Annotated in this window: 48 protein-coding genes; 21 read left to right on the top strand and 27 right to left on the bottom strand. The window is 71.1% G+C overall.

The features are described 5' to 3' along the window. Nucleotides 1–451: 451 nt before the first annotated feature. On the bottom strand, nucleotides 452–1,972 hold the full coding sequence (locus I5Q34_RS15165) for a ricin-type beta-trefoil lectin domain protein (protein WP_199892703.1): 1,521 nt from the start codon (nucleotides 1,970–1,972) through the stop codon (nucleotides 452–454). Nucleotides 1,973–2,079: 107 nt separating this feature from the next. Between I5Q34_RS15165 and I5Q34_RS15160 the strand changes: the two genes are divergently transcribed. The 5 genes from I5Q34_RS15160 to I5Q34_RS15140 all read left to right on the top strand — a co-directional run bounded on the left by I5Q34_RS15160 (nucleotide 2,080) and on the right by I5Q34_RS15140 (nucleotide 9,022). Next, nucleotides 2,080–3,474, top strand: a complete 1,395-nt coding sequence (locus I5Q34_RS15160; RefSeq protein ID WP_199892702.1) for an aspartate ammonia-lyase — start codon at nucleotides 2,080–2,082, stop codon at nucleotides 3,472–3,474. 291 nt (nucleotides 3,475–3,765) lie between these two features. After that, complete coding sequence (locus tag I5Q34_RS15155) at nucleotides 3,766–4,449, top strand: DUF402 domain-containing protein (protein ID WP_199892701.1); 684 nt, start codon at nucleotides 3,766–3,768, stop codon at nucleotides 4,447–4,449. A gap of 185 nt (nucleotides 4,450–4,634) precedes the next feature. Beyond that, on the top strand, nucleotides 4,635–5,315 hold the full coding sequence (locus tag I5Q34_RS15150; protein ID WP_199892700.1) for a class I SAM-dependent methyltransferase: 681 nt from the start codon (nucleotides 4,635–4,637) through the stop codon (nucleotides 5,313–5,315). Beyond that, entirely contained in the window at nucleotides 5,296–7,392 is a 2,097-nt protein-coding gene (locus I5Q34_RS15145) for a SpoIIE family protein phosphatase (protein WP_199892968.1), read from the top strand. The genes I5Q34_RS15150 and I5Q34_RS15145 overlap by 20 nt, the downstream gene beginning before the upstream one ends. A 163-nt stretch (nucleotides 7,393–7,555) precedes the next feature. Continuing rightward, nucleotides 7,556–9,022, top strand: a complete 1,467-nt coding sequence (locus I5Q34_RS15140; protein WP_199892699.1) for a catalase — start codon at nucleotides 7,556–7,558, stop codon at nucleotides 9,020–9,022. Between the two features lie 143 nt (nucleotides 9,023–9,165). Here the strand turns inward: I5Q34_RS15140 and I5Q34_RS15135 are convergent, their stop codons facing one another. The 4 genes from I5Q34_RS15135 to I5Q34_RS15120 form a co-directional block, all read right to left on the bottom strand. Further along, nucleotides 9,166–9,354: a hypothetical protein gene (locus I5Q34_RS15135; RefSeq protein ID WP_199892698.1), complete on the bottom strand. Its 189-nt coding sequence runs from the start codon at nucleotides 9,352–9,354 to the stop codon at nucleotides 9,166–9,168. 103 nt (nucleotides 9,355–9,457) lie between these two features. After that, complete coding sequence (locus tag I5Q34_RS15130; protein WP_199892697.1) at nucleotides 9,458–13,885, bottom strand: hypothetical protein; 4,428 nt, start codon at nucleotides 13,883–13,885, stop codon at nucleotides 9,458–9,460. 888 nt (nucleotides 13,886–14,773) lie between these two features. Further along, nucleotides 14,774–14,974, bottom strand: a complete 201-nt coding sequence (locus I5Q34_RS15125) for a DUF397 domain-containing protein (RefSeq protein ID WP_199892696.1) — start codon at nucleotides 14,972–14,974, stop codon at nucleotides 14,774–14,776. Nucleotides 14,975–14,985: 11 nt separating this feature from the next. Continuing rightward, nucleotides 14,986–15,840, bottom strand: a complete 855-nt coding sequence (locus tag I5Q34_RS15120) for a helix-turn-helix transcriptional regulator (protein ID WP_199892695.1) — start codon at nucleotides 15,838–15,840, stop codon at nucleotides 14,986–14,988. A gap of 237 nt (nucleotides 15,841–16,077) precedes the next feature. Between I5Q34_RS15120 and I5Q34_RS15115 the strand changes: the two genes are divergently transcribed. Both I5Q34_RS15115 and I5Q34_RS15110 read left to right on the top strand, forming a co-directional pair. Continuing rightward, on the top strand, nucleotides 16,078–16,503 hold the full coding sequence (locus I5Q34_RS15115) for a hypothetical protein (protein WP_199892694.1): 426 nt from the start codon (nucleotides 16,078–16,080) through the stop codon (nucleotides 16,501–16,503). A 13-nt stretch (nucleotides 16,504–16,516) separates the two neighbouring features. Further along, nucleotides 16,517–16,789, top strand: a complete 273-nt coding sequence (locus tag I5Q34_RS15110) for a DUF6255 family natural product biosynthesis protein (protein ID WP_199892693.1) — start codon at nucleotides 16,517–16,519, stop codon at nucleotides 16,787–16,789. A gap of 10 nt (nucleotides 16,790–16,799) precedes the next feature. On the opposite strand, the gene I5Q34_RS15105 is transcribed toward I5Q34_RS15110, so the two are convergent. Next, nucleotides 16,800–17,270: a hypothetical protein gene (locus I5Q34_RS15105; RefSeq protein ID WP_199892692.1), complete on the bottom strand. Its 471-nt coding sequence runs from the start codon at nucleotides 17,268–17,270 to the stop codon at nucleotides 16,800–16,802. Between the two features lie 89 nt (nucleotides 17,271–17,359). Then, nucleotides 17,360–19,684, bottom strand: coding sequence for a transglycosylase domain-containing protein (locus tag I5Q34_RS15100; RefSeq protein ID WP_199892691.1), 2,325 nt, complete (start codon nucleotides 19,682–19,684; stop codon nucleotides 17,360–17,362). A gap of 222 nt (nucleotides 19,685–19,906) precedes the next feature. On the opposite strand from I5Q34_RS15100, the gene I5Q34_RS15095 reads away from it, so the two are divergent. The 6 genes from I5Q34_RS15095 (at nucleotide 19,907) to I5Q34_RS15070 (ending at nucleotide 25,532) form a co-directional block, all read left to right on the top strand. Then, a complete protein-coding gene (locus I5Q34_RS15095; protein WP_199892690.1) occupies nucleotides 19,907–20,845 on the top strand; it encodes an SPFH domain-containing protein in 939 nt (312 codons plus the stop codon). Continuing rightward, a complete protein-coding gene (locus I5Q34_RS15090) occupies nucleotides 20,842–21,072 on the top strand; it encodes a hypothetical protein (protein WP_199892689.1) in 231 nt (76 codons plus the stop codon). The genes I5Q34_RS15095 and I5Q34_RS15090 overlap by 4 nt, the downstream gene beginning before the upstream one ends. An 85-nt stretch (nucleotides 21,073–21,157) precedes the next feature. Beyond that, nucleotides 21,158–21,682: a PadR family transcriptional regulator gene (locus tag I5Q34_RS15085; RefSeq protein WP_199892688.1), complete on the top strand. Its 525-nt coding sequence runs from the start codon at nucleotides 21,158–21,160 to the stop codon at nucleotides 21,680–21,682. Then, nucleotides 21,679–22,365: an ABC transporter ATP-binding protein gene (locus I5Q34_RS15080; protein WP_199892687.1), complete on the top strand. Its 687-nt coding sequence runs from the start codon at nucleotides 21,679–21,681 to the stop codon at nucleotides 22,363–22,365. Before I5Q34_RS15085 ends, I5Q34_RS15080 begins: the two co-directional genes overlap by 4 nt. 11 nt (nucleotides 22,366–22,376) lie before the next feature. Then, the gene (locus I5Q34_RS15075) at nucleotides 22,377–24,764 is read left to right on the top strand and encodes an ABC transporter permease (protein WP_199892686.1); all 2,388 of its coding nucleotides are present in this window, start codon (nucleotides 22,377–22,379) and stop codon (nucleotides 24,762–24,764) included. Nucleotides 24,765–24,926: 162 nt separating this feature from the next. Further along, nucleotides 24,927–25,532 (top strand): Uma2 family endonuclease, encoded by a 606-nt coding sequence (locus I5Q34_RS15070; protein WP_199892685.1) that lies wholly within the window; start codon nucleotides 24,927–24,929, stop codon nucleotides 25,530–25,532. Nucleotides 25,533–25,536: 4 nt separating this feature from the next. On the opposite strand, the gene I5Q34_RS15065 is transcribed toward I5Q34_RS15070, so the two are convergent. Beyond that, on the bottom strand, nucleotides 25,537–26,547 hold the full coding sequence (locus I5Q34_RS15065) for a LysR substrate-binding domain-containing protein (protein ID WP_199892684.1): 1,011 nt from the start codon (nucleotides 26,545–26,547) through the stop codon (nucleotides 25,537–25,539). Between the two features lie 132 nt (nucleotides 26,548–26,679). On the opposite strand from I5Q34_RS15065, the gene I5Q34_RS15060 reads away from it, so the two are divergent. Together I5Q34_RS15060 and I5Q34_RS15055 are read left to right on the top strand one after the other, a co-directional pair. Next, nucleotides 26,680–27,234, top strand: a complete 555-nt coding sequence (locus I5Q34_RS15060) for a peroxiredoxin (RefSeq protein WP_199892683.1) — start codon at nucleotides 26,680–26,682, stop codon at nucleotides 27,232–27,234. A gap of 11 nt (nucleotides 27,235–27,245) precedes the next feature. Further along, the gene (locus I5Q34_RS15055) at nucleotides 27,246–27,779 is read left to right on the top strand and encodes an alkyl hydroperoxide reductase (protein ID WP_199892682.1); all 534 of its coding nucleotides are present in this window, start codon (nucleotides 27,246–27,248) and stop codon (nucleotides 27,777–27,779) included. A 72-nt stretch (nucleotides 27,780–27,851) separates the two neighbouring features. On the opposite strand, the gene I5Q34_RS15050 is transcribed toward I5Q34_RS15055, so the two are convergent. The 4 genes from I5Q34_RS15050 to I5Q34_RS15035 form a co-directional block, all read right to left on the bottom strand. Beyond that, a complete protein-coding gene (locus I5Q34_RS15050; RefSeq protein ID WP_199892681.1) occupies nucleotides 27,852–29,183 on the bottom strand; it encodes an AI-2E family transporter in 1,332 nt (443 codons plus the stop codon). A gap of 174 nt (nucleotides 29,184–29,357) precedes the next feature. After that, nucleotides 29,358–30,089 (bottom strand): transglycosylase SLT domain-containing protein, encoded by a 732-nt coding sequence (locus tag I5Q34_RS15045; RefSeq protein WP_199892680.1) that lies wholly within the window; start codon nucleotides 30,087–30,089, stop codon nucleotides 29,358–29,360. 434 nt (nucleotides 30,090–30,523) lie between these two features. Further along, the gene (locus I5Q34_RS15040) at nucleotides 30,524–31,846 is read right to left on the bottom strand and encodes a PhoH family protein (RefSeq protein ID WP_199892679.1); all 1,323 of its coding nucleotides are present in this window, start codon (nucleotides 31,844–31,846) and stop codon (nucleotides 30,524–30,526) included. A 512-nt stretch (nucleotides 31,847–32,358) separates the two neighbouring features. After that, nucleotides 32,359–33,120: an isoprenyl transferase gene (locus I5Q34_RS15035; protein ID WP_199892678.1), complete on the bottom strand. Its 762-nt coding sequence runs from the start codon at nucleotides 33,118–33,120 to the stop codon at nucleotides 32,359–32,361. Between the two features lie 128 nt (nucleotides 33,121–33,248). Here I5Q34_RS15035 and mgrA point away from each other — a divergent pair, with 128 nt between their 5' ends. Next, nucleotides 33,249–34,289: an L-glyceraldehyde 3-phosphate reductase gene (gene mgrA, locus I5Q34_RS15030; RefSeq protein ID WP_199892677.1), complete on the top strand. Its 1,041-nt coding sequence runs from the start codon at nucleotides 33,249–33,251 to the stop codon at nucleotides 34,287–34,289. Nucleotides 34,290–34,901: 612 nt separating this feature from the next. On the opposite strand, the gene I5Q34_RS15025 is transcribed toward mgrA, so the two are convergent. Then, nucleotides 34,902–35,639, bottom strand: coding sequence for an A24 family peptidase (locus I5Q34_RS15025; protein WP_199892676.1), 738 nt, complete (start codon nucleotides 35,637–35,639; stop codon nucleotides 34,902–34,904). A gap of 102 nt (nucleotides 35,640–35,741) precedes the next feature. On the opposite strand from I5Q34_RS15025, the gene I5Q34_RS15020 reads away from it, so the two are divergent. Then, a complete protein-coding gene (locus I5Q34_RS15020; protein ID WP_199892675.1) occupies nucleotides 35,742–36,095 on the top strand; it encodes a DUF192 domain-containing protein in 354 nt (117 codons plus the stop codon). A gap of 3 nt (nucleotides 36,096–36,098) precedes the next feature. Here I5Q34_RS15020 and I5Q34_RS15015 read toward each other — a convergent pair whose 3' ends face one another. The 4 genes from I5Q34_RS15015 to I5Q34_RS15000 all read right to left on the bottom strand — a co-directional run bounded on the left by I5Q34_RS15015 (nucleotide 36,099) and on the right by I5Q34_RS15000 (nucleotide 40,079). After that, nucleotides 36,099–37,349, bottom strand: a complete 1,251-nt coding sequence (locus I5Q34_RS15015; RefSeq protein WP_199892674.1) for a hypothetical protein — start codon at nucleotides 37,347–37,349, stop codon at nucleotides 36,099–36,101. Between the two features lie 92 nt (nucleotides 37,350–37,441). Continuing rightward, nucleotides 37,442–38,554 (bottom strand): DUF2332 domain-containing protein, encoded by a 1,113-nt coding sequence (locus I5Q34_RS15010; protein ID WP_199892673.1) that lies wholly within the window; start codon nucleotides 38,552–38,554, stop codon nucleotides 37,442–37,444. Between the two features lie 63 nt (nucleotides 38,555–38,617). Beyond that, nucleotides 38,618–39,256, bottom strand: coding sequence for an HAD family hydrolase (locus I5Q34_RS15005; protein WP_199892672.1), 639 nt, complete (start codon nucleotides 39,254–39,256; stop codon nucleotides 38,618–38,620). 154 nt (nucleotides 39,257–39,410) lie between these two features. After that, nucleotides 39,411–40,079 carry a hypothetical protein gene (locus tag I5Q34_RS15000; RefSeq protein WP_199892671.1) on the bottom strand — a complete coding sequence of 223 codons (669 nt, stop codon included), beginning with the start codon at nucleotides 40,077–40,079 and terminating at the stop codon, nucleotides 39,411–39,413. Nucleotides 40,080–40,348: 269 nt separating this feature from the next. Between I5Q34_RS15000 and I5Q34_RS14995 the strand changes: the two genes are divergently transcribed. Next, nucleotides 40,349–41,497: an RICIN domain-containing protein gene (locus I5Q34_RS14995; protein ID WP_199892670.1), complete on the top strand. Its 1,149-nt coding sequence runs from the start codon at nucleotides 40,349–40,351 to the stop codon at nucleotides 41,495–41,497. A gap of 439 nt (nucleotides 41,498–41,936) precedes the next feature. Here the strand turns inward: I5Q34_RS14995 and I5Q34_RS14990 are convergent, their stop codons facing one another. The 10 genes from I5Q34_RS14990 to I5Q34_RS14950 form a co-directional block, all read right to left on the bottom strand. Continuing rightward, entirely contained in the window at nucleotides 41,937–42,545 is a 609-nt protein-coding gene (locus tag I5Q34_RS14990; RefSeq protein WP_199892669.1) for a dihydrofolate reductase family protein, read from the bottom strand. A 40-nt stretch (nucleotides 42,546–42,585) separates the two neighbouring features. Continuing rightward, a complete protein-coding gene (locus tag I5Q34_RS14985; RefSeq protein ID WP_199892668.1) occupies nucleotides 42,586–43,176 on the bottom strand; it encodes an OmpA family protein in 591 nt (196 codons plus the stop codon). 4 nt (nucleotides 43,177–43,180) lie between these two features. Next, the gene (locus tag I5Q34_RS14980) at nucleotides 43,181–43,732 is read right to left on the bottom strand and encodes a hypothetical protein (RefSeq protein ID WP_199892667.1); all 552 of its coding nucleotides are present in this window, start codon (nucleotides 43,730–43,732) and stop codon (nucleotides 43,181–43,183) included. Nucleotides 43,733–43,814: 82 nt separating this feature from the next. After that, nucleotides 43,815–44,432, bottom strand: a complete 618-nt coding sequence (locus I5Q34_RS34705) for a pilus assembly protein TadG-related protein (protein ID WP_267911959.1) — start codon at nucleotides 44,430–44,432, stop codon at nucleotides 43,815–43,817. After that, complete coding sequence (locus tag I5Q34_RS34700; RefSeq protein ID WP_234428769.1) at nucleotides 44,429–44,605, bottom strand: hypothetical protein; 177 nt, start codon at nucleotides 44,603–44,605, stop codon at nucleotides 44,429–44,431. Before I5Q34_RS34700 ends, I5Q34_RS34705 begins: the two co-directional genes overlap by 4 nt. A gap of 305 nt (nucleotides 44,606–44,910) precedes the next feature. Continuing rightward, complete coding sequence (locus I5Q34_RS14970) at nucleotides 44,911–45,798, bottom strand: DUF5936 domain-containing protein (protein ID WP_199892665.1); 888 nt, start codon at nucleotides 45,796–45,798, stop codon at nucleotides 44,911–44,913. 12 nt (nucleotides 45,799–45,810) lie between these two features. Further along, the gene (locus I5Q34_RS14965; protein ID WP_199892664.1) at nucleotides 45,811–46,749 is read right to left on the bottom strand and encodes a type II secretion system F family protein; all 939 of its coding nucleotides are present in this window, start codon (nucleotides 46,747–46,749) and stop codon (nucleotides 45,811–45,813) included. Then, nucleotides 46,728–48,236 carry a CpaF family protein gene (locus I5Q34_RS14960; protein WP_234428768.1) on the bottom strand — a complete coding sequence of 503 codons (1,509 nt, stop codon included), beginning with the start codon at nucleotides 48,234–48,236 and terminating at the stop codon, nucleotides 46,728–46,730. The genes I5Q34_RS14965 and I5Q34_RS14960 overlap by 22 nt, the downstream gene beginning before the upstream one ends. Further along, nucleotides 48,233–48,952 (bottom strand): TadE/TadG family type IV pilus assembly protein, encoded by a 720-nt coding sequence (locus I5Q34_RS14955; protein WP_199892663.1) that lies wholly within the window; start codon nucleotides 48,950–48,952, stop codon nucleotides 48,233–48,235. Before I5Q34_RS14955 ends, I5Q34_RS14960 begins: the two co-directional genes overlap by 4 nt. Nucleotides 48,953–49,101: 149 nt before the next feature. Further along, nucleotides 49,102–49,995, bottom strand: coding sequence for a neutral zinc metallopeptidase (locus I5Q34_RS14950; protein ID WP_199892662.1), 894 nt, complete (start codon nucleotides 49,993–49,995; stop codon nucleotides 49,102–49,104). A 320-nt stretch (nucleotides 49,996–50,315) separates the two neighbouring features. On the opposite strand from I5Q34_RS14950, the gene I5Q34_RS14945 reads away from it, so the two are divergent. The 3 genes from I5Q34_RS14945 to I5Q34_RS14935 all read left to right on the top strand — a co-directional run bounded on the left by I5Q34_RS14945 (nucleotide 50,316) and on the right by I5Q34_RS14935 (nucleotide 53,415). Further along, nucleotides 50,316–51,914, top strand: coding sequence for an ABC-F family ATP-binding cassette domain-containing protein (locus I5Q34_RS14945; protein WP_199892661.1), 1,599 nt, complete (start codon nucleotides 50,316–50,318; stop codon nucleotides 51,912–51,914). 368 nt (nucleotides 51,915–52,282) lie between these two features. Next, the gene (locus I5Q34_RS14940) at nucleotides 52,283–52,504 is read left to right on the top strand and encodes a helix-turn-helix domain-containing protein (RefSeq protein ID WP_030366669.1); all 222 of its coding nucleotides are present in this window, start codon (nucleotides 52,283–52,285) and stop codon (nucleotides 52,502–52,504) included. Between the two features lie 119 nt (nucleotides 52,505–52,623). Next, nucleotides 52,624–53,415 (top strand): enoyl-CoA hydratase/isomerase family protein, encoded by a 792-nt coding sequence (locus I5Q34_RS14935; RefSeq protein ID WP_199892660.1) that lies wholly within the window; start codon nucleotides 52,624–52,626, stop codon nucleotides 53,413–53,415. Nucleotides 53,416–53,594: the final 179 nt, after the last annotated feature.

The raw sequence follows: 53,594 nt of genomic DNA, 5'->3' as shown, positions 1-53,594 counted from the left end.
CGGACCCCGCAACGCGGCTGCGCCGCGTTCGTCCTCAAACGCCGGACGGGCTGAATGGTGTGCCCGGGCCTTTTGAATCCTGGCTCGGGTTTAATCCGGAGCTCAGGTTGATCCTGGCTCGGGTTTAATCCGGAGCTCAGGTTGATCCTGGCTCGGGTTTAATCCGGAGCTCAGGTTGATCCTGGCTCCGGATGAATCCGGGCCCGGGCGCGAAACCAGCCCGTCCGGCGTTTGAGGACAACCGCGCGGAGCGCGGTTGCGGGGATCCAGGGGGCGGAGCCCCTGGTACGGGCCCAGGGGCGTGACCCGCTGGGGGCCCAGGGGGCGAAGCCCCCGGAGCGGGCCCGGGGCGCAGCCCCGTCGAGGTCCGGTTGCGGAGCCCCCGGTTGCCGCCCGGAGGGTGGCGGGGGCCGGGGGCTCCCCGGGAGACGGGGAGAGGGTGGGGCCGGGGCTACGCGAAGCGTTGGGCCGGGGAGCCGTCGCAGCGTTGCAGACGGACCGGGTCCTTCGGTGATGCCAGCGTCAGGCACAGCTCCGGCGCCGCCGACGGGCGGAACGTTCCGCCGCCGTCCCGGACGAAGCGCTGGTTGTCACCTCCGTGGCAGTTCCACAGGACTACAGAAGTCCCGGCCGTATAGCGGCCCCCCGGCACGTCCACGCACCGGTCGTGCGACAACGCCGTCCGCAGCGAGCCGCGTTCGCCGTTGTACCACCACTCCTGGTTGCGGTTCCCCGTACACGGCCAGCCGCCGACCTCCGTGCCGTTGCGCGTCAAGGACCCGTACGCGTCCACGCACGTCCCGGTGGACGCGTTCTTCAACGGCCGGTACGCCTCGTCCCACGAGCCCCCGTACAGCTCCGGCTTGTCCGTGCTCGCCGGGTCCGCGCACCCCGCCTCGCGGTGGCCGGACGCGTAGAACCGGCTCAGGCAGGTCGCGAACGCCTCGTGTCCGCGCGCGTTGGGGTGGAAGGACTGCCGGACGGAGTTGGCGTCCGGCGGGACGGGGTTCGACAGGTCGAGCCACAGCCCGCGGACCCACGCGTTCTCCATGCACACCTCGTGCCCGTGGAAGAGGCGGGAGTTGTCGAGGAAGTACGCGCCCGACTCCCGCACCGCCTGCCGCAGGCCGCGCTCGAACGCCGGCACGGCCGTGTTCCGGCCCCAGGCCGCGTCGGAGGTATACCCCACGCAACCGCCCGGCAGCTTGCCGGGGAAGGCCGGGTTGTCCTCGAAGTCGGCCCCGATCGGGCTCGGATAGCCCATGACGACGAGCTTGTAGTCGCCGTCGGCGTACCCCGCGCCGGACATCACGGCGCGCAGGTCCGCGACGGTCCGCTTCACCTTCGGCACCAGGCCGTCCACGCGTGCCTGCCAGCCCGGCGCGTACTTGGGCTCGCAGGTGCCCTTGAGGGTGAGGTAGCGGGTGACGCAGTCGGTGATCACCGGGCCGAACTGGAGGTCGTCGTTGGCCCCGGCGACCAGCAGCACCATCTTGATGCGGGTGTTGCGGGCCTTGATCGCCAGGTTGTCGCTCTGCACCAGTTCGTCCGCGTACTGCTTGCTGCCGCCGATACGGATGTTGCCGGTGTCGGCGCCGGAGCAGGCGACGTTGTAGGTGACGTCGGCGGGGATCGACGTGCGGTGGATCGCGGCGTCGGGCGAGCGGTGGCACCAGTTGGAGGGGCCGTTGGTGCCCGGTTCGTAGGTGCCGACGCCCTCCCCGGATATCTCGCTGTCGCCCAGCGAGATCAGCGAGCTCTTGCGCTCGGCGAGCGGCCGCTCGGCCGCGTCGCCGTAGAGCTCGACCGCCTCCGCGGCCCGGAGCTTCTCCAGCTCGGGGGACAGAGGGGTCGAGGCGGCGGTGCGGGCTTCCGCACCGGCGATGGGGGCGTTCGCGGCCATTCCTCCGAAAAAGGCCGCGAAGGCCGTTAATGCGGCGAATGAACAGCGCAGGGTGGATCTGCGTGCCATGGAGCCTCCACGGTTTCAGTTGTTACCCGCGGTATTTACTGGCTGGTAGTGGCCTTTGGGAACACGTGGAACGAGACAAACGCTGTCCCTGACAGGAGGTAGTGAGGATGACCGACAGCGATCAGTACCGGATCGAGCACGACTCCATGGGCGAGGTGCGGGTGCCCGCCCACGCGAAGTGGCGGGCGCAGACACAGCGGGCCGTGGAGAATTTCCCGCTCAGCGGGCAGCGGCTGGAGCGCGCGCACATCGCGGCCCTGGCCCGGATCAAGGCGGCCGCCGCCAAGGTCAACGCCGAACTCGGCGTGATCGACGAGGACATGGCCCGGGCCATCGCGGAGGCGGCCGGCGAGGTCGCGGAGGGCCGCTGGGACGACCACTTCCCCGTGGACGTCTTCCAGACCGGCTCCGGCACGTCGTCCAACATGAACACCAACGAGGTCGTCGCCACCCTGGCCGGCGAGCGGCTCGGCCGGGACGTGCACCCCAATGACCACGTCAACGCCAGCCAGTCGTCCAACGACGTCTTCCCGTCGTCCATCCACATCGCCGCCACGGGCGCCGTCACCGGCGAGCTGATCCCGGCACTGGAGCACCTCGCGGTCTCGCTGGAGCGCAAGGCGAAGGAGTTCGCCGAGGTCGTCAAGTCGGGGCGGACGCACCTGATGGACGCCACCCCCGTCACCCTCGGCCAGGAGTTCGGCGGCTACGCGGCGCAGGTCCGGTACGGCGTCGAGCGGCTGCGCGCCTCGCTGCCCCGGCTGGCCGAACTCCCGCTCGGCGGCACGGCGGTGGGCACCGGCATCAACACCCCGCCCGGCTTCTCCGCCGCGGTCATCGCCGAGGTCGCCCGCGCGACGGGGCTGCCGCTGACCGAGGCCCGCGACCACTTCGAGGCGCAGGGCGCGCGGGACGGACTGGTCGAGACGAGCGGTCAGCTGCGGACGATCGCCGTCGGCCTGACGAAGATCGCCAACGATCTGCGGTGGATGGCGTCCGGGCCGCGGACGGGATTGGCCGAGATCAACCTCCCCGATCTCCAGCCGGGTTCGTCCATCATGCCGGGCAAGGTCAATCCGGTCGTCCCGGAGGCGGTCCTGATGGTCGCCGCACAGGTCGTCGGCAACGACGCGACGGTCGCGACGGCGGGTGCGGCCGGCAACTTCGAACTCAACGTCATGCTGCCGGTGATGGCGAAGAACCTGCTGGAGTCGGTGCGGCTGCTCGGCAACGCGGCGCGGCTGCTGGCCGACCGGACGGTCGACGGCATCACGGCGAACGTGGAACGGGCGCGGGAGTACGCGGAGTCGTCGCCGTCCGTCGTCACGCCGCTGAACCGCTACATCGGGTACGAGGAGGCGGCGAAGGTGGCGAAGCGGGCGCTGGCGGAGCGGAAGACGATTCGGGCGGTGGTGCTGGAGGGTGGGTATGTGGAGAAGGGGCTGCTGACGGTGGAGCAGTTGGACGAGGCGCTGGATGTACTGCGGATGACGCGGCCGTAGGACCGCGGGGGGGTGTGCCCCGGACCCTCCCCCAGAGGGGGCACCCCCACTTTCACCATTTCTTTGCGCTCCGCGCGGGTGTCCTCAAGCGCCGGACGGGCTGGATTTCAGCCCGTCCGGCGCTTGAGGACGAACGCGGCGAAGCCGCGTTGCCCTGCGCGGGAGCGCGAGAAACGGTGAAAGTGGGGGTGCCCCTCTGGGGGAGGGGCCGGGGCACAACCCCTCCCCCTACCCACCCCCATGCGGTATACATCACGGCACATCCCACCCCCCTCCCCCTAAGATCTGCGCATGACAGCGCAAGTGGAAGCGGAATCGGCGAGCGACGCCGGGCACTGGGCCCCCGGGGACCACATCCTGTGGCGCTACCGCGCCAACGCCACCGACCGCGTCCACATCTGCCGTCCCGTGACCGTCGTCCAGGACACCGACGACCTGCTCGCCGTCTGGCTGGCCTCCGGCACCGCCTGCGTACGCCCCGTCCTCGCCGACGGCACGCCCCCGTACCAGGAGCCCCTCGCCACCCGTTACACCAAGCCGCGCACCACCGCCGTCGGCACCTGGACCGGCACCGGCGTGCTCAAACTCGCGCGCCCCGGCGAACCGTGGTCGGTCTGGCTCTTCTGGGACCTCGACTGGAGGTTCCGCAACTGGTACGTGAATCTTGAGGAACCGCTCGCGCGCTGGGCCGGCGGGGTCGATTCCGAGGACCACTTCCTCGACATCGCCGTCTACCCCGACCGGCGTTGGGAGTGGAAGGACGAGGACGAGTTCGCCCAGGCGCAGCGCGTGGGCCTGATGTCAGCCGCTCGGGCCGAGGAGGTACGGGCCGCCGGACATGCGGCGGTCGAGCACATCGAGTCCTGGGGCGCGCCGTTCACCTCCGGCTGGGAGGGCTGGCGGCCCGACCCGGCCTGGCCGGTGCCGGCGCTCCCCGACGACTGGGGACGCGTCCCGGCACCCCAGCGGGCGTGACGGGCGGAAGCGCTTGCCGTCGCCCCGCGGGGCGCCCGTAGGATCGTCCTCCGTGGTACTGCACGGTGACGCACGGGCATGGGGGCAGGGGCACGGTGACGGCACCACCGCCACAGACCCCGGGAAAACTGACGCCATGTCATAGAGGAAAAGCCACTAAGGCATTACGCGAGGAGGGCGCAGCCGTGAGCGGTGACGACGAGCAGCGGGCCTATGACGGTTACGCCCTGACGGGCCCGGACCGCAGCGGTCAGGCCGAGGCGTTCGACGCCATCGGCGACCGTTACGACGAGGCGTTCCCGCACAAGGACGGCCAACTGGCCGCCGGCGCCTGGCTGGCGGAGTCGCTGCCGGCGGGTTCGCGGGTGCTGGACGTCGGCTGCGGCACCGGTCTGCCGACCGCCCGTCAGCTGGTGGACGCCGGGCACGCGGTCGTGGGCGTCGACCTCTCCGAGGGGATGCTGGAGCTGGCCCGCGGCCATGTGCCGGAGGCCGAGTTCCACCTGGCGGATCTGGCGGACCTGCGGGACGGCCGGCTGGGCACCTTCGACGGCATCGCCGCGTTCTTCGCCCTGCTGATGCTGCCCCGCCCGGAGATCCCGCACGCGCTGCGGATGCTGCACGGACTGCTGAGACCGGGGGGTGCGATGGCCCTCTCGATGGTGGAGGCGGACGTGGACGACTATGCGATACCGTTCCTCGGCAACACGATCCGGGTATCGGGTTACCTGCGCGACGAGTTGCGGGAGGTCGTCAGCGCGGCGGGCTTCGAGATCGTCGGCGAGAGCTCGCCGGCGTACGCCCCGCTGAGCACGGACGTACCGCCCGAGATCCAGCTCTTCCTCAATCTGCGACGCGCCGCCTGACCACGGTGCGCCCTGTGCGACCGGGCTTACGGCCCCGACGGATGGAACCCCACGCGTGACGGAGCAGACCGACTCCCACGGAGGACAGCGGAATGCCGCAGTCCGGCCCACCCCCGCGCCGGCCGGCGCGCCGCGCCCCCGCACCGGCGACGAGCCCGACGAGGCGCTGCCGCTGCCGCGCGGGGCACGTACCGTGCGGCCCGTCATGAGCGCCGGCGGCGTCGACGGGCCGGTGGACCCGCCCGACGGGGCGGCCGGCGAGGGCCGTGCCCACCCGGCGGCCGACGGGCCCCGGCCCGCGGGCGGCGGCACGGGCGGCACCGGCGGCGGGGAGCGGCTGCGCTTCGTCGGCGCGGCCACCCGCCGGATCGCCCGCGGCATCGACCTGGACGAGATCGTGCTGGGCCTGTGCCGGGCCACCGTCCCGACCTTCGCCGACGCGATCCTCGTCTATCTGCGCGACCCGCTGCCGGTCGGCGACGAGCGCCCGGTCGGCCCGGTCGTGCTGCGGCTGCGCCGCACCGACCGGCTGCCGGAGTACGCGCGGGGGCTGAGCACCCCCGAGTCGGCCTGGGGAGCCGGGCCTCTCGCCGCCGCTCCGGCCGTCCCGGCGCCCGCGGGCGAGCCGGGCCTCGGCCTGGAGCTGGCGGACGCCGCGGCCGAGCGCTGCGAGGTGCGCATAGGCGGGCCGCTCGCGGAGGTGCTGCGGGGTGTCCGGCCCGTCTTCGGGGACTCCTCGGCCGCGCGGGCGGCCCTGCCCGAGCTGCTCGGCGCGGACCGGCCCGTACCGCAGCAGCGGCGCACGATCCTCGCGCCGCTGCGCGGCCGGCGCCGGGTGATCGGGGCGGCGGTGTTCATACGCCGGCCCGACCGGCCGGCCTTCGAGGGCGACGACCTGCTGGTCGCGGCGCAGCTGGCGACGCACACCGCCCTCGGCGTGGACAAGGCCGTCCTCTACGGCCGCGAGGTCTACATCGCCGACGAGCTCCAGCGCACCATGCTCCCCGACTCCCTCCCCCAGCCCACCGGTGTACGGCTGGCCAGCCGCTACCTGCCGGCCGCGGAGACCGCCCGGGTCGGCGGCGACTGGTACGACGCGATCCCGCTGCCCGGCAACCGCATCGCGCTGGTCGTCGGCGACGTGATGGGCCACTCCATGACGTCCGCCGCGATCATGGGCCAGCTGCGGACGACGGCGCAGACGCTGGCGGGCCTGGACCTGCCGCCGCAGGAGGTGCTGCACCACCTGGACGAGCAGGCGCAGCGGCTGGGCTCGGACCGGATGGCGACCTGCCTCTACGCGGTCTACGACCCGGTCTCGCACCGCATCGTGATCGCCAACGCGGGTCATCCGCCGCCGATCATGCTGCACCGCGGCGGCCGCGCCGAGGTGCTCCGGGTGCCGCCGGGCGCCCCGATCGGCGTGGGCGGGGTCGACTTCGAGGCCGTGGAGCTGGACGCCCCCGCCGGGGCGACCCTGCTCCTCTACACCGACGGCCTGGTCGAGTCCCGCATCCGGGACGTGTGGACCGGGATAGAGCAACTCCGCGAGCGCCTCATCGACACCGCGCGCCTCACGGGCCCCAACCCGCCGCCGCTGGAGCCGCTGTGCGACGAGGTGCTGGGCATGCTCGGCCCGGGCGACCGGGACGACGACATCGCCCTGCTCGCCGCCCGCTTCGAGGGCATAGCCCCCAGCGACGTCGCGTACTGGTTCCTCGATCCGCGCCCGCAGACGGCCCGGCAGGCCCGCCGGCTGGCCCGGCGCGCGCTGGACCGCTGGGAGCTGGGCGAGCTGAGCGACGCCGTGGAGCTGCTGGTCAGCGAGGTGATCACCAATGCGGTGCGGTACGCGGAGCGCCCGATCACGCTGCGCCTCCTGCGGACGAACGTGCTGCGCTGCGAGGTCGGCGACGACGTCCCCCAGCTGCCCCGGCTGCGCCAGGCGCGCCCCTCGGACGAGGGCGGTCGCGGGCTGTACCTGGTGAACAAGCTGGCCCGGCGCTGGGGTGCTACGCGGCTGAGCACGGGAAAGGTGGTGTGGTTCGAGCTCGCGCTGCCTTCGCGTGCTCACTGATCGTTCACTCAGGGTGACCAATCGACCCGTTCGGCGGTACGTGATGAAATTTTGGACAGTGTCCAGGGCGCTGTTGCCGACGCGCTGTCGACGGAGTTGACTGGCCGGTGTGGAGGGCGGCACGGACGACGCCCTCGCCATCACCCGTTCCGGGAGGCGTCCCATGACCGACTCGGCGCAGCAGCACACTCCGTACACGACCAACAACGCGGGCGTTCCCGTGGAGAGCGACGAGCACTCGCTCACCATCGGTGACTCCGGCCCCATCCTGCTCCAGGACCACTACCTCATCGAGAAGATGGCCCAGTTCAACCGGGAGCGGGTGCCGGAGCGGGTGGTCCACGCCAAGGGCGGCGGCGCCTACGGCACCTTCCGGGTGACGCAGGACGTCAGCCAGTACACCAAGGCCGCGCTCTTCCAGCCGGGGAAGACCACCGAGACGCTCGTCCGCTTCTCCACGGTGGCCGGCGAGCAGGGCTCCCCGGACACCTGGCGCGACCCCCGCGGCTTCGCGGTCAAGTTCTATACGGAACACGGCAATTACGACCTCGTCGGCAACAACACGCCGATCTTCTTCGTCCGCGACCCGCAGAAGTTCCAGGACTTCATCCGCTCCCAGAAGCGCCGCCCCGACAACGGGCTGCGCGACAACGACATGCAGTGGGACTTCTGGACGCTGTCCCCCGAGTCCGCCCACATGGTCACCTGGCTGATGGGCGACCGCGGGATCCCGAAGACCTGGCGCAATATGAACGGCTACGGCTCGCACACCTACCTGTGGGTCAACGCCGGCGGCGAGAAGTTCTGGATCAAGTACCACTTCATCACCGACCAGGGCATCGACTTCCTCACCCAGGAGGACGCGGACCGGCTGGCCGGCGAGGACCCGGACGTACACCGCAAGGACCTCTGGCAGGCCATCGACAGCGGAAACGCCCCGTCCTGGACCCTCAAGGTCCAGATCATGCCCTTCGACGACGCGGCCGGCTACCGCTTCAACCCCTTCGACCTCACGAAGGTCTGGCCGCACGGCGACTACCCGCTCATCGAGGTCGGGCGCATGACCCTGGACCGCAATCCCGAGGATTTCTTCGTCCACATCGAACAGGCCGCCTTCGAGCCGTCGAACCTCGTCCCCGGCATCGGCCCGTCCCCCGACAAGATGCTCCTTGGCCGCCTCTTCTCCTACCCGGACACCCACCGGTACCGCATCGGCCCCAACTACGCCCAGCTGCCGCCCAACCGGGCGCACTCGGTGGTCAACTCCTACGCCAAGGACGGCCCGATGCGCTACGAGGCGGCCAACACGGCCCGCCCGTACGCCCCCAACTCCTACGGCGGCCCGGCGGCCGACACCGCCCGCTTCGGCGAGATCGCCGGCTGGCCCGCCTCCGGCGACATGGTCCGCGAGGCGTCCAGGCTCCACCGCGAGGACGACGACTGGGGCCAGGCGGGCACGATGGTCCGCAAGGTCCTGGACGACGCGGCCCGCGAGCGTTTGGTCAACAACGTCTCGGGCCACTTGCTCAACGGCGTGAGCCGCCCGGTCCTCGACCGCGCGCTGCAGTACTGGCGCAACATCGACAAGGAGGTCGGGGACAGGATCGCGAGGCGGGTGAACGGGGGCTGACGGCGCAACCACAAGTGCCCCCTGTTCCCTCTCCGGGGAACAGGGGGCACTTGTCATGAGGAATCAGCTCATGAGGAGTCAGCCAAAGGGTCTTACTCAGGAGACGGCGCCCCATGGACCCCGGACCGTCGGCGCCGGGCAGGTCAGGACGCGGTCCGATCGGCATCGATCATCCCGCCGATGACCAGCAGTACGACGGGGAGGACGACCAACATGAAGGCCATGGCCCACCCTGTCCTCGCCGTTGTCACGCGCGCGACTTTCTTGCACAGCAGGATCGCGAGCGCCAGGTAGAGGAAGAAAACAAGAAAGGCCACGTAAAAGAAACCCACGAGAAATTCTCCCTTGATGCACGAAGAGGGGAGGGGGCCGGACCAGCATTACCTGGCCCCCTCCCCCTTCGCACGATGCTAAATCACCTGGCGAACTCCCTGATCACTGGGTGAGGTTGACGGTGAACTCTTTCTCCGGTTCATCACAGTGGATCACCTTGCCCGGCCGGTTCCCGGGTCCGTCACCGAAGATCGGCACCGGGGCGTCCACGCCCCATGGGTTACCACCGCTGTTCCGGATGGCCACGCCACAGAGGGCAAAGGCGTTGCCCTTGGGAGCAGTCAGGGGCAAGTTGGAGAAGTTCCTCCAATCACCGATATTGATCCGCTCCTTCGACGGGTGGCCGAGGTTGTCGGTCATGCGGTCGTCGATGTACAGGTAGAGGTCGGGCATGTAGGACTGGAAGACGATGCCATTGGACGGCTTCGCGTCACCGTTCTTCTGCAGATGCGTCGGCTTCACGGAGCCGTCGGCGCAGAAGGCGGCGGAGATGTCCTGCCAGATCGGAGGCGCGTTGCCGATCATGGAGCCCATCATGTTTTTGGGCCCGCTGTTCTTGAAGAACATCGAGTAGATGTCCCCGGCGAACCGCCTCACAGCCTCGTTGGTCTCCGTGTTCGACTTGACCTCGTCCACCCACGCCTTGACATTGTCGTTGATCGACTTGTGGCTGATCATGTCGCGGTAACCGTGGACGCCGCCGCCGACGGCACGGAAGTCCACGCACTGCTTGGCGTCGTCGAGGCGTGCGCCACGGAAGTGCGGGAAGTACGCCTGACCCGGAGTGTCCCCGTCGTCGTAGGGGTGGGACGTCTTGACGTTGCCGTACTCCAGCGCGTCCTGCGTGGTGTAGTCGATGTCCGGCGCGAGGATGCCGTAGTCCGCCTCGATCGCCTTCATGATCTTCGTGACGAAGTAGGGGAGGTGGGCGTTGCCGACGCGGGAGCGGTAGTCCGACCCCACGCTGCCGTCAACGATCTTCCCGTCCTCGCCGACCACGAACGTCACGGACACATCGGACTTGATCTTGTAGCTGTTCGGGTCCTTGTAGGCCTCGGAGGCGGGCTTGGACGGGTCGGGGCGCCGGTTGGCCATGGCCATCCACACCGGGATCGACATCGCGGGGGCGGAGCCGTCCTCCCTCGGCTTCCAGCCGCCTTCCTTGATGTCCTTCGCCCACTTCGCGGCCTCGTCGTACGTCTTCTGGCCCGTGCACTCGCCCACGGCCTTCGCCGTCTTGCAACGCGCGTGGTAGCTCAGGCCCAAGGCCTCGACGCCATTGCCGTTGTTGTTCCACAGCTGGGCCCGCTCGGCGAGCCCCAGGCCCCACTCGTAGAGCGACTTCATCGACCGCACGGGCGTCTCGAGCCCCGTCACCGGGGAGTTCGAGTTCAGCTCCTGGTTGGGGTCGAAGATCGCGGCGGCGGTCAGGGAGCGGTGGACGAACTTGCCCTTGATCGGCTTGAACGCCACGGAGTTCCAGGCGACATCATGGTCGGCGGTGCCCGTCTTCGTGTAGTTCGTCAGCTTCACCTTCGGCGTGGACGTGAACTTGTAGGCGCCCAGCGGCACCCACTTGCCGTTGTTCGCGTTCTGGTCCACGAACCGCTCGTACGGGCCTCCGGAGGCGCCGCTGATGACGTACTTCGCGTGCCTGGTCTGCGCCCCGGTGTCGGGGATGTACGCGTAGACGGCGGCGAGATCGTACGTCTTGCCCGCCGTCCACTCGCCGTCGATCGTCATCCGGTTGCCGTCGCCGCCGAGGTTGTTCTCGTTACGGGTGTGGGTGTACCAGAAATGGCCGCCGTCGCCGCCCCCGATGGAATGCAGATCGGCTTTCGCCTCGTACTGCTTGTCCATGTCGGGATAGAAGGTGAACTGGAAACTGCCCGTCGACGACGCCTTCCCGCAGTCCGACCACGTCTCCGTGCCGGCGGGAATCGAGGTGACGACGTCGGAGCCCGCCGGGGCGGTGCCGCACACCGGCTCGCCGTTCTTCAGCCGGTGACCGCGTCCCGGCTCGGAGCGCAAGGTCTTGTACTTGATGTCCTCGTTACCGCAGCTCTGGGCGCAGTTGGACTTCCACGTCGCATTCTCCTGATTCCACCAGAACTGCCGGTAGCAGGCCTCATCCGGGCAGTCGACCGGGTTCTTCGGGTCGCAGTTGTTGTTCTTGTTGCAGAAAGTGTCCAACTGCGGGCTGACGCGGGAACGCTCGTCGACTTTGACCCACCAGGCGGGACGGAATCCGGCGGAGGAGAACCCCTTCTCGCCCTTCCAGTCCTGACGGCCTTCCGTGTCATAGGAGAAGCCGGTGTCGATGGACCAGGAGGCCCAGCCCATCACCTTCTCCTCGTACGGCCAGTACTGCGGGTGCGCCGCGTCACGGATGTTGTCCTTGCTGAGGCTGACATCCATGAACGGGTGGTCCCAAGCACCCTTCTTGTACATGGGGTTGGCGGGGTTGTTGTACCAGCCCAGACCCCAGTTGCCGCCGTTCTTCGAGGCTTCCGACCTGGGGTTGAAGCCGAGGTTGTAGTTCCAGACCGCGGTGAACCAGTTCTCCACACGGGCGGGGTCGTCGTTGTTGACCGTGATCCGCTGCCCGTCCTTGTGAACCTCGTTCCACTTGTCGGCGAGGATCTTCATGGAGGCGGCGACGTTGCTGGCGTAGTCGATCGCGATGATCTTCTGCAGCTTCGGGTCGAGGCTCGTCTCGACCTTCTGGCCCGTCTGCTTGTCCGTCTTCTCGTGCCCCGCCAGGCGCATCCCGTCCGTGACCTGGCCCACGCCGTAGCCACAGTCGGACTTGTCCCACTTGATGCGCCAGTAGCCGAGGAGGGTGTCCTTCGTGCTGTGGCCGTAGTAGCCGTCAACGGCGGCCAGCGGACTGCCCATCTGGCCGGGGATCGCACCGGACTCGGCCTGCCACAGGTTGGACTCCTGGGCCAGGACGCCGAGGAGGACGTTGGCCGGGATGTGGCCTCCTCCGTTCAGCGACGGGAGGGGGAACAGCCCCTGCGGGTCGACCGTGCCCAGCCCGGCCTGGTCGCGATAGCCGCCCTGGCGGAGCCACTTGCCGCGCAGCTCGCCGCGTACGGCCATGTCCACGGCCCACTCGACCTGGTTCGGCGTCGGCTGCAGCGCCTGGGCGCTCATGTCGTTGCGGGAGACGGAGCACCAGCGGTCGGTGTCGACGGGATCGTGGGACACCGGTGCCGAATCGGCCGCGGCGCGTGCCAGCCTGCGCGGCTGGGTACCGCCGGTCAGGGCGGGGGAAAGGCCGTTCTTGAGCTTCGGCTGCGGCGAGGTCACCCGCTGCTCGACCTTGTCCCCCGTCGTGGTGGCGGTCGACGTGACGGTGAGCGTGGTGTCACCGCCCGCCGTCCCGGGCGCCTTCCCGGAGCGGGAACGCACACCCGCCTCGGGCTCGTCCACCTTGTCGAATCCCTTGCCGCCCCCCTTGATGCGGGTCAGTCCGGCGCGGACGCCGGGGGTGAGCACGGGGTCGACGGCGAGGCGGCCGAGGGAGGAAACGTCGGTGTCGGCCGGCGCGTCGATCTCGGTGACACCGCTTCCCTCCACCTTCACGTCCTTGGGACGGCCGGTGAGGAAGGCGCGGCCCTGCGCACCCTGCGTGAGTTCGAGCTCACCGAGGCGTCCGGTGGCGACCGTACGCGGCGTGCCGCTGCCGCTGTACACCTTCGCCTGCGCCGTCTTCGTGCCCTTGCGGTCCACGAAGGCGATCCGGTCACCGGCCATGGGGCGGATGTCGAAGGGCATGCTGTCGCCCTTGGCGAGCCGGCGGGTCTTCCCCTTGCCGTCGATCCGAACGAGATCGCGGCCGAGACCGGCGACGACGCCGTCCTTCACCGGGGCCGCCGACGACACCTGCCCGCGCAGCTCACCCGTCCTGACGACCGTCCTGCCCGCCGTGTCCACCGTGATCACCTGCGTCTTCACCTTCGACATGTCGTTCATGTCGCGGTACTGGGTGAAGGCGGCGGTGTGCGTGGTGGTGTTACAGGTGGGATCGAAGTAGGCGAGGGTGGCGGTGAACGGCAGCTTCGTCACGTCACCCGTCTCGGTGTTCACGATCGCCGTGAACGCGCCGCCCTGCATCAGGTCGGGCTTGTTCGTGAACGCGCGCGGGGCGTACACGGCGGCGACGTGGGAGTCGTCCATGACGCACTGGTTGCCGATCCACGAATCGGCGGGCATTCCCGGCTCGCTGAGAACGGCGGCCGTCTTCCACGCGTACGCCTGGCCCGACTCCGCGGTGAGGATGCGCAGGCCCTTGGCGTCGGCGGCGGCGGTGACGGCCTGGTCCTTCGACGTGTCCCAGTTCTTCCCGAGATGCTCGTCGGGGTCGGCGACCCGACCCGAACCGGCGGGCGCCTCCATCGACTTGGGGTCGACCGGTGGGGCTTCGGGTACGGCGTACGCCGCACTGCCCTGTATCAGCCCGGCCAGGACAGCGGCGGCCGCAAGGCCCGCGATCCCGGCACGGGCCGGTCTGAACGGTTTCAACTCTGTTCCTTACTCTGCGCGTTGGCAGCCGACAGAGAGGGATGACGCTGCACGTCGCGTGGTGACCCACGCCCCCCTGTGGCGTCTGTGCGATTGATGGATGAAGGTGGGCGCAAGGCGTGCGCCGGAACGCACAGTGGCGCGCTCTTGATTCCGCGTTCGGCCATGCCGAACGGAACGAGACCCAAAGGGCTGCCCGACTCGACAACAAGGCGCGCATTACTGCCCGTTGTTCATGGCACGCCGCAGGGCACACCGGCGAGCGGAATCATTCCGGCGCGAAGATCGCCCTGTCGTGAAGATCGCCGCAAATCCGGCGAGAAATCAAGCCTGTTCAGGTGCCGACGAGAGGGCAGCCGGCCGGGTGCCACTGCTCCGGCTTCAGCGCCCGCCCAGGGATCTCACCCGCCGCCGTACATACCTCGGCACGCGCCGCGGTGGCCGGCTTTCTGCCCGGAACCGTGAACTCCCCGGAGTTCACCTGCGCGGCGGCGCACCTCACCGTTTCGGCCGCCACGGCCGGGGATGCCGTCGGCATACCGCCCCACCACGAGCCCGATCCCCCCGGGCACAACAAAGCAAGCACGACTCACGCGCGCCATAGGATCCCCACCCCTGAACTCGAAAATCGCCGACGAGCTCCTTTGGAACGGAGGCCCGCAGCGATTCGATCAATATAAAGGCCGAGTAAGTTCCCTGTCCAGCACGACCCCAACTCTGCGCCGAGTACGTCACGTTCAGGAACAGGAAAGGTGATGGACGGTCCGCGCGACATCGGCAAGGAACTCGGCAATCAGAACGCCACACTGAGTGAACGGGCCCTGAACGGAAGGCACTTGCAGTGTGTCCCGTGGCGCCACCACGAATCCACGGCGGCACCACTTGACTTCACGTCGCCGAGCTGTCGAAATCTCCCGACTTCACCCGCAAGAGCGCTGCGGCCAGGGCGCGACGGCGCAGGATCGCGGGTCTTTCGGGCTCATCGCTCTCACGTATCAGTATCTCGTCGCCCTGCTCGGCGACCTCTATGCAGTCTTCGTCCCCACCTCCGGAGAAGGAGGACTTCTGCCACTGGATCTCGGTACCCATGTCCCCGTCTTTCACAGCTCTCGGGCGATGTGGTGGATGAAGTGCCGCGAATCGTCCGGATCGAGCGCCGCGTGCTCGGCGAGCACAATCAATTCGCGGAACCTCTTCAAGTCGGTCTCGGAATATAGGAACCGTCCGCCAAACGGTGTGCCGATCCGTACGGTGTCGAGTTGAGACACCGGAGCGCCCGCATAGAGCACCGGATGCGTGGCCTCGATGAAGTCCTCGCTCGTGAAGGGGATCACCCGGACGGTCACGTTCGGGAGCCCGGTGACCTCGATTACGCGCTCGAGTTGGGCCCGCGCGACCTTGCGTCCTCCGAAGCGCATACGCAGGGCGGCTTCATGGATGACGGCTCCAACGACCGGCGGCTGTTCGGCATGGACGACCTGCTGCCGTCGCATGCGGTGTTCCACCCGCACCTCAATCTCTTCGACAGAAAGCTTCAGGTGCGGAGCTCCGAACAACGTTCGCGCATATTCCTCGGTTTGCAGCAACCCGGGAATGGTGACGCTCTGCACCGACGTCAGCGAGACCGCATGATGCTCCAGCTCCGATACGTCGAGGAAGCCGGGCGCCAGAACGCCCCGGTATTCGTCCCACCAGAACTGGCCTCGGTACTCACGCGCCATCGCGCACAGCGCTTCGACCAACGCGACGTCATCGCACATGTAGAACACGGCAAGACGGCGAATACGTTCTTCGCTGACCCCGACCCTGCCGGCTTCGATATTGCTGACCTTGGCCTGATCGGCCGAGAGCAAAGCGGCGGTCTCACGGGCCGCCTTGCCCGCTCGTTCCCGCAGCTTGCGCAGTTCGGCGCCCAACCGCGTCTGACGCGCGGTCGGGGTGTCCCTCGGCGGCATGCGTCCCTTCCCCCTGCTCCGGTGCGAGTGTCCTGCTAACCGTGCCACGGGTCCACTTGTCAACACCCAAGAGTGAACAACCTTGCCCCGGAGAATAGATGCCACTACCTTCGTGCAGCATCGCGCACCGCACCGGCGGGACGAAGTGCCGCCACTCGCACGCCCATTGACAGACCGCAGGCGGCCGGCTGGTCAACGCGGCATCGGACGCGAGCCACACCGCGAGGGAGACCACCCATGCGTACAGCCATGCTCGACAAGCCCCGCTCAGCGTGTTCGGCCTACCGGCTCACCGCCCCGGCCATCCCCGCCACCACCCGCCTCGCCCGCGACTTCGTCCGCGGGATACTCGCACCGGACCACTCCCCCGCCCTCGTTGAAGCCGCCCGGATCTGCGTGTCGGACGCGGTGACGCACGTCGTCGCCCACGCCACGGCCGACCACCTGCACATGGACATCCACCTGCTTCGGCCCCGACTGCTCATCGCCGTCCTCGACGACGACCGCACCGGCGTTTTCCAACGCCACGAAACGCCACCGGAGGCCAAGGGCCTGATGCTCATCCGCCGACTCTCGGCCGCATCCGGGATCACGTGGAAATGGGATCCGCACCACCGCGTCGGCAGCCGGCGTGTGTGGTTCGAACTCCGCACCTCCGACTGACGAGGAGCAACCGATGTACACCACGGGGCACTTGGTCCACCATTGCCGACACCACTCCGGCTGGGAACAGGGAAACGGCGAGGCCCACTGCCGCGACTGCGGCACCCGCCGCTTCACCGACTATGGCGCACTGCGCCCACCCGAGCACCCGGCCACAGGCCCTTCGCCTCAACCCACCCGCGACCGCACCCAAGCGGACCGCTCAGCAGCCGCCCTCATCGCCCGTGGACTCCACAACCTCTCCCGCTGGGGCACCGGCAACAGAATGTGGCACCTGGCCGTGTGACCCCCGCACTTCACGCAGCAAGGTCTTTCCCGGCACGGCGCTCCGATTCGTAGACGGCGGCGCCTGCGGATACGGCAGCGGCCAGTGCGAAGCCCAGCACGGCCGGGTTGACATAGCCCGGAACGGACTCGGCGTCGAAGCTTCCGCCACCCTCCGTCTTGCAGACGAACCGGAGTGGCACATAGTCCACTTTGTAGTCGACGACACGCAGAGCTCGCTGCCAATGGCCAGGCGTCCGGCACGGCCGAAGCGGTGACGAGTCGGCGCCGCCGTCCTCGGCTTCCACGACCGCACCGGCGATGAAGAGCAGGCCCCATGTGTACAGAGCAGCGGCGCCGGCACCCAGCAGCGCGGCAAGGCTCCGGAGCCACACCCTTCGGTCGGCACGCCGGAGGCCGCCCCGGACCAGGGCCCCGAGGCCGTAGAAGAGCAAGCCCACTGCGGCGGCCGGCCCGAACAAGATGAACAACAGAAGCAGCATCCGTCGAGTCCACCAAAGCCGGACCATGACAGCAAACGGCCGCCGCACTCCTCGTGGAGTGCGGCGGCCGCTTCGTCATGTGCGTCCCGCTAGGGCGACGGGCTCGGGCTCAGCCCGTTGAGGTGGAGCCCGTCGTCATTCCCGTTCGGACCGCCGTTGGTGTCCGGCGGGTTGGGCTTCCGGGTGTTCGTGGCCGGCGGGTCCGTCGGCGGCTTCGGGGGCTTGGGCGGCTTCTGCGTGTGCGTCGGCGGAGGCGTGTGCGGCGGGGTCTTGGTCGCCGGGGGCGTCTTCGTCGCCGGGGGCGTCGTGGCCGGCGGCGGCGTGGTCGCCGGGGGCGTCGACGGAGGCTGCGTGGTCGCCGGGGGGGCCGTGGTGGCGGGGGGCGGCGGGGCCTGCGTGGCGGCGCCGTTGTCCGTCTCCAGGTCGAACTTGGCGGTGGCGTCGTCGCCGAGCGCCTCGTCCATGTACGCGGCCCAGATGTCGGCCGGGTAACTGCTGCCGCCGATGCGGGAGTTGCCGCCCGCGCCGTAGAGCGGCACGTGCTTGCCGCCGTCGCCTTCGCCGTACACGGCGACGACGGTGGTCAGATCGGGCGTGTAGGCCGTGAACCAGGCCGACTTGTCCTCCTCGGAGGTACCCGTCTTGCCAGCCACCTCGAAGCGCGAGTTGCGGACCTTCTTGGCCGTACCGTCGTCGCTCTCGACCACGCTCTGCAGGACAGCGGTGACGCCGTCGGCGGCATCGCGGCTGATGACCTCTTCACTGCCGGACGACTTCGGCAGGTCGATGTCCGTGCCGTTCCGGCTGATGGACTTGATGATGCTCGGCGTGACCTTCTTGCCGTGGTTGTTCAGCGTGGCGTAGGCGGCGGCCATGTGCAGCGGGCTCTGCGCCATGGAGCCGAGCGCCATGGCGGGATGGGCACCGAAGTCGCTCGCCTTACCGTTCATACCGAGGCCGACGGCGGTGTCCTTGACCTTCTCCAGACCGACGTCCACGGCCATCTGCGCGAAGACCGGGTTGATCGACTTCTGCATCCCGAACTCGACGGAAACCGGACCGTAGCTGGTCTTGTCCTCATTCTCGGGAGCGTAGCCGTTGGCCCCGGGGCCCGTGATCTGGTGCTCGCTGTCGCCGTTGTAGATGGTGTTGGCGTTGATCGGCTTGCCGTCCTGGGTCTTCGACTCGTTCGACAGGGCGGAGGCGTAGATGAACGGCTTGAAGGTCGAACCCGGCTGGTAGTCCTCGCGGGTGGCGTTGTTCGTCCAGCGGTTCTGGAGCTGGCCCTTGCCGCCGTACATCGCGACGATCTTGCCGGTCTTCGGGTCCACCGAGACGGCGCCGGGCTGAACGGCCTTGTCGACCTTGCGGGTCTGCGGGTCGAGGTTGCTCCACAGCTCGGAGTCGACCGCCTTCTCCAGAGCGGCCTGGCGCTTGCGGTCGATGCTGAGGGTGATGGTGTAACCACCGCCGCCGATGTTGCCACCGGACTGCTTGATGGCCTCTTCGGCCTGGACCTTGGCCAGTTCGTAGATGTAGCCGTTCTGGCCCTTGAGCGACGCGTCAGGCTTGACCTTGCCCACCTTGGGGAAGTTCATCTTCCTGCGGTCGGCCTTGGACAGCCAGCCCTTCTCGACCTCCTTGTCGAGAACATAGGCCCAGCGCTCCTTCGCCATCTTCTTGCCGGTGTCCGTGCCCGTCACCACGTCGTACTGGCTGGGTGCCTGGAGCAGCGCGGCAAGGTAGGCGGCTTCCTCGGTGTTCAGCTTGCCGACATCCTTGTGGAAGTACGCGTTGGACGCGGCCTGGATGCCATAGGCGTTGCGGCCGAAGTAGCTGGTGTTGAGGTAGCCCGCAAGGATTTCCTCCTTGGACATCTCGTTCTTGAGCTTCAGCGAGATGATGAGCTCGGTCACCTTGCGGCTGATGGTCTGACGCTGGTCCAAGTAGTAGTTCTTCACGTATTGCTGGGTGATCGTCGAACCACCCTGCTTGCCGCGGCCCATCACCGTGTTGAGGATGCCTCGCGAGGTGCCCATGAGGTCGACGCCGGAGTCGTCCCAGAAGTCCTTGTTCTCGGCCGCGACGACCGCGTTCTGGACGGTCTTCGGGATCTTCGAGAACGTGACCTCCTCGCGGTTGAACGCGCCGTCCCGCTTGATGACCGTGCCGTCCTCGAGCTTGTAGACGGTGGCCTGCGCCCTGGCGGCGTACTTGCCGTCCTTCGGGACGTCCACGTAGATGTACAGCGCGACGAAGGCCCCGACCCCCAGGGCTATGAGCCCGAAGAAGTAGGCGAGCAGCTTCTTCCAGGTGAAGAACCGACGTATACCGGCCTTCTTGGGCTTCTTGCCTCTGGCGCTGCGGGCGGGACTGCCCTTCTTCTGCGCCCGTCGTTCTTCCGCTCGGCCCATCTCTCCCGTAGCTCCAGTCTGTCCGCCCCCAACCCAGCTCACGAAGCTAACACCGCAAGTGTGACCAAAGGCCCATCGATCAAGGGTTTGGCGCACGTGACATATAGCACCCCCGGGGGGCGGAACCCGGGTGCGGCGGCGATGCGGGAAACCGTACAGGGCGGTAAAGTGATATCAGTTTGCTAGACCAGCCCAAGATCATCATCCACTCAGGGGGCCGCCATGTCCGCGACGCACGACAACACCGCAGCAAGTACCCGCAAGCCACCCATCCGTGAGGTCCCCGCCAAGGACATCGGCGGCGGACTCGCCCTGCTCCTGGGGCTGGTGGGGCTGCTGATCGGCATTGGGGTCGTCGTGTTCGGGATCCGGGTGGCCAACGGCAGCGGGCAGTCCGGGGTCGCCGCCGCGCTCATCGCCGGCGGCGTCCTCGTCGCCCTCTCCTCGATCGTCGCGATGTCGGGGCTGAACACCATCGCGCCCGGCGAGGCGAAGGTCGTCCAGCTCTTCGGCCGCTACCGGGGCACGATCCGCACCGAAGGGCTGCGCTGGATCAACCCGTTCACCAGCCGCAACGGCGTCTCCACCCGCGTGCGCAACCACGAGACGGCCGTACTGAAGGTGAACGACGCCTACGGCAACCCGATCGAGCTGGCCGCGGTCGTCGTCTGGCAGGTCGAGGACACGGCGCAGGCGGTGTTCGCGGTGGAGGACTTCCAGGAGTTCGTCGCCGTCCAGACCGAGGCGGCCGTGCGGCACATCGCCATCGAGTACCCCTACGACGCGCACGACGAGAACGCGCTGTCGCTGCGCGGCAACGCCGAGGAGATCACCGAGAAGCTGGCGATCGAGCTGCACGCCCGGGTCGAGGCGGCCGGCGTGCGCATCGTCGAGTCGCGCTTCACGCACCTCGCCTACGCGCCCGAGATCGCCTCGGCGATGCTCCAGCGCCAGCAGGCGGGCGCGATCGTGGCCGCGCGGCAGATGATCGTCGAGGGTGCGGTGGGCATGGTCGAGCAGGCCCTGGACCGCATCAGCGAGCAGGGCATCGTCGAGCTGGACGAGGAGCGGAAGGCGGCCATGGTGAGCAATCTGATGGTGGTGCTGTGCGGTGACCGGGCCGCACAGCCCGTCCTCAACACCGGCACCCTGTACCAGTGACAGAGGACATCTCACCGCAAGGACGGCCGCGGCAGCGCAAGCAGGTGCTGCTGCGGCTCGATCCGCTGGTCCACGACGCGCTCTCCCGCTGGGCCGGCGAGGAACTGCGCAGCGCCAACGCGCAGATCGAGTTCCTGCTGCGCAAGGCGCTCGCCGAGGCCGGGCGGCTGCCGAGGGACGTGGGCGCGATCCGCCGCCCGGGCCGACCAACCAAGTCGGACGGATAGGAATAGATCAGGGCAAAGCCTCTTTCGGCCAGCTACGCACCCCCTCTATACATCGCGTGTATACGCGTCGTGTACAGTCCCCGGCATGTCAATCGGACACACGCTGCTCGGCCTGCTGGAGTCCGGCCCGCGCCACGGCTACGACCTCAAGAAGACCTTCGACGAGCACTTCGGGCAGGACCGCCCGCTCCACTACGGCCAGGTCTACTCGACCATGTCGCGGCTGCTGAAGAACGGCCTCGTCGAGGTCGAGGGCATAGAGCCCGGCGACGGCCCGGACCGCAAGCGCTACGCCATCACCGACGCCGGGGTCACCGACGTCGCCAAGTGGCTCGCGCGGCCCGAGAAGCCGGAGCCGTACCTCCAGTCGACCCTCTACACCAAGGTCGTCCTCGCCCTGCTGACCGGGCGCAGCGCGGCCGGCCTGCTGGACGCGCAGCGGTCCGAGCACCTGCGGCTGATGCGCGGGCTGACCGAGCGCAAGCGCAACGGCGACCTGGCGGACCAGCTCATCTGCGACCACGCGCTCTTCCACCTTGAAGCCGATCTGCGGTGGCTGGAACTGACCGCCGCCCGGCTGGACCAGCTCGCGAAGGCGGTGGGCGCGTGATACCCGTCGGTTCCCTGCTGAGCGGCGTGGGGCTGCACAAGTCCTACGGTCCGACGCGCGCCCTCGACGGCGCGGACTTCTCGATCCACCCGGGCGAGGTCGTCGCCGTGATGGGCCCCTCGGGCTCCGGCAAGTCGACCCTGCTGCACTGCCTGGCCGGCATCGTGCCGCCGGACGAGGGCCGGGTGACCTACGACGGCCGCTCGCTGTCGGACATGTCGGACGCCGAGCGCAGCGCGCTGCGGCGCGGCGAGTTCGGCTTCATCTTCCAGTTCGGCCAGCTCGTCCCGGAGCTGACGTGCCTGGAGAACGCGGCCCTGCCGCTGCGGCTGACCGGCCTCAAGCGCAAGGAGGCCGAGGCCAAGGCGCTGCACTGGCTGGAGCGGCTGGAGGTGGCCGACGTCCGGCACCACCGGCCCGGTCAGATCTCCGGCGGCCAGGGCCAGCGCGTCGCCGTGGCCCGCGCCCTGGTCACCTCCCCGCGCGTGGTCTTCGCCGACGAGCCGACCGGCGCCCTGGACTCGCTCAACGGCGAGCGCGTGATGCAGCTGCTGACCGAGGCCGCGCGGGAGACCCACGCGGCGGTCGTCCTGGTCACCCACGAGGCGCGGGTCGCCGCGTACTCGGACCGGGAGGTCATCGTCCGCGACGGCCGGGCGAGGGACATGGCGGGCGTCCTGTGACGGACGCGAACGTGAAGGAAGAACGCAGCGTCCTTCATCCGTACCCCACCGGTCCCACCGGCCCCGCCGCCTGGCTGCGCGATCTCCTCCTCGGCGCCCGTTACGCGGTCTCCGGCGGCCGCGAGGGCTGGGTGCGCACCGCGCTGACCGCGACCGGCGTCGGGCTCGGCGTCGCCCTGCTGATGATCGCGGCGTCGGTGCCGTCGATGATGGAGAAGCGGCACGAGCGCGGGACCGCCCGTTCGGTCGGCGTCACCGGGGAGTTCCGCAACCAGACGGAGAAGGACGCGCCGCGCGGCAGCGGGACGCTGCTCTACCAGGAGGTCGATTCCGACTTCCGCGACCGGCCCATCACCGGCGGGCTGCTGCGCCCCGACGGACCGGACGCCCCGGTGCCGCCGGGTGTGGAACGGATGCCGCGCACGGGCGAGTTCGTGGTCTCCCCCGCGCTCGACCGGCTGCTGGCCTCCGACGACGGCAGGCTGCTGCGCGACCGCTTCTCGGCCTACCGGAAGATCGGCACCATCGCCGACTCCGGTCTCATCGGCCCCAGCGAGCTCTACTACTACGCGGGCAGCGACCGCGTCTCCCCGGCGACGGGTGCCAAGCGCATCGACCGGTTCGGCTACGCGGAGCCGGACATTCCGATGGATCCGGTGCTCATCGTCCTGACCATCATGGTGTGCGTGGTGCTGCTGACGCCGGTGGGCGTCTTCATCGCCACGTCCGTCCGCTTCGGCGGCGAGCGCCGCGACCGCCGGCTGGCGGCGCTGCGGCTGCTGGGCGCGGACCTCGGGATGATCCGCCGGATCGCGGCGGGCGAGGCGCTGGGCGGCTCGGCGATCGGACTGGGCGTCGGCGCCGTGCTCTTCCTGCTCCTGCGGGAGAACGCGCGGGATTTGGTCATCCGCGACGTCAGCGTCTTCCCCTCGGACATCGTCCCCTCCCCCGCCCTGACCGCGCTGATCCTCCTGGCCGTTCCGGCGTGCGCGGTCGTGGTGACGCTGTTCGCGCTGCGCGGCGTCGCCATCGAGCCGCTGGGCGTGGTGCGCAACGCGGTGCCGCGCCGGCGCCGCCTGTGGTGGCGGCTGCTGGTCCCGGCGGCGGGCGTGGGACTGCTGTTCCCGATGACCGGGCGGACGCCCGAGATGTACGGCGACCCGCTCACCACCTACCGGGTGGCCGCCGGCGCCGTGCTGCTGCTGATCGGTGTCACGGCGCTGCTGCCCTGGCTGGTCGAGGTGTGCGTCGCCCGCTTCCGCGGCGGCCCGCTGCCCTGGCAACTGGCCGTCCGGCGGCTCCAGTTGCACAGCGGCCCGGCGGCCCGTGCGGTCAGCGGCGTGGCCGTGGCCGTGGCGGGGGCGATCGCCGTGCAGATGCTCTTCGCCGGCGTGCGGGGCAACTACGAGAAGGAGCCGGAGGACATCCCCTCGCACTCCCAGCTCCAGGCGTCGTACACGCTCAAGTCGGCGTCGGAGGCGCACGGTTACGCCCAGCGGGTGCGGGCGACCGAGGGCGTCCGGGCGGCGGTCGGCTACGCGGACAGCTACATCGAGAAGGAGGGGGACCCGGACAAGGTCAGCTCGGTCACCGTCGCCGACTGCGCCAGCCTGCGCGAACTGGCCGAGCTGGGCTCGTGCGAGGACGGCGACGTCTTCCTCGGCCGGTCCGACGCGGACAACCATCAGAAGTCCTTCGTCCCCGGCACCCGGATCGTCGTGACCCCGTACGACACCGCGGAGAAGAAGTCCCACACGTACCGCTGGACGATCCCGTCCTCGGCACGCACGGTGCGCACGCACGCCGACCCGGCGGGCGAGCACCACGACGGCCTCCTGGTCACCCCGTCCGTCCTGGACGCCGGGGCCATCCCGAACATCAGGACGCGGCTGACCATCAAGACCGCTCCGGGCGACCCGGACGCCATCGAGCGGGTCCGCAACACGCTGGCCCACGTCGACCCGGCGGTACGGGTCTGGCGGCTCGGCGGTGTGCAGAAGGACGAGAACTACGCCGTCATCGAGCGGGGCCTGCTGACCGGCGCGGTGGGCACGCTGGCCCTGATCGGTACGACGATGCTCGTCGCCTCGCTGGAACAACTGCGGGAGCGCAGGCGGCTGCTGGCCGTCCTGGTCGCGTACGGCACCCGCCGGCGCACCCTGGCCTGGTCGGTGTTCTGGCAGACCACGGTCCCGGTGCTGCTGGGCATGGCCGTCGCGGTCGGCGGCGGCCTGGCGCTGGGCTGGACCATGCTCGAGGTGGTGAACGGGCACGTGAAGGACTGGTGGTCGTTCTGGCCGATGGTCGGCGCGGGCGCCGGCGTCATCCTGGCCGTCACCGTGGCGAGCCTGCCGCCGCTGGTGAGGATGATGCGGCCGGAGGGGCTGCGGACGGAGTAGGGCGCGGTGAAAGGCCCGGCTGCTCTTACCACGCGAGGTGAGAAGGGCCGGGCCTGTACCTGCGCCCGAACCCACGCGTGGGTGAAGGTGCATGCGCACGGCGGGGAAGGGGCGGACCGACCTACGATGATGGTCTCGACACCGGACGCCAGGAGGCACTCCATGTCCGCAGCAGCAGTAGAGAAGCACCACGCCTGGGGTCAGCGCCCGCTCCTCGCCATGGCCGAGGAGATCTCCGAGAAGTTCCCGGGCCACCGTGTCGAGATCCTTGGGGGACAGGTCATCGTGACACCACCCGCAGACGGCCCGCACGGGGAATCCCTGACAGATGTCATGCTTCCCCTCATCGCCGCCGGAGTACACGGCGGGGAATCCAGGGTGATCCAGGCCCTGGGCCTGTGGCTTCCATCGGGCGAGGACGACTATGCGATCCCCGATCTCTCCGTGGTCGACGCGGACTACCAGGACCACTTGATCGAGTACAACTCCTACGACCCGGCCGTCTTCCGCATGGTCCTAGAGGTCACCTCGTCCAACTACCGGACGGACCTGCGGACCAAGGTCGCTTTGTACGCCGAGGCCGGCATCCCCGTCTACGTCATCGTCGACCGCAAACACCAGCGCGTCCACGTCCTGACCGACCCGCACAATGGCGAATACGAACACACCGTTCACGCCCCGGGGAGCACCTTCACTCTCCCGCTCTCCATCGGAGCCGAAGTCAAGCTCTCCGTGGACATCCTCCTGCGCCTCAAGCCTGCCGGCTGACCCGTCACCGCACGATCCGCACCGGCAACCCCCTCAGCGCCGAGCGCAGCGCCTCCGCCAGCTCCTCGAACTCGCCCTGCCGCGCCGCCCCCGAGCGCATCGCCAGGGCGATGCGGCGCGAGGGCGCGGGCGAAGCGAAGCGGGCCGTGGCCAGGCCCGCGCTGCGGGTGGCCTCGACGTCGACGGCCGTGTCCGGCAGCAGCGTCACGCCCAGGCCGCCGCCGACCAGTTGGACCAGTGTCGACAGGCCCGCCGCGCTCGTCGTCACCGGGCCGCCGGAGGCGCGGCCGGCCTCGCGGCAGACGTCCAGTGCCTGGTCGCGGAGGCAGTGGCCCTCGTCCAGGAGCAGCAGGTCGAGTTCGCGCAGCACGCCGCGCGGCAGGTCGGCGCGGCCCGCGAGGGCGTGGTCGCGCGGGGTGACGAGGACGAAGTCCTCGTCGAACAGCGGCAGTTCGACCAGCCCGGGCGCTCCCGCCGGCACCGCGAGCAGCAGCAGGTCGAGCCGCCCCGAGGTGATCCCGTCCAGCAGGGAGAACGTCTGCTCCTCGTGGACCTGGAGTTCGAGGTCGGGGTAGGAGTCGTGGACGAGGCGGAGCACGGCGGGCAGCAGGTAGGGCGCCACCGTGGGGATCACGCCGAGCCGCAGGACGCCGGTGAAGGGCGCCCGCGCCGCCTCGGCCTCCTCCATGAACGTGCCGACCGCGTCGAGCACCGTCCGGGCGCGGGCCGCGAGCCGTTCACCCGCGGGGCTGAGCAGCACCTTCCGCGTCGTACGCTCGAAGAGCTGAATCCCCAGCGACTCCTCCAGTGCGGCCACCGCCCCCGAGAGGGCGGGCTGGCTCATGGAGATCGCGGCGGCCGCGTCCCGGAAGTGCAGGTGCTCGGCGACGGCCGCGAAGGCCCTCAGCTGCGCCAGACTGGGCTGCCGCGGCCTCGGGGAAGGCGATTTCAGGCCACCCGTTCGCGGGGCCGCGGGCTCCGGAACAGGCCCTTCCGCTGCTATGGACGTTCCCATCGATAAACACCACCAATCAACACCACTCAGTCTAGCTATTTCCGTTATCAATCGCCCCTGTGGCAGGCTGTTGCCAGTCCAACCCCCCAGAAAGTCCACGAACAGGGACTTTCTTCGCTGTGAGGAGAGCGCGTGCTCACTGTCGGTGACAAGTTCCCCGAGTTCGACCTGACCGCCTGTGTGGACCTCGACGCGGACAAGGCCTTCGCGCAGATCGACCACAAGACCTACGAGGGCAAGTGGAAGGTCGTCTTCTTCTGGCCGAAGGACTTCACCTTCGTCTGCCCGACCGAGATCGCCGCGTTCGGCAAGCTGAACGACGAGTTCGCCGACCGTGACGCCCAGATCCTCGGCGTCTCCGGCGACTCCGAGTTCGTCCACCACGCCTGGCGCAAGGACCACAAGGACCTGCGCGACCTGCCCTTCCCGATGCTGGCCGACGCCAAGCACGAGCTCATGCGCGCCTGCGGCGTCGAGGGCGAGGACGGCTACGCCCAGCGTGCCGTGTTCGTCGTGGACCCGAACAACGAGATCCAGTTCGTCATGGTGACCGCCGGCTCCGTCGGCCGTAACCCCAAGGAGGTCCTGCGGGTCCTCGACGCCCTGCAGACCGACGAGCTGTGCCCCTGCAACTGGACCAAGGGCGAGGACACCCTCGACGCGGTCAAGCTTCTCGCGGGCGAGTGAGCTGACTCACCATGGCCCTCGATGAACTGAAGTCCGCGATACCGGACTACGCCAAGGACCTGAAGCTCAACCTGGGCTCGGTCATCGGCAACTCCGACCTGCCGCAGCAGCAGCTGTGGGGCACCGTCCTCTCCTGCGCGATCGCGACCCGCTCGCCGATCGTGCTGCGCGAGCTGGAGCCCGAGGCGAAGGCGAACCTCTCGCCCGAGGCGTACACCGCCGCCAAGGCGGCCGCCGCGATCATGGCGATGAACAACGTCTACTACCGCACCCGGCACCTGCTGTCGGACCCGGAGTACGGCACGATGCGCGCGGGTCTGCGGATGAACGTCATCGGCAACCCGGGCGTGGAGAAGGTCGACTTCGAGCTGTGGTCCCTGGCCGTCTCGGCCATCAACGGCTGCGGCATGTGCCTCGACTCGCACGAGCAGGTGCTCCGCAAGGCCGGCGTGGACCGCGAGACGATCCAGGAAGCCTTCAAGATCGCCTCGGTGCTGCAGGCGGTCGGCGCGACCCTCGAAGCCGAGGCCGTGCTGGCCGGCTGATCCGGCCACCCGCGTCTCATACGACGACGGCCCGCCGACCTGATGGTCGGCGGGCCGTCGTCGTATGAGACGTCAGACCAGTTTCTCCCCGGGAACCTCGCCCCGGCCGTACGCCCGCAGGTACCCGACCACCGTGTTGGTGACCGCCACCAGCGGCACCGCGACGACCGCGCCGCCGATCCCCGCGACCAGCCCTCCCGCCGCGACCGACAGGACGACCGCCAGCGGGTGGACGCGCACCGCCCGGCCGAGGATGAACGGCTGGAGCACGTGCCCCTCGATCTGCTGCACGGCGAGCACGACCGCCAGCGCCATCGCGGCGGTGAACGGCCCCTGGGTCACCAGGGCGACCACCACGGCCAGCGCTCCGGAGATCACCGCACCGACGAGCGGGATGAACGCGAAGAGGAAGATGAAGACGGCCAGCGGCACGGCCATCGGCACCTTGAGGAAATACAGCCCGACGCCGATGCAGATCGCGTCGATCATCGCCACTATCACCGTGCCGCGCACATAGGCGGTGAGGGTCGCCCACGCGCGCGGCCCCGCGCCCGCGACGCCCTCGCGCGCCGCGCCGGGCACCAGCTTGAGCGTCCAGCGCCAGATCCTCGGCCCGTCGTAGAGCAGGAAGAGCGTGGTGAACATCGCCAGCACGATGCCGGTCAGCGTCTCGATGATCACCTGGACGCCCTCTATGCCGGCGGAGGTGATCTCCTTGGTGTTGGAGCCCAGGGCGTCGCTGAGGTTCGTCGTGATGTTGTCGATCTGCTTCTGGGTGACGTGGAACGGGCTGGTGCGCAGCCAGTCCTTCAGATCGCGCAGACCGTTCTGGAGCTGCTCGGTCAGGTCCTCGGCGTTGTCCATCACCTGCCAGACGACGAACCAGCCGACCAGCCCCATGACCACGAAGCCGGAGATGAACGTCATGGCCGTGGCCAGAGCCTGGTGCACGCCCCGCCGCCTGAGCGCGGCGACGGTCGGCTGGAGCAGCGCCGTGATCAGCAGGCCCGCGACGAACGCGAGCACCACCAGCTGCACCGCGCTGATGACGCGCATCAGCACCCACAGCACTCCGGCCAGCACCAGCAGCCGCCAGCCCGCCTCGGCCGCGACCCGCACACCCCACGGGACGGCGGACGCCGGGTCGGGGCGCGGGGGCACCTGCGGGGGTACGGGCGCTGCGGCCGCGTCGGACGGCGGGTCCGCCGGGGGGACCGTCTCCTCGGGCTCGTCCCGGCGGGCCGCCGGCTGCGGTACGGGCACGGCGTCCTCGCCGGGGGCCGGCCGCGCCCAGTCGGGCAGGGCCTCCTCCGCCTCGGCTCGGGCCTTGCGCTCCTCGAGCCGCCGGGAGAGCCGTGTCAGGCCCGACCCCACGTTGCCGAGCCAATGTGGCAATCTGGACATTTCTCTTCCTCTACCCCCACTGCCCCCGCGGTCGTCCTCGATGAACCGTACCCGGGTCAGGACGTTCGAGGTCGAAAGGTTTCACCGGGGGTAGACACACGAAAACCCCCGACCGGTTGAGTCGGGGGTTTCGCGATGGCTTGCGCGACGGCTTCCGCGGTGCGCGGAAGTGCCTCAGTACCAGTTGTTGGCCTGCCAGAACGACCAGGCGCCGCAGGGGCTCTGGTAGCGCTCGTTCATATAGCTGAGGCCCCACTTGATCTGGGTGGCCGGGTTGGTGCGCCAGTCGGCGCCCGCCGAGGACATCTTCGTGCCGGGGAGCGCCTGGACGAGACCATAGGCACCGGAGGAGGCGTTGGTCGCGGTGTAGTCCCAGCTGCTCTCGTTGTTCACGATGTTGCTGAAGCACTGGAACTGGTCGGCCGGCACGATCTGCCGGGCCATGGCCTGGAGCTCGGCGACGGAGTACGAGCCCTTGACGGGGAAGTCGGCGTCGGCGCGGGCGGCCGAGCGGCTGGCGATCTCCGCCTTCTCCTCGCGCTCCTTCTCGGCCTTCTTCCTGGCCTCCTCCTCGGCCTCCTTCTTCTTCGCCTCCTCCACCGCTTCCTTCTTGGCGGTGGCGTCCTCGGCGGCCTGCTGGCGCGCGGCCTCCTCGGCCTGCTTCTTGGCGGCGGTCTGGGCCACGCCGGTCTGCGTGTCCGCCTGCTGGGTCAGCGAGGCGGTCTGGACCTGAACGTTCTCCCCGGAGGGGATGTCCGCGAGGAGCGTCGTGTCGGCGGCGGCCGCCTCGACCCCGTGGTTCGTCTTGCCCTGTTCGTCGCCCTGGGCGACGCCCACGACGGCGCCGACGGTGGTGACCGCGGTGGCGGAGGCCACGGCGAATCCCCGGACGGAGATCCGGCTCACACGCTTTCCTTCCAGCATCGCCCGCGCAAGGTGACCTCGCGGACGCGATCGCGCCCCTTGCGCTGGCCTCCGCTTGCTCCGGACCCGCGGAAGCGGGACCGGCCGGTCACCGGAGGCACGGGCCCGGGCGGGGCCCCCGTGGAAGGAGGTCCGCACGATACGCGGGCGGCATACGGCGGCGCTGTGGAGTTGGTGGTACCGCACGCCCCCTGGGGGGCAAGTGCCGTATGCGGGGCCTGACAGGACCCAGACTCTGCCCGACGCGCACGTCCGTAGGCAATTCTCCGTTGCGTGGGAAACGTCACATCCCGTTTACCCGACAGGATTTCCGGAAAATGCGGCGGCGCACAAAGGCGCGCGGCTAAGCTCCCCGCTTCGCCGCGCGCCGCGCCGTCACCGGCGCCCGTCACCGACGCTCCGCCGTCGGCGTCCCGTCAGATGCGGCCGTCCTCCAGCAGTTCGGTCACCAGGGCCGCGATCGGCGAACGCTCCGAACGCGTCAGCGTCACGTGGGAGAAGAGCGGATGCCCCTTCAGCTTCTCCACGACGGCGACCACCCCGTCGTAGCGGCCGACCCGGAGGTTGTCGCGCTGCGCCACGTCATGGGTCAGCACCACCCGGGAGTTGGCCCCGATCCGCGACAAAACGGTCAGAAGAACGTTTCGTTCCAGCGACTGGGCCTCGTCGACGATCACGAACGCGTCGTGCAGCGACCGTCCGCGGATATGGGTGAGCGGCAGCACCTCCAGCATCCCGCGCCCGACGACCTCCTCGATCACCTCCGCCGACGTCACCGCCGAGAGGGTGTCGAAGACCGCCTGGGCCCACGGGCTCATCTTCTCCGCCTCGCTGCCCGGCAGGTATCCCAACTCCTGCCCGCCGACGGCGTACAGCGGCCGGAACACCATCACCTTGCGGTGCTGGCGGCGCTCCAGCACCGCCTCCAGCCCCGCGCACAGCGCCAGCGCCGACTTGCCCGTACCGGCCCGGCCGCCCATCGAGACGATGCCGACCTCCGGGTCCAGCAGCAGGTCCAGCGCGATGCGCTGCTCGGCGCTGCGCCCGTGGATGCCGAACGCCTCCCGGTCGCCGCGCACCAGCCGCACCGAGCCGTCCGCCGCCACCCGGCCCAGCGCCTTGCCGCGCTGGGACTGGAGCACGAGGCCGGTGTGCACGGGGAGTTCGGCCGCTTCCGGCACGTATGCCCGTTCGGCGGCGAACAGTTCGTCCACCTGGTCGGCGGTGACGGTCAGCTCCGCCATCCCCGTCCAGCCGGAGTCCGTGATGGCCAGCTCGGCCCGGTACTCCTCGGCGGCCAGGCCCACCGACGACGCCTTGATGCGCAGCGGCAGGTCCTTGGAGACCACGGTGACGTCATAGCCCTCGGCCTGCAGGTTGCGGGCGACCGCGAGGATGCGCGAGTCGTTGTCGCCCAGGCGGAAGCCGACGGGCAGTATGCCCGGGTCCGAGTGGTTCAGTTCGACCCGCAGGCTGCCGCCGAGCTCCCCGATCGGGATCGGCGCGTCGAGCCGGCCGTACTGCACCCGGTACTCGTCCAGCAGGCGCAGCGCCTTGCGGGCGAAGTAACCGAGCTCCGGGTGATGCCTCTTGGCCTCCAACTCCGTGACCACGACGACGGGCAGCACGACCTCGTGCTCGTCGAAGCGGCACATCGCGCCTGGATCCGCCAGCAGGACGCTGGTGTCGAGGACATAGGTGCGCCGGTCGTTCTCACGGCGCTTCTTGCTGGTCACCACGGGTGCACGAACCCCCTCGGGGAGAGGTGTGGACGCGACTGGGTCGCGGGGAGATCCGGGGGACGAGCCCTTCGGGCGCCGGCCGCCGGCCCGCGGCGGCGCGGCCACGTCACGCACACGTCGGACCCCGGGGGCCGGGCCGCACTGCCCGGCCGTCGTGGGCCTCGTCCGTTGTGCAAAGGGCCTCCCGGGCGGACGGCCCCATGCCGTCCGCTGGCAGAGCGACGGTCATTGGGCCGACCGTCGGCCTGGAGGGGATATTCCCGCCGAAGCGCTTGACCATGCAACGGCATATGCGACGAGCAGGTGAACGATTGATCTCCGTGCGGCCGGTGGGCCGCCGCGACCTGCGCGGAGCACCGGGCAATCGCCCAGCGCACATGCGGGGAGCGGACGGTGACGGACCGTGCGGCGGCCGGGCGCGGGCGGCTCCGCGGCGGCCGACGCGGGCGGGTGCGCGCCGCATAATCACCCACCGCGGTGCGGGCGTTGGCCCGCGGGACCGATACCCGTCAGTAGCCGTACCGGCGGTGGCGCGCCGCGTAATCACGCAGTGCGCGCAGGAAGTCGACCTTGCGGAAGGCCGGCCAGAAAACCTCGCAGAAGTAGTACTCGGAATGCGCGCTCTGCCAGAGCATGAATCCGGACAACCGCTGTTCGCCGCTGGTGCGGATGATCAGGTCGGGGTCGGGCTGGCCGCGCGTGTAAAGGTGCTTGGTGATGTGGTCGACGTCGACGCACTCGGCGAGTTCCTCGAAAGTCGAGCCGTTCTCGGCGGCTTCGAGGACCAGCGAGCGGACCGCGTCGGCGATTTCCTGCCGTCCGCCGTAGCCCACCGCGACGTTGACCAGTATTCCCCCGATGCCGAGGGTGTCCTGCTCGGCCTCCTTGAGCACGGTCTGCGTCTCGGGCGGGAGCAGGTCGAGCTGGCCGACGTGGTGGACGCGCCAGCGGCCGTCCGCCGCGAGGCCGCGGACGGTGTTCTCGATGATGCCGAGGAGCGGCTTGAGCTCCTGGGCGGGCCGGTCCAGGTTGTCGGTGGAGAGCAGCCACAGGGTGACGACCTCGACGTCCGTCTCGTGGCACCAGCCGAGCAGTTCGCTGATCTTGTCGGCGCCCGCCTGGTGGCCCTGCTCGGTGGTCCGGCCGTCGGCGCGGGCCCAGCGGCGGTTGCCGTCGAGGATGACGCCGATGTGCTTGGGGACCTGGGCGTGGTCGAGGCGGCCTTCCACCCGGCGTGCGTAGAGCCTGTACACCAGGTCGCGCAACTTCACGTTTCCAGCCCCTCCATGCCACTGCGGTTCCCCGCCACATCGCGGTCGCCCGAGGGCGCCACATTACTGCCAGCGTGTCGCGGGAACCCAACTCGGCCTGTCACCGGAGCGTGATAGTCAGTGGCCACATGACCGATTCGCGTTACCACGCGGCCGAAACGCGCTACGACTCCATGGAGTACCGGCGCAGCGGCCGGAGCGGCCTCAAGCTTCCCGCCGTCTCCTTGGGACTGTGGCACAACTTCGGGGACGACCGCACCCTCGACTCCCAGCGCGCCATTCTGCGCCGCGCCTTCGACCTGGGCGTCACCCACTTCGATCTGGCCAACAACTACGGCCCGCCGCCCGGTTCCGCCGAACTGAACTTCGGCAAGCTGTTCGCCCAGGACTTCCGGCCCTACCGCGACGAGCTGGTGCTCTCCACGAAGGCCGGTTACCTGATGCACGCCGGGCCGTACGGGGAGTGGGGCTCGCGCAAGTACCTGCTCTCGTCCCTCGACGCGTCGCTGGGCCGAATGGGCGTCGATTACGTGGACGTCTTCTACTCGCACCGCTTCGACCCCCACACGCCGCTGGAGGAGACGATGGGCGCCCTGGCGTCCGCCGTCCAGCAGGGCAAGGCGCTGTACGCGGGCGTGTCGTCCTACGGCGCCGAGCAGACCCGGGAGGCGGCCCGGCTGCTGCGCGCGATGGGCGTCCCGGCGCTGATCCACCAGCCCTCGTACTCGATGATCAACCGCTGGATCGAGGACGACTCCCTGCTCGACGCCCTGGAGGAGGAGGGCATGGGCTGCATCGCCTTCGCGCCGCTCGCGCAGGGGCTGCTCACGGACAAGTACCTGCACGGCGTCCCGGAGGGCTCGCGCGCCGCCCAGGGCAAGTCGCTGGACCCGGCGCTGCTGACCGAGGACGTCGTCCGCCGGCTGCGCGGGCTGAACGAGATCGCCGCCCGGCGCGGCCAGTCCCTCGCCCAGCTGGCCCTGACCTGGGTGCTGCGGGACGAGCGCATGACCTCCGCCCTGATCGGGGCCTCCAGCGTGGGCCAGCTGGAGGCCAATGTGGCCGCGCTGGGCGGGCCGGGGCTCGCCAAGGAGGAGCTGGACGGGATCGACGCCCTCGCGGTGAGCACGGCGGGGGTCAACATCTGGGCGCGCCGGGGCGAGTCCTAGCCCGTTCCGGAGCGGACCGGAACGGACCGGCGACATACCTGCGCGATACCTGCGCGGAGTCGCACGGATTCCTACGGAGAGTGACATCGCCCCAAGAAAAACGGGCCGGTCCGTGGGGGGGATACGGACCGGCCCGAGGGGGGGTTTCCACCATAACCGGTCGGAGGGGGTACTTCATGCATCGACAAGGGTGACGCGGCGCCCGAAGCTGACTCCCCGAGGGGTTGTTGATCTTGAACTCGGGGGTTCGGGCGCCCTCTCGAAACCCCGCAAAACCGCTCCAGCGCTGGGCCTACGGTGTAGAACCGGCCATCCGGCCAGGGCCTCCGGAACCGCCCCGCAGATTCCTCGAAAATGTTGCGCAAAGTCATCGCCGCCTTGACGCGTCGGTGCTCCTCCGTGACGTTTTCGTCGCTCAGCGCGTCGTATGAACTGCACCGCTCCGATCTCATTCGGGCCGGTCCGGGCGCATCCGGACGGGTCCAGGCCGATCCGGACCGGTTGGCACCGCTCTGGGACGGCGTCGAAGCGTCCGGTCTCCGGGACAGGTCCGGATGCGGAACATGGGTCCGGAGCGTCCGGCGGACGCCGCAGACGCCTCGGGAGAGGACCTCACGGCCGCACGGCCCAGCCGCCCGCCAGCACCCCGAGCCACGCCCCGGATATGAGGAACGGACCCAGCGCCATCGTGGCCCCCCGCCCCACCCCGCGGGTCAGCATCAGCCATATGCCGTACACCGAGGCCAGCAGCAGCCCCGCGAGCCCGCCGAGTATCAGCACTCCCCAGCCGTACCAGCCCAGGGCGCAGCCCAGGCCCACCGCCAGCTTCACGTCGCCGAAGCCCATCCCGGCCGGGTGGACCAGGAAGAGCAGGAGGTACGCGCCGCCGAGGGCCGTACCGCCCAGCAGGGCCCCCGGCCATGAGCCGGCCGCCCCCGGCACCGTCGCCGCCGCGCCCAGCAGGGCGGCCGCCCCGGCCGCGAGCGGCAGCGTCAGCACGTCCGGCAGCCGGCGCACCGCGCGGTCAACTCCCGCCAGCAGCACGCCCACCGGCGCCGCCAGCAGCCACACCACCAGCTCCGGGCGTGCCCCGACGGCCGCCGCGGTCCCCGCGCACACCGCCGCCGTCGCGCCGGCCGGCCACAGCGCCCCGGGCCCGTACCGCCCTCCGCAGGCCGCGCACCGCGCCCGCCCCGCCCAGCCGCCGAGCGCGTGACCGCACGGGGCCGACGCCCGCCACGCCTCCCCCGGCTCGACGGACAGCCGGTACAGGGCGCGCGGCACCAGCGTCCCCGCGAGGGCGCCGTACAGCCCGGCCGCCACGGCCGTCACGATCAACCACCAGTCCATGGGCCGAGGTTACGGATCCTCCGGCCGGCGCGCCGGGCCCTGTGGACAACCCGGCGACTGTGGATAACGTGGTCACCCCCGGCCTCCCCGAAAGGCATCACCATGCCCGCATGGCACGACGGCCACTCCCAACTCACAGTAGATCAAGGCGATTCCGTTCCCGTCGAGATCGCCGCCTCGTACCGCGCCCGTACCCGGGGGCTCCTCGGCCGGGCCGGGATCGACGGGGCCCTCCTGCTCACCCCGGCGAGCTCGGTGCACACCTTCGGCATGCGCTTCCCCATCGACGTGGCCTATCTGGACCGGGATTTGACCGTCCTGGCCGTGCGCACCATGGCCCCCCACCGCCTCGGCGCGCCGCGCCCGCGGGCGCGCCACGTCCTGGAGGCGTCCGCCGGGGCCATGGCGCGGTGGGGGCTGCGCAGGGGCGTACGGCTCCGGGTCGGCGCGCGGTAGGGCCTACCGGCCGCCGCCCGCCCGCCGCGCCAGCAGCACCCATCCCCCGAGTCCCAGCAGCAGCGCCGTCCCCGTGCCGACGCCGGCGTACCCCGCGGCGCGCAGCCACCCGCCGTCCGCCGCTCCGGCCCGGGCCGCCGCCGGACGCCCGCCCAGGATGCGCGGCAGCCCGTCCGCCGCCGGGTCCTTCCGGGCGGGCGCGAGGCCGACCGCCAGCCGGACCGGCACCGGGTCCGAACGGCCGCCCGCCGCCTTGGCGTTCAGGCTGACCTGGAGGAAGTACCCGCCGGCCCGGCCCATTCCGCGCTCCGCCTCCCCGCCCCGCAGGGCGCCCGGCCCGGCGGCCGGCGGGGTGGCCAGCGCGACGGCCGCGGCGGATCCGCCGTACCCCTCGGTCCGGTTCATCACATGGCCGCGCGCCGCGTCGCTCAGGCCGAGCCGCACCCCGTTGGCGACGTAGGGCCCGGACGCGCTCCCGAACGCCGCCTTCGCGAAGAGCTGTTGACCGGCCGGGACGGTGACGCGGTAGAAGCGGGTCTCCCCGGGCCGGATCCGGTCCCGCCACGTGCCGGCGCCCACCCGTACCGCGTCGTTGAACCCGCTGCCGCCGGTGACGTCCCGGCCGGGACCGGCCGGGCCGGACGGAGCCTGCGAACTCCAGCTTCCCGGGCCCGAGTCCGACACCGGGGAGCCGGTGGCCGGGCGGGCGGCCGTGTGCTTCAGCTCCAGCGGCAGCGGCGCGGCGTCGCCCCCGTCGGCATCCCCGCGCGCGACGACGAACCGGTAGGTCCCCGCCGCCCCGCACGCCCCGCCCGTACCGGCGAGGCGCTCCGTGTGGTCCGCGAGCGGGTACGCGCCGCCCTCCGCCAGGAACGAGCGGTGCCGTGCCGGGCCGCACGGGGTGCCGTCGGCGGCGCGCAGCGACACGTCGATCCCGTCGCGCAGTCCCATCGCGCTGCCGGGCCGGGGCGCGGCCACCGCCGAGACGTACGCGTCGGACGCGGCGTCCAGCCGTACGCGGTAGGACTTGCGCTCGCCCGGCGCGAGGCGGTCCGTGTAGGTCCGTCCGCCCGCCTCCAGCAGCGGCCCGTCCGCGTCCTCCGGCGCGCCGCGTACCGCCTGCGCGCCCGGGGCCGTCCGGTACGCCGCCGGTGTCCGCGCCCCCTCGGCGGCCCGCGCCGGGTGCGCCCCGGCCGTCACGGTCAGCGCCCCCAGGGCCGCGACCGCCCGCAGGCCCGCCCAACCGCCGTTCACCCGCCGTCCCCCTCACCCGCCACCGTGATCCCTGGAGGTCCATCCTGCCGCGCGGGACGGGGAGTTCGCGAGGGACACGACACGGGTGGGCGTCAGTCGTCGAGCGCGGTGGCCTCCGTCGCACGGGCGTCCAGGCCCCACGGGTGCGCCTCGGCGAGGACCTCCGGCGGCCCGTCGCCGAGGCGGGCGGTCAGCACGAACCGGTGGACTCCGCCGACGCGGCGCGGCTCGAACGCCAGGTGGGCGAACCACCCGGCGCCCGGCCCGCGTCCGGCCCGCCCGAGCCGGTCGAGCTCCGCCTCGGCCCGGGACCACTCGGCGGGCGGCACGTACTGGCGCATCACCGAGTGCCAGACCACGGTGAGCGTTCCGGGGCGCGGCGCGGTCGTGGCCAGGAAGTCGGCGGCACCCTGCCGCACCACGCGGGCGGGCACCTCGCGGGCGAGGGCCAGCGCGCCCGCGAGGCGTTCCGCCCGGCGGGGCAGGTCGGGCCAGAGATAAGCGCGCAGGGCGAGGGCGTCGGCGGGGTCGTGCGGGTCCAGGGGACCGACGTCGCAGCCGAGGCGTTCGACGACGGTCAACGCGGGGACACGGGCGGCGGCCGCGGCGATGCGGGGCGGTGGCGTGCCGTCCCGCCAGGCGCCGTCCAGGACGACCGGCGATCCGGGATCGCCCCAGCCCCAGGCGGACTCCCGTCCTCCGGCGGCCGCCCGGATCCGGAAGCGGTCCGCCCGCAGGTTCAGCCCGGCGCTCGCCCCCAGCTCCAGCAGCCGCACGGGGGGCGGCTCGGGCAGCCCCAGGTCGTCCAGGACCGTCAGCAGGCCGGCGATCAACTGGTTGGCCCGGCCGACCTCGTTGGTCTGCGGCGGGCGGCGCATCCAGGCCGCGACGTGCTCCGGGTGCTCCGCCACGGCTTTGCGGAACGGCTTCCAGGCGGCCTCCGGGTCGCCGGGGCGCGCGTAATGCGCGGCCAGTTCCGGCGCGTGCCCGAGCAGGACGAGCGCGTGGACGGCGCCCAGCAGCCGCAGCGCGACCGCCGCCGGTCCGGGCGCGCCCTCCAGCGGCGCGACGGCGTCGGCGCAGGGCCCGCCCGCCCGGACGTCCTCGGCGGCCCGGGTCAGCAGCGCCGCGTACAGCGGCGAGCCGAGCTCGGCGCAGGACCGGGCCTGGGTGTCGATGAGGTCGGCGGTGCGGGCGCGGGTCATGGGGCCCACGGTAGGACCGGCGGGCCGGGCCGGAGGTATGGGATCGATCACGTACGGAATCGATCACGTACGGACGGGACCCGTGAGATAGCTGTGCAGCCAGGCGGGGAAGTGCCCGAGCCCCGGCAGGATCACCTGCGCCCCGGCCGAGCGCAGCGCCTCCGCGGCGCAGAAGCCGCTGACGACACCCACGGCCAGCGCTCCGGCCGTACGCGCGCAGCGCATGTCGACGACGTCGTCGCCCACGTGGACCGCCGCGCCGTAGCGGCGCAGCGCGACGGCCCTGCCCCCGGTCCACAACGAGCCCTCGACGACGTCGGGTTCGATGCCGAGGTGGTCGAGATGGAGACGGGCGTTGCGGGAGTGGCGCGCGGTGAGGACGAGCACCCGCCCGCCCAGGGCCCGGACGGCGCCGACGGCCTCGCGGGCGCCGGGCATGGCGGGCGAGAGCGTGATCCCGTGCCGGGGGTGGTCCGCCACGCAGACCTCCCGCGCCCCGGGCACCCGGTCCTCCGGGAACCAGTCGCGCAGCTCCTGCTCCAGCGGGTGATCGACGCGGGCGGCGGCCACGTCGACGTCGATGTACGCGCCGGTGGCCGCCGCCAGGGCCGCGTACGCGGCGCGGACGGCGGGGCGGGTGTCGACGAGGGTGAGGTCGAGGTCGAAGCCGACGGTGAAGCGGTGGGGGGAGAGGTGGTTCATGCGGCGCAACCGTGAGAAGGGGGTGACCCGGCTCGCCCCGAGGGGGGATCAGGGAGGCGAGCCGGGCCGTTGCGGCCTTGCCGATCGGGGGTGTTCGGCACGGCCGGTCGAGGGGCCGTCTGGGCGGGGGCCCGGCCGGCGGGGGCGCCGTGGGTCAGTTCACGCTGCGGAAGACCTTCGCCTTCCGGGTGGAGCAGGACGCCTTCTCGGCACCCGTCATGGGGCGGGTCTTGACGACGACCGCGTTGTGGACGCCGTCGGTCCCGTTGGGGGCGGGCCCGGTGATCGTGTCGCCGACGTACCAGTAGTAGTGGCCCGCCTTGGGGGAGTCGTAGTGGGTCTGCCAGGTGCCGGACACGTTCCGCATCACCTGGGCCCGGGAGATCCAGCCGACCTCGCCCGGCTTGACGGTCATCCCCAGGGTGCTGGTCTCGGAGTGCGAACTCGACCAGGTGTGGCTGTAGTTCGCCTGCACACTGACGTCGATGATGCCTTCGATCTTGCCGCCGACGGATATGGTCACGCCGGCCGTGTCGCTGGAGCCCACCGTGTCGGACCAGCTCATCGACTGGGTGGCGTCCGAGCTGGTGCAGTTGTGGAGCTCGTCGGAGACCCGCTTGTAGTTGCCGAGGTAGGCGGCGCCGAACCGGGGATCGTTGAAGGTGCACTTGCCGGCACCGGAGGCGCAGTCGGCCATGACCTCCCGGGGGCTGAGGTCGGCGGCCGAGGCGGGGAGGGCGGCGACCGCCACCATGCCCATCGCGGCGGCCGACAGCGCCAGGGCGCGGCGGCCGTACCGCCGCCGTCTTCTGCATTCCGTCATGAACGGATTCCTCCTCGGAGCGTGGGGGGAACGGCGAGCGGGGTCGTGGGGCCCGGATCGGTCGCCGTGCGATGCGGACGACACTGGTCCGAATGTCCGGCCAAATACACCAAGAATTGGCAAAGTTGTTGTTGATCACTCCACTTTGCGGTTAATCCGCAACGACCTTTCCGCACAAGGGACTTTCGGCCCTGGGCGGTGCGCCGCGCCGGCGCTTGCATGATCAACACGCCGAACAGGCACCCCCCACGCACTACGGAAGAACCCCCATGACTTCACCGACCCGGCCGAGAACCCCGCGCCGCTGGATCGTCGCGGCAACAGTCCTCGCCACGGCGACGGGCGCCGCCCTGACCGCAGCGGGCACGGCTTCCGCGTCCGACACCCCCGGCTCGTACACCGACTACGCCTTCCCCGGCGCCGCCAAGGGCCTGTCGAACGTCACCTTCCGCACCACGGTCACCAAGGACCCCGGTCGGGCGGCCAATGTCTTCTGGAGCCACCAGTTCGGCTTCACCAAGGGAAACGGCGCGTACACCGGGATGCAGGCCAACGGCCCCGGCGAGAAGCGCACGTTCCTCTTTTCCGTCTGGGACGCGACGGAGGCGAAGCCGGGGTCGAAGGGCAGCTACTGCGTCGACTTCGGCGGCGAGGGCGAGGGCAAGAGCTGCCGCATCAAGTACGACTGGCAGCAGGGACATACGTACCGCACCCGGGTCGCCCACGAGGGCAACCGCTGGTTCGGCGTCACGGTGACCGACGAGACCACCGGCGCCTCCTTCAAGCTCGGCAGCATCCGCGCCGCCTCGGACCGGGTCTCGCCCGACGGAATGGTCGACTGGACCGAGTACTTCGAGTGGAACGACGACCGGGCCTCCTGCAACGACCAGCCCTATTCGCAGGTGCGATTCGGGCTGCCGCAGGGGGACGACGGGAAGGTCACCGCCAAGGTCTCCGGCACCAAGGCCAGTTCGAGCTGCGCGGACATGAGCCGCATCGACGTCACCCGCGACGGCAGCGTGCAGAGCAACGCGATCGGCAACTCGGTGCGCGGCGCGGTAACCGGCCCCGGAGGGAAGGCCGTCGAGGCCGACGGCGGTACCGCCTTGCTGCGGCCGCCGACCGGGGCCGACAACCAGCAGTGGGTCCTCGGCAAGGACAAGGCCCTGCACCTGATGACGAGCGGCCTGTGCCTGGACGTGGCGGAGAGCGGGACCCGGAACGGCACCCCGGTCCTGGCCTACGACTGCAACGGCGGCGCCAACCAGCGGTGGGTCCGCGACGGCAACGGCGGCCTGCGCAACCCGGCCTCCGGCCGCTGCCTCACCGCTCCGTCCACCGCCGCAGGCACCCCCTTGCAGATACGCGACTGCACCGGCACGGCCAACCAGCGCTGGACGGTTCCCGCCACGCCCTGACCGCCCCTGCGGCGTCCACACCGTCCCCGCTACGCGAGGGGTTGGCCGGGGCCGGCTGTCGGGTGCGGGTGGGGAGCGGCAACGAGGGCTCCGGTGCGGAAAGCGGGCAGTTTGGTTCTGCCGCAAAGGGCCCTCCATGGCCGATCACACCCCAACTGCCCGCAATCAAGGGCGCAACGACCACGCCGCCACCGCGTCCGCTCCGGACCACCCCGCCCCACCCACTGCCCCTCCGGGCCGGACCCGGAGGGGCAGCTGTACCACCGTGCCCAACCCGCCCACGTCGACAGCCAGCCCTCCGCCCCCGCCCGCCACCACCGGTGACCCGCAGCCGAACGGCCGGCCCCGCCCACCCCCTCGCGTAGCCGGCCATCTTTGGGCCCGGAGGGCCCGAGACGAGGCGGGCGGCCGACGAAGCACCATGCCGCCCCACGGGTGGCTACGCGTCCCGCGCGTCCTCGCCCCGGTCGTACGTCAGGAACACCGCGCCGCTCTCCATCACCACATGCCCCGACAGCGTCCACACGCGCGGCGCGAAGCCGGCCGACTCGGCGAACAGCGGAATGCCCGTGCCCGTCGTCAGCGGGCCCAGCTTGATGATCAGGCGGTCGATCTCGCCGTAAAGAGAAGCCGCCAGTTCGCCGCCGCCGATGAGCCAGATGTCCTTGCCGGGCTGCTGCTTGAGCTCGCGGACCTTCTCCGCCGGGTCGGTGGCGACGAGTTCCACGGCCGGGGCCGGGGCCTCGGTGAGGGTGCGGGAGAAGACCAGGTGGCGCAGGTGGGGGTACGCGTCGGGGATCCCGGCCTTCAGGCCGATCTCGTACGTGCGGCGGCCCTCCACGACCGTGTCGAAGTGCGTGCCCTCCGCCGTGACGCCGAGCGCGGCGCGGGCGGGGGCCGGGAGGATCTCCGGGTACTCGGCGACGAGGTGCTGGATGTAGTCCGCGGGGACCGGCCAGAAGCCGTCGGGGCCGGTGGGGTCCGCGCCGTCCGGGCCCGCGATGTGACCGTCGATGGTGGAGGCGATGCAGTACACGAGCTTGCGCAAGGAGGACTCCTCGGTGGTGGCCGAAAACCGTTCTTGATCATCATCCCCTGCGCGGGAAGGTGACCTCCACCCTGCGGTTCTTGCGGCGGCCCTCCTCCGTGGAGTTGTCGGCGATCGCGTACTCCTCGCCGTACCCCCGGATCTGGTAGGTGACTGCCGACGAGGCCAGTTCCTGGGCGAGGCGGCGCTGGACCGCGTTCGCGCGTTCCTTGGAGAGGGCGACGCCGTGGTCGGCCGAGCCGAGGTCGTCGGTGAAACCGAAGACGCGGATCGTCGTCGCCCGCTGCTTCCTGGCCTCGACGGCGATCACGCCGATGCGCTGCCCGGCCGCCCCGCCCAGCTCGGCGCTGTCCTTGTCGAAGAGGATCTCCGTCTGGAGGGCGAACGTCACGTCCACGTTGGTGTCCTCGCGGCGCTCCCCGCCGTCGCTGCCCGTCTCCACGACGGACTTGATGTCGAGGACGCGCCCGGGGGCGAGCCGCGCGCCCTTGCGCAGCTTCAGGCCGGGGGCGGTGGGGTCGAGGCGGACGGGCGGGGTGGTGTTCGCGGGGTCGCCGGGGCCGGACGCGTGAGCGGGCGCCGCCGCGAGGGTGGCGACCAGCACGAGTGCGGGGAGCAGCAGGCGGGTCACCGGGTCACCCCGAGAGCCTGATGCGGACGGTGGGCATGGTGGGGAGCTGGAAGTCGACGGCGGTGATCTCGGACGGGGGTGCGGGGAACTGGGCGAAGAGAGGGCGGGATTCGCCCGGCTTGATGTTCGTCAGGCCCGTCGTGCACAGGCACTCGCCGTCCGTGTCGCGCAGCACGAGGTAGCGCTTCTTGCTGCGGTCGTCGACGAGCGAGGCCCCGGATATCGCGGATCTCGATTTCAGCCCGGTCTCCTTGGACCGCCATTCGAGCGCGTCGAAGACGGCCTTGCCGCGATTGGTGACGGAGCCCTGCACGGTGACGAAGCCGCCGCCGTCCCGGACGGCGGAACTGATCGTCACCACCACGTCGTCGGGGCCCTTGAGCTCCCCCAGCGTGCCGGCCGGGGCGGAGTCCTCGGAATCCGCGACCGGCCGGGAGCTCCCCGGGCTGCCGCCGCCGTCGTCCTTGTCCCCGCTGTCCCCGCCGCATCCCACCGCCGCCGCGGCCAGCGGGACCATGAGGGCCATGGCCGCGAATCTCCGGTGCCCTGCGCTCATCGCTCGCATTCCTTCGCTCGTCGGTCCCGTCGGTCCCGTCGGTCGCTCATCGGTCCCGTCGGTCGCTCATCGGTCCCGTCGGTCACTGGTCGGTGGCGGCAAGCCGGACGGCGAACAGGGCCCTGGCGTCGAGGAGCGGGTCCATGTGCGCGGGGTCGACCGCCAGCTCCCGTCCGTCGTCGCACAGCAGGAGGAACGGCCCGGCGCGCGGGACGTCCCCCGGCCCCGGGCGGCAGCGCGGCTCCACCACGGCCCGCGCCGAGGCCCGCGCGTGGGTGTCCTCCGTGCCGGGGACGACCGACTCGCCGACCGCCCTGCGCGTCCGCACCGTCACGTCGAACGAGGTCGCCGGCCCGGGGCCCGTGGTGACCTGACACCGCTCGTCGTCGGCGTCGTTGCTCCCCGCGAGCCGGGCCGCCTCGGAGCACGCGGCCCGCGGGGGATCCCCGAGGCCGGTGAGCCAGCGCCGTCCCGCGTCGGCGGTGCCGACGTCCCGCAGGAAGCCGGCGAACACCTCGTCCCGGTAGCTCTGCGCCGCCGCGAGGGCGGACGCGTCGGCCGCCGACTGCGCGCCGTTCCTGGCCGCCCCGGCCATGCCCACGGCGAAGACCGCGAGGGCGACGAACAGCAGGCCCGCGACGGCCACGACGTAGACCGGGAACGCCTGCCCGGCGTCCCGCGCTCCCCGCGCGCGGCTCAGGTGATCTTGTGGATCTGGTCCATGACCGCCTTGGCGATCACCGTCCCGAAGTCCGTCGTCGTCAGCACCAGCACGATCGCCACGACCACCGCGATGATGCCCAGGTACTCGACCGAGGTCTGCCCCCGGTCGTCCTGGCCCCGGAATCCCTGAACCCGGAAACGCTGCCCCATCCTCTTCCCCTCCGCGGGCGGCCGGTCGGTTGCGGTTCTGCGGGTGAGTCCACGTACGCGTACCGTCACTCGCCGCACGGGAAACGTACGCCCAAACGCCAGGCGCGGAACAGTGCGCATGCCCCACTTCTCCCCCATCGCACGGAAGTTGGAATATCCCGCGCATCACACGCCGCACCTCCGTTCCGGCAGCAAGTCCCTCCGGGAGCTGTTTCCGGGCGACGACGACTGTCCCACAACTAATTGCAGAAGCGAAGAGTCTTCACACAACTCGCGCTTCTTCAAAAGCCCTTGCGGCTGTCGCCTCACCGCCCCGTCACCGTCCCGAAGTCCACCCCGGAGCCGAGGAAGAAGCCCGCCACCATCAGCGCCAGCGTCCCCGGCACCATGAACGTCGTGATGATCACGGTCGCCTTGGGCACCGCCCGGGCCGCGCGGCGGCGGGCGTTCTGCGCGTCGGTGCGGCGCATGTCGTCGGCGAGGTCCATGAGGGTGTCGACGATGGGCGAGCCGAGCTCCTCGCCCTGTTGCAGGGCGGAGACGAACTGGGCCACCTGCTCGGAGTCGTTGCGCCGGCGCAGGCCCTCGAACGCCTCGCGGCGGCTGACGCCCATGTCCATCTGGCGCAGGGCGATGCGCAGTTCGTCCGCCCAGGGGCCCTCGTAGCGCTCCGCGACCCGGTCGAGCGCCTGCCGGAAACTCAGCCCGGCGCTCACCACGACGGCGAGGACGTCGAGGAAGTCCGGGAGCGTGCGCTCGATCGCGACGCGCCGCTCGCGGACGGCGGCCCAGATGCCGACCTCGATCCAGAACAGTCCGAAGGCGACGAGCAGCAGCGCCACCAGCCACTGCCCCTTCGCGACCATCACGAGCGCGCCGCCGAAGCCCAGCGCTCCGTACACCGCCCGGCGGGCCGCGTAACGGTCCACGGTCAGGCCGCCGGGGTTGCCGGCGCGGTCGATGCGGGTGCGGATCCGGGCGACGCGCCGCTCGCCCATCAGGCGCAGGACGAGCGGGGCGCCGCGCATGCCCAGCCGGTCGACGGCCGAGCCGACGGCCGAGGTGCGGGTGGCCCCGACCTCCAGCGCGACCGCCAGGTCCGGCGGCAGCTTCGCCTCGCCCCGGCACAGGGCGACGGCGTGGCAGACGCCGGCCACGGAGGCGGCGGCCAGCAGGGCGAGCAGCGGTCCCACGGGACGGACCTCCTAGACGTCGATGCGCGACATGCGCCGGATGAGGAAGAAGCCGATGCCGTAGAGCACGAACGCGCCGACCACGGCGAGTTGACCGGCCACCGAACCGGTCATCCGGTCGATGGAGCCGGGCGCGATGCGGTCCATGAGGAAGAGGGTGCCGATGCCCATCAGCGGGACGACGTACGCCGTGGCGGTCACCTGGGACAGCTGGGTGCGGACCTCGCGCCGCGTCTCCTTGCGCTCCTCCAGCGTCTCGGTGAGGTTGCGCAGCGAGCGCACGACGGAGCCGCCCGCCCGGTTCGACAGCACCAAGGTCGTGACCAGGACGACGAGTTCGCGGGAGGGAAGGCGTTCGGCGAGCTCGCCCAGGGCGTCGTCGACGGAGTGGCCGACGGCGAGCCGGTCGGCCACCGCGGCCAGCTCCTCCCCCGCCGGGGCGTCCATCTCCTCGGCGGCCATGCCCAGGGCGGTGCGCAGGGCGAGTCCGGCCTGGGTGGCGTTGGCGAGGATGCGGGAGAGCTCGGGGAGCTGGTTGATGAACTTCTCGATCCGCTTGCGGCGTTGGCGGCCGAGGAAGGCCGAGGCGGACCAGACGGCGACGACCGCGGCGATCGGCCCGAAGAACGGCGCGAGGGCGAGGGCCGCCACCAGCCACAGCGCGGCGGCCGCGGCGAGCGTCCGGAGGGTGAAGTCGCCCGGGGTGACGGCCAGTCCGGTCGAGGCGATGCGCCGTTCCAGACGGCGGCCGAACCGGGTGGCGCGCAGCCGCCGGTCGAAGCGGGCGAACGGCCGGGGCCGGGGGGCGGCGGCTTCGTCGTGGGCGCCGGCGAGGCGGTCGACCAGGGCGGCGTGCTGCTGCCGTCCGGCCAGGTACGTCCGTACGCCGGCGACGGCCAGCGCGCCGCCGAGGAGGGTGGCGCCCAGGGTCAGGAGTGCGGTTCGGTCCATGGTCCGGTTGCCTCGCTAGGTCGGCTCGTCGGCTCGTCGGCTCGCTGTGTCGGCCGCTGTGTCGGCTCGTCGCGCGGGCGTCCGGGGGCGGCGTGCCGGCCCGCGGCCCGTACGGCCGGAAGCCCGGCTCCGGCCGGAAGCCCAGCTCCAGCCGGAGGTCCGCCGACGCCGAACGCCTGCGGCACCGGCTCGTTGGCCAGGCGCAGCCGCTCCGCGGCCCGGTCCGGGAGCGGGAGGTGGGCGAACGCGCCGCGCACGACGCGGTCCGCGCCCATCGGCAGGGCGTCGAAGCGGACGGCGGTGACGAGCCGGTACTCCGCGCCGTGGGCGTCGTTCGCGGGCCCGTGCCCGCCACGCGGGTCCAGCAGCGCCACCTCGGTGATCCGCCGCGAGCCGTCCGGTCCCCGGGTGAGCTGGACGACGCAGTCCACCGCGCTGTCGATCTGGTCGCGCAGCGCCTCGTAGGGGATCTTGACCTCGGACATGGACGCGAGGGTGCGCATGCGCATCAGGGCGTCCTCGGCGGAGTTGGCGTGGACGGTGGCGAGCGAGCCGTCGTGGCCGGTGGACATGGCCTGGAGCATGTCGAGGGTCTCGCCGCCGCGGACCTCGCCGACGATGATGCGGTCGGGGCGCATGCGCAGGGAGTTGCGCACCAGGTCGCGGATGGTGATGCGGCCCTTGCCCTCGACGTTCGGCGGGCGGGCCTCCAGCCGGATCACATGGCCCTGTTGGAGCTGGAGTTCGGCCGCGTCCTCGACGGTGATGATCCGCTCTCCCTCGGGGATCAGTCCGGAGAGGGCGTTGAGCAGGGTGGTCTTGCCGGAGCCCGTGGGGCCGGAGATCACGATGTTGAACTTGGCGCGGACGAGGGCGGCGAGCAGCATCAGCGTCGGCTCGTCGAGCGTGCCCATGCCGATGAGTTCGCGCAGGGTGTAGACGCGCGGGAAGCGGCGGATGGTGAGGGTGGCGCCGTTGAGGGCGAGGGGCGGGATGATGACGTTGACGCGTTCGCCGCTGGGGAGGCGGGCGTCGACCATGGGGTGGGACTCGTCCACCCGGCGGTTGACCGTCGAGACGATCCGCTCGATGGTCTGCATCAGCTGCTCGTGGGAGGCGAAGCGGACGGGGACGGCCTCGACGCGGCCGGACCGTTCGACGAAGACCTGGTCGGGGCCGTTGACCATGATCTCGGTGACGGTCGGGTCCTCGAGGAGGGGTTCGAGGATGCCGAGCCCGAGGGCCTCGTCGACGACCCGGCGGACGAGCCGGTCGCGCTCGGCCGTCGACAGGACGGGCCCCTCGCGGCTGATGATGTGCCCGAGGACGCGCTCCAGCCGGCCGCGGCGCTCGGCGGCGGCGAGCGCGGACATCTCGGCGAGGTCGATCTCCTCCAGGAGCTTGGCGCGGTAGACGGGGACGAGGTGGTCGGCCTCCCGCCCGGCGGCGGGCGTCTCGGGGGCGACGATGCGGGCGCGCAGGCTCATGGCGTGCCCCCTGGCGGGGGGAGGGGGGCGGCTCTTGGCGCGGTTTCGGGCGCGGCTCCGGAGGCGGTTTCGGACACGGCTCCGGAGGCGGTTTCGGACACGGCTCCGGAGGCGGTTTCGGACTCGGCTCCGGACACGGCTCCAGGCGCAGTCCCGGGCACAGTTCCGGACGCTGTCCCGAACGCGGATCGGGGCGCGGTTCCGGACCCGGTCCTGGACGCGGCTCCGGGCGCGGCCCCGGACGCCATCCCGAACGCGGATCGGGACGCGGCCCCAGGCACGGCCCCGGGCACGGCCCCAGGCGCCGGGCAACGCATGGTGGCGTGCCGGGTGACGTGGAAGTCCGTGCCCGGGACGATGCCGGGGACGCTGACCTCGACGGTGGCCGTGACCTCGGCGCGCCCGTCGCAGTCCGGGGCGTCCGCCGTGTCCGCGCGGTCGGCGACCCAGCCGGTCATGGCCTCGTGGGCTGCGTCCGCGGGCGTGGTGCGGGGCTCGTCGAGGGTGGCCGTCCGCGCGGCGGCCCGGGCACCGGTGCCGGCCTGCTGGGCGGCGAAGGCGGCGAGTCCGAGCTGAACGGCGACGAGGGCGACGAGCAGGAGGAGGGGGACGAAGCCGATGAACTCGACGGCGGCGGAGCCGCGTTCCCGCGCGAGGGGCGGGATTTGCCCCTGACCCGCCCTTTCACCGTTTCCCGGGGAGACCCCGGACCCCATCCGCCCTTCGGGCGGAGTCCTCAAACGCCGGACGGGCTGATTCGGTGCTTGAGGACCAACGCGGCGAAGCCGCTTTGCACCCTGCGCGGAGCGCGAAGAAACGGTGAAAGGGCGGGGCAGGGGCAACCTCCCCAGGGCCGGCCCGCCCGTCAGCGGAACGTGTCGCAGGCCGCGACGCTCCCCGTCCGGTAGCCGGTCGTGAACCACTGCTGGCGCTGCGCCGCCGACCCGTGCGTCCAGCTCTCCGGGGTGACCCTCCCCTGGAACTTCTCCTGGATGCGGTCGTCGCCCACCGCCGCCGCGGCCGACAGGCCGTCGCTGATGTCCTGCTGCGAGAGCTGCTTGATCAGCGGCCGGCCCGTCGCCGGGTCCGGGGTGGTGGTCGCGTGGTGCGCCCAGACCCCCGCGTAGCAGTCCGCCTGCAGCTCGACCTTGACGGAGTTGCTGGTCTCGCCGGTCCGCCGGTCCTGGGAGCGCGCCAGCGTCCCGGCCAGGTTCTGGATGTGGTGCCCGTACTCGTGCGCCACCACGTACGCCTCGGCGAACGGTCCGCCGCGGGCCCCGAACTTGTCCGTCAGCTCCTTGAAGAAGCCCAGGTCCAGATAGACCTTGTGGTCGCCGGGGCAGTAGAACGGCCCCACGGCCGAGGTCGCGGAGCCGCAGGCCGTGCTGGTCCGGTCGGTGAAGAGCTTGGTCTGCGCCGGGTTGTACGAGCGGCCGCCGCGGGCGAACTCCTGGCTCCAGAAGGACTGGGCGCTGTTGACGACGCCGACGATCCGGCAGTCCTCCCGGGTGTTGGCGTCCCGGCCCTTCTTGCAGGTCTGCGCCACCTGGCTGTCCGTGCGCGTGGTCCCGGACGAGTCGCCCGGCTCCCCGGACGACAGGCCCAGCTCCTGCGGCCCGATGCCGAAGAACAGCCCGGCGAGCAGGGCCAGCAGCCCCACGACGCCGCCGCCCACGGTCAGCCCGCCCCCGGGGATCCGGCTGCCCCGCTCGTCCTGCACCTGCGAGGTGTCGAGATCCGCGTCGTCGTCGAACTGCATGCACCGCCGCCTTTCCCACGGGGCCGTCACCCCGAGTATCCGTTCACCACCCGGTCCGTGCCCGTCCGGGCCGTTCGGAACGGTAGTGAATCCGGGCGTACGGCGGCGAACCCGGCGCGGGCCGGGCGGCGCGTCACCGGCGTACGGGCACGCTCCGTGCGCCCCCGAATCTGCCGTCGGGCCGGGAAATCCGCTTGCCCGCCCCCGTTAGACTCTTCCCCATGGCTTCTCTCCTCGTGCATTAGACGGCGCCGCCGCGTCCGCAGCGGCCGAGTTCGCCCACCCCCTCCCGCCGTCCCCCCTGCCCAGGAGTAGTTCCCGTGATCACCGCCTCCGGCCTCGAGCTGCGCGCCGGCGCCCGCGTCCTCATCGAGTCGGCCTCGTTCCGCATCGCCAAGGGCGACCGCATCGGCCTGGTGGGCCGCAACGGCGCGGGCAAGACCACGCTCACCAAGTGCCTGGCCGGTGAGGGCATCCCCGCCGCCGGCACCATCAGCCGCTCCGGCGAGGTCGGCTACCTCCCGCAGGACCCGCGCACCGGCGACCTCGACGTGCTCGCCCGCGACCGCGTCCTCTCCGCCCGCGGCCTGGACTCCGTCCTGCGCAAGATGCGCGAGAACGAGGACCGCATGGCCAACGGCCAGGGCGCCACGCGCGAGAAGGCCATGAAGAAGTACGAGCGCCTGGAGACGGAGTTCCTCACCAAGGGCGGGTACGCCGCCGAGGCCGAGGCCGCCACCATCGCCGCCAGCCTGGGCCTGCCCGACCGCATCCTCGCCCAGCCGCTGCACACCCTCTCCGGCGGCCAGCGCCGCCGCGTCGAGCTGGCCCGGATCCTCTTCTCCGACGCCGACACGCTCCTCCTGGACGAGCCGACCAACCACCTCGACGCCGACTCCATCGCCTGGCTGCGCGACTACCTCAAGACCTACCGCGGCGGCTTCGTGGTGATCTCCCACGACGTCGACCTGGTCGAGACCGTCGTCAACAAGGTCTTCTACCTCGACGCCAACCGCTCGGTCATCGACGTCTACAACATGGGCTGGAAGCTCTACCAGCAGCAGCGCGAGGCCGACGAGAAGCGCCGCAAGCGCGAGCGGCAGAACGCGGAGAAGAAGGCCGCGGCCCTCAACTCGCAGGCCGACAAGATGCGCGCCAAGGCCACCAAGACCGTGGCCGCGCAGAACATGGCCAAGCGCGCCGAGCGGCTGCTCAAGGGCCTGGAGGAGGTGCGCGCCTCCGACAAGGTCGCCAAGCTCCGCTTCCCCGAGCCCGCGCCCTGCGGCAAGACCCCGCTCACCGCCGAGGGCCTGTCCAAGTCCTACGGCTCGCTGGAGATCTTCACCGACGTCGACCTGGCCATCGACAAGGGCTCCCGCGTCGTGATCCTCGGCCTCAACGGCGCGGGCAAGACCACGCTGCTGCGGCTGCTCGCCGGGGCCGAGAAGCCCGACACCGGTGAGGTCACCCCCGGCCACGGCCTCAAGCTCGGCTACTACGCCCAGGAGCACGAGACGCTCGACCCGGACCGCACGGTCCTGGAGAACATGCGCTCCTCGGCCCCCGACCTGGACCTGGTCGAGGTCCGCAAGACGCTGGGCTCGTTCCTGTTCTCCGGCGACGACGTCGACAAGCCGGCGGGCGTGCTCTCCGGCGGTGAGAAGACCCGGCTGGCCCTGGCCACGCTGGTGGTCTCCTCGGCGAACGTCCTCCTCCTGGACGAGCCCACCAACAACCTCGACCCCGCCAGCCGCGAGGAGATCCTGGGCGCCCTGCGCACCTACAAGGGCGCGGTCGTGCTCGTGACGCACGACGAGGGCGCCGTGGACGCGCTGGAGCCGGAGCGCATCATCCTGCTGCCGGACGGCGTGGAGGACCTGTGGGGTCCGGACTACGCGGACCTGGTCTCCCTCGCCTGAGACGCGCCTGAGCCGCTCCCGCGGCTCGCTTGATCAGTCCCGTCCCGATCATTCGGCCGATGCGTGATCCTTCATATGAGTGAGGACGGCTCGTACCCCGGTGTGGTGGAACGCTCCGGCGCACGCAGGGCACCGGCCGTCGGCCGTCTTCCGCTCCCGCACTCCCCGCTCGGTCCCTGACCTGCCGCTTCACCGGGCCACCCGTACGGCCGTACGGCCGGTCCGGGACGGAATCCCCTGCTCCGGGCGCTGTCCGCGGCCCGGATCGCGGAAACCTTCTGTCATCGACCTTGCCGAATGGGTGGCCAGGATCCCGGCAAGGGGTGATCATGAGAGACAAGAGGCGCATCTCCCATGAGGAGGCACGGGTGGCCGAGACTCTGAAGAAGGGCAGCCGGGTGACCGGCGCCGCGCGCGAGAAGCTCGCGGCAGACCTGAAGAAGAAGTACGACTCCGGTGCGAGCATCAGGGCGCTGGCCGAAGAGACCGGCCGCTCCTACGGCTTTGTCCACCGGATGCTCAGCGAATCCGGCGTGATCCTGCGGGGTCGCGGCGGGGCGACGCGTGGCAAGAAGGCCGCCTCGGCCTGACACCGCGCACCTGTCGGGCACTAAGCATGGACGGTGCCACCCGGTCGGCCGTTCTTCCGGCCGGGTGGTTACTGTGCAGTCACTTGTTGCTGACTGCAGTTCCGACTCCGGAGGCTTCCATGACCGCCCCGCAGGCCCTGCTCGACCAGGACGGCGTGCGGCTCACCGTGCTCGACGCGGTGGCCACCGTCACGCTGAACCGTCCCGCCAAGCGCAACGCCCAGTCGCCCGCCATGTGGCGGGCACTCACCGAGGCCGGGCGGCTGCTGCCGGGCAGCGTGCGGGTCGTGGTGCTCCGGGGTGAGGGCAAGTCCTTCTCCGCGGGCCTCGACCGGCAGGCGTTCACGCCCGAGGGGTTCGACGGGGAGCCGTCGTTCCTGGACCTGGCGCGCGGTTCCGAGGCTGGCCTCGACGCGGAAATCGCCGCGTACCAGCGGGCGTTCACCTGGTGGCGGCGGAACGACGTCGTCTCCATAGCCGCCGTGCAGGGCCATGCGATCGGCGCGGGCTTCCAGCTCGCCCTCGCGTGCGACCTGCGGGTCTGCGCGGACGACGTGCAGTTCGCCATGCGCGAGACCAGCCTGGGGCTGGTGCCGGACCTGGGCGGTACGCAGCCGCTCGTCGGACTGGTCGGCTACGCGCGGGCGTTGGAGATCTGCGCCACGGGGCGCTTCGTGCACGCCGCCGAGGCCGAGCGGGTCGGCCTGGCCAATCTCGTCGTGCCGGCCGGCGAACTCGCCGCCGCGACGGACGACTTGGCGGCGGCCCTGCTCGCGGCTCCGCGGGACGCGGTCATCGAGACGAAGGCGCTGCTGCGGGGGGCGGCGGGGCGCTCGTACGACGAGCAGCGGGCGGAGGAACGGGCGGCGCAGGGGCGGCGGTTGCGCGACCTGGCGGGTCTGGGGGAGTAATTCTCACCGCCCCGCCCTTTCACCGTTTCTTCCGGGGCTCCGCCCCGGGGCCCGGTACCGCGCGCCGCGCGGGGGTGGGGGGGGGGGGGGGGGGGGGGGGGGGGGCGGCGGGGGGGCGGGCGGCCGCGCCGCCCCCCCCCCGGGCGCCGCCCCCCGCCCCCCCCCCCCCCCCCCCCCCC

Origin of the sequence: Streptomyces sp. AV19, assembly GCF_015999245.1 — a bacterium.
In the GTDB taxonomy this organism is placed as follows: Bacteria; Actinomycetota; Actinomycetes; order Streptomycetales; family Streptomycetaceae; genus Streptomyces.
Note: the sequence above shows the minus strand (reverse complement) of the source record. Positions and strands in the feature narration are given on the sequence as shown.

What these genes read in the sequence shown, in the direction of transcription:
- I5Q34_RS15010 (WP_199892673.1), bottom strand. Translation starts at nt 38,554, where the DNA reads ATGACCCGCGCCCGCACCGCCGACCTCATCGACACCCAGGCCCGGTCC.
- I5Q34_RS15120 (WP_199892695.1), bottom strand. Translation starts at nt 15,840, where the DNA reads ATGCCGCCGAGGGACACCCCGACCGCGCGTCAGACGCGGTTGGGCGCC.
- I5Q34_RS15165 (WP_199892703.1), bottom strand. Translation starts at nt 1,972, where the DNA reads ATGGCACGCAGATCCACCCTGCGCTGTTCATTCGCCGCATTAACGGCC.
- I5Q34_RS14960 (WP_234428768.1), bottom strand. Translation starts at nt 48,236, where the DNA reads ATGAGCCTGCGCGCCCGCATCGTCGCCCCCGAGACGCCCGCCGCCGGG.
- I5Q34_RS15125 (WP_199892696.1), bottom strand. Translation starts at nt 14,974, where the DNA reads ATGGGTACCGAGATCCAGTGGCAGAAGTCCTCCTTCTCCGGAGGTGGG.
- mgrA (WP_199892677.1), top strand. Translation starts at nt 33,249, where the DNA reads ATGACCGATTCGCGTTACCACGCGGCCGAAACGCGCTACGACTCCATG.
- I5Q34_RS15095 (WP_199892690.1), top strand. Translation starts at nt 19,907, where the DNA reads ATGTCCGCGACGCACGACAACACCGCAGCAAGTACCCGCAAGCCACCC.
- I5Q34_RS15160 (WP_199892702.1), top strand. Translation starts at nt 2,080, where the DNA reads ATGACCGACAGCGATCAGTACCGGATCGAGCACGACTCCATGGGCGAG.
- I5Q34_RS15110 (WP_199892693.1), top strand. Translation starts at nt 16,517, where the DNA reads ATGTACACCACGGGGCACTTGGTCCACCATTGCCGACACCACTCCGGC.
- I5Q34_RS14955 (WP_199892663.1), bottom strand. Translation starts at nt 48,952, where the DNA reads ATGGGGTCCGGGGTCTCCCCGGGAAACGGTGAAAGGGCGGGTCAGGGG.
- I5Q34_RS15025 (WP_199892676.1), bottom strand. Translation starts at nt 35,639, where the DNA reads ATGGACTGGTGGTTGATCGTGACGGCCGTGGCGGCCGGGCTGTACGGC.
- I5Q34_RS15065 (WP_199892684.1), bottom strand. Translation starts at nt 26,547, where the DNA reads ATGGGAACGTCCATAGCAGCGGAAGGGCCTGTTCCGGAGCCCGCGGCC.
- I5Q34_RS14950 (WP_199892662.1), bottom strand. Translation starts at nt 49,995, where the DNA reads ATGCAGTTCGACGACGACGCGGATCTCGACACCTCGCAGGTGCAGGAC.
- I5Q34_RS15105 (WP_199892692.1), bottom strand. Translation starts at nt 17,270, where the DNA reads ATGCTGCTTCTGTTGTTCATCTTGTTCGGGCCGGCCGCCGCAGTGGGC.
- I5Q34_RS15100 (WP_199892691.1), bottom strand. Translation starts at nt 19,684, where the DNA reads ATGGGCCGAGCGGAAGAACGACGGGCGCAGAAGAAGGGCAGTCCCGCC.
- I5Q34_RS15055 (WP_199892682.1), top strand. Translation starts at nt 27,246, where the DNA reads ATGGCCCTCGATGAACTGAAGTCCGCGATACCGGACTACGCCAAGGAC.
- I5Q34_RS15050 (WP_199892681.1), bottom strand. Translation starts at nt 29,183, where the DNA reads ATGTCCAGATTGCCACATTGGCTCGGCAACGTGGGGTCGGGCCTGACA.
- I5Q34_RS14965 (WP_199892664.1), bottom strand. Translation starts at nt 46,749, where the DNA reads ATGGACCGAACCGCACTCCTGACCCTGGGCGCCACCCTCCTCGGCGGC.
- I5Q34_RS15085 (WP_199892688.1), top strand. Translation starts at nt 21,158, where the DNA reads ATGTCAATCGGACACACGCTGCTCGGCCTGCTGGAGTCCGGCCCGCGC.
- I5Q34_RS14935 (WP_199892660.1), top strand. Translation starts at nt 52,624, where the DNA reads ATGACCGCCCCGCAGGCCCTGCTCGACCAGGACGGCGTGCGGCTCACC.
- I5Q34_RS15005 (WP_199892672.1), bottom strand. Translation starts at nt 39,256, where the DNA reads ATGAACCACCTCTCCCCCCACCGCTTCACCGTCGGCTTCGACCTCGAC.
- I5Q34_RS15140 (WP_199892699.1), top strand. Translation starts at nt 7,556, where the DNA reads ATGACCGACTCGGCGCAGCAGCACACTCCGTACACGACCAACAACGCG.
- I5Q34_RS15070 (WP_199892685.1), top strand. Translation starts at nt 24,927, where the DNA reads ATGTCCGCAGCAGCAGTAGAGAAGCACCACGCCTGGGGTCAGCGCCCG.
- I5Q34_RS15000 (WP_199892671.1), bottom strand. Translation starts at nt 40,079, where the DNA reads ATGACGGAATGCAGAAGACGGCGGCGGTACGGCCGCCGCGCCCTGGCG.
- I5Q34_RS15115 (WP_199892694.1), top strand. Translation starts at nt 16,078, where the DNA reads ATGCGTACAGCCATGCTCGACAAGCCCCGCTCAGCGTGTTCGGCCTAC.
- I5Q34_RS14995 (WP_199892670.1), top strand. Translation starts at nt 40,349, where the DNA reads ATGACTTCACCGACCCGGCCGAGAACCCCGCGCCGCTGGATCGTCGCG.
- I5Q34_RS14980 (WP_199892667.1), bottom strand. Translation starts at nt 43,732, where the DNA reads ATGAGCGCAGGGCACCGGAGATTCGCGGCCATGGCCCTCATGGTCCCG.
- I5Q34_RS34700 (WP_234428769.1), bottom strand. Translation starts at nt 44,605, where the DNA reads ATGGGGCAGCGTTTCCGGGTTCAGGGATTCCGGGGCCAGGACGACCGG.
- I5Q34_RS15020 (WP_199892675.1), top strand. Translation starts at nt 35,742, where the DNA reads ATGCCCGCATGGCACGACGGCCACTCCCAACTCACAGTAGATCAAGGC.
- I5Q34_RS15155 (WP_199892701.1), top strand. Translation starts at nt 3,766, where the DNA reads ATGACAGCGCAAGTGGAAGCGGAATCGGCGAGCGACGCCGGGCACTGG.